This is a genomic window from Neobacillus sp. SAB-20_R2A, from assembly GCF_049568635.1.
GTDB classification, from domain to species: Bacteria; Bacillota; Bacilli; order Bacillales; family Cytobacillaceae; genus Neobacillus; species Neobacillus citreus.
This window is the reverse complement of sequence record NZ_CP145895.1, coordinates 4858700-4915737: the sequence shown is the minus strand read 5'-3', so window position 1 is coordinate 4915737 and position 57038 is coordinate 4858700. Positions and strand designations below refer to the sequence as shown.

Sequence of the window (57038 nt, the reverse complement as noted above, 5' to 3'; positions counted from 1 at the left end):
TGTGTGGAAAATTATTATATTACCCGCTCGGAACAGGAAAAAAAGCTGTTGGAGGATACTTTAGGGAAAATTTTGCGGCAGTCCTCCGAATACGAACGTTTTCTGGCAGGCTTTTTTCATATTTCAGGGGCGCCGGTGAAACATTTAAGCCTTCCGCAGCTGGATTGGTTATATTCTTAATGGGCTTTAACTGAATACAAAAAAGCGATTGCTTCTTTAGGCAATCGCTTTATTATTATTTTTTAGAAAACTTGCTCGACTTCAACAACACCAGGTACTTCTTCTAGTAAAGCCCGTTCAATACCTGCTTTTAGTGTGATGGTAGAACTTGGGCAAGATCCGCAAGCGCCAAGTAAGCGAAGCTTAACAATGCCTTCCTCCACATCAACTAGTTCGCAGTCTCCGCCATCGCGAAGAAGAAATGGGCGTAATTTATCTAATACTTCTTGTACTTGTTCAAACATTTCCTGTTCTGACACTTTCATCGACTCCTTTCCTACTTATATTATACTGTCGGTGCAAGGAAAAATCCATTCTCAGAAACTGGAGAAATAAAGTCATTTTCTTAGGTTTTGAAGGGGCTATATTGTAAAATAAAAGAAAAATATAAGGAATGGTTTTATGGAATTTACGGAAGTGGAAATTATCCTTTATGGAGCGGCAGTACTCTGCCCAAGCTGTGTGAATCTGCCATCCTCAAAGGAAACCTTTGAATGGCTGGAAGCAGCGATTGCGAGAAAATTTCCGGAGCAGCCTGTTAAAATGACCTATGTAGATATTTTTCAGCCGCCTGAAGATAGCGATAAATCGCAATTTGCCCAGAGGGTTATTGAAGAGGATATGTTTTATCCGGTTGTGGTGATAAAGGATAAAGTGGTTGGCGAGGGTAACCCTCGTCTTAAAACGATTTTTTCCGAATTGGAAAAGTACGGGTACAAGGCGATATAAGAAGGAAAGAGGCTGTCTCGAAAGACAGCCTCTGATCTTAAAACAAAGTCTTAACACTCTTCAGGTGTTCCAGCCGCTGTTGCGGTACGGAAAGATGAACCACAGCCGCAAGACGCAATCGCGTTAGGGTTATCAATCGTAAATCCCCCGCCCATCATCGATTGCTTGTAATCGATTTTCGTTCCATTTAAGATTGGAGCACTCTCTTTATCGACAAGAACCTTTATGCCAAATTGTTCAAATTGATGGTCATCTTCTTTAACTTCGTGCTCAAAACCCATGCCGTAAGATAAGCCGCTGCAGCCGCCGCCTTTTACACTGACTCGCAAAAAAGCGCCTTCCTCTTCATTATGCTTCATCATATCTTTAATTTGCAGTGATGCTGCTTCTGTTAAAATAACGATATCTTTGCTCATAATCTGACCCCTCCTTAAATAATTGAGGCTTATAAAATTAGTATATACACTAGCTGAAAACTACTCAACTAATACGATTTTTTAGTAACAGGATATGCTGTCAATATAGAAAAGGGAGCGGCTAGCTCCCTTTATATTTAGAACATAGGATTTTCTTCGAGATACTGATAAATATTATCCACCAAATCTTCAGGGGTTTTACCAATAACAACTTCTCCATTTACAAGCGCATAGAGAGTGGATGCGCATTTACCACAATAGCCGAGACATCCATATTCAATGATATCCAAATTTGGATCTCTTTCTAATATTTCTAGTGCTTTCTGTGCCCCACTAGCAAGATTACTGACACAAAATTCAATGATCGGCTTAATCATTACCTTCACCTCTCCACAACTACTTATCCTACCGCTTTTAGGCTGCTTCGTCAATTATCACGTTCTTGGCAAACCTGTCAAGATGTATTTTAAATGTGTTGTTATTTAGCCATATTTTCGTTATACTCATATTTGTGTGTTAAATGGACGGAATATCTATTTCAATAAAATCCCACTCGTAATTTCAATTGAAATACTGTCTTTCTGAACAAAATAAAAAAATAGAAAAATCTATAGTACAGTTATGACAAAGGGGAAATAAGCATGAAAAAATTAGTCATTCTTGGAGGCGGTTATGGGGGCATGAAAATTCTCTCCGAACTTCTTCCCAATAACCTGCCTGAGGACGTGACCATCACACTTGTGGATCGTGTTCCTTACCATTGTTTAAAAACAGAATACTATGCTTTAGCTGCTGGGACGATTTCAGATAAAGAAATACGCGTTTCCTTTCCAGAGCATCCTAGACTTGAGGTAGTTTTTGGGGAAGTCATCGGGATTGACAGAGAAGAAAAAAATGTCCTGTTAAAAGACGCTCAGCCAATAAGCTATGATGACCTCGTTATCGGATTGGGCTGTGAAGATAAATACCATGGTGTGCCGGGTGCTGATCAATATACCTATAGCATTCAAAGTATCGGTAAATCAAGGGAAACCTATTCTGTCTTGAATAATTTACCTCCTGGTTCAGTCGTTGGGATTGTTGGGGCAGGCCTATCCGGAGTGGAGCTTGCCAGCGAATTAAGCGAAAGCCGCGATGATTTGCAAATAAAATTATTTGACCGCGGGAAGCATATTCTCTCTGCATTCCCTGACAGGTTGAGCAAATATGTAGAGAACTGGTTTGTAAAGCATAACGTTGAAATCATTAATAATTCCAATATCACCAAAGTAGAGGAAAACACCCTTTATAACCATGACAAGTCCATTTCTTGTGATGTAATTGTATGGACAGCAGGGATCCAGGCGAATAAAGTTATCCGTGAAATGGAAGGGGAAAAGGATAGCTCGGGACGAATGGTGTTAACCCCGCAGCACTTTTTGCCTCATGATGAGCATGTTTTTGTTCTCGGTGATTGTGCAAGTCTGCCGCATGCGCCAAGTGCACAGCTAGCAGAAGGACAGGCCGAACAGATTGTCGAAGTTTTAAAAAAGCGCTGGAACGGCGAAGAACTGCCTGATTCTTTCCCGCCTATCAAATTAAAGGGAGTTCTTGGTTCATTAGGGAAAAAGCATGGCTTTGCGATGCTAGCAGATCGGCCTTTAACCGGCCGCGTTGCCCGTCTGCTAAAATCAGGGGTACTGTGGATGTACAAATTTCATAATGGATAATACTAAAAAGGCGTCCTAATTTGGACGCCTTTCGTATTAGTTAATAATTATTTATCGAACATGGAAGAACTATGAAGTGGTTGGATTTTTGCTTTAGGGTCCATGTATGCCTTCGCATTATTTACGGCAGTTGGGGCTTCACCGAAGCCGCAGGCAATTAATTTTACTTTCCCATCATAGGTGCAGATATCTCCGGCAGCGTAAATTCCAGGGATATTGGTTTCCATCTTGGAATTTACCTTAATGGAATTCTTTTCAATTTCGAGGCCCCATTCTTTAATAGGTCCGAGGGAGGAAATGAAGCCATAGTTGCAAATAACGGCGTCAACGTCAACGGTTTCTTTTGTTTCTCCGTTTACGGTTTCAAGAACGACCTGTTTAATGCCAGTTTCATCACCGATTAATTCTGCAGGAACATATGGTGTTTTCACATCTACTTTGGAATTCATCAAGTTTTCTACGCTGTGTTCATGGGCGCGGAACTTGTCACGGCGGTGAACAATCGTTACTTTTTCGGCAATTGGCTCAAGCATTAGTGCCCAGTCGACTGCAGAGTCGCCGCCGCCAAATACAACAACCTTTTGTCCGGCAAATTGATTCAAATCATCGATAAAGTAATAAAGGTTTTTGCCATCATACTGAGCAGCGCTCTCGAGCTCCAAACGACGAGGCTGGAATGCACCATTTCCGGCAGTGATAATAACGGTTTTAGAATAGTGGATCTCTTTGTTTGTTGTTAATTTAAAGGTTCCATCATCCTGCTTTTCAAGCTTTTCCACAGATTGCTCCAGAGCAACAGTAGGCTCAAACTTGGCCATTTGCTCCTTTAAGTTATTTATTAACTCCTGTGCACGGACTTTTGGGAATCCGGCAACATCATAAATATATTTTTCCGGATAAAGCGCAGATAATTGACCGCCCAACTGAGGCAAGCTTTCAATAATTCTAACGGATGCTTGTCTCATTCCCCCATAAAAGGCAGTAAAAAGACCAACGGGGCCTCCTCCGATGATGGTAATATCATAAACCTTTTGCTCTTGCACTCCGTATCCCCCCAACTAGTAGTTACGATTCCACTCATATCATAACATAAAATATGTAAATCCTCATATCTTTGTTGAGAAAATTATGACAATGAATAATAATTTGTGAAAATTTATACTATTTTTGCGATAAATATATTCGATAAATTGCTTGAATTTCGGATAGAAGTAGCATATGATGTATTGTGGATATATTGTTAAGATTTTGTGACAAAACAGGTACAATTTTTTATGAAATGTCTTGCTCTGTTTTTCACAAAATAGCATTTGTTTGGATTCCCAAACTTTATGTTTGCTAGGTTCTTTATTTTTATCCTCGTTCGTGAATTATATCACATACATTTTCCAGTAAACCAAAATAATAATCGACAAAGCTGTGGAAGATAAGAAAAAGAGGATTTATTTAAAATATTTTATAAGGGTGGAAGTGATTGCGTTGAGAAAGCCTAAAATTGTTATTCTCGGAGCGGGCTACGGCGGGCTGATGACGACTGTACGCTTGCAAAAGCACCTTGGTGTTAACGAAGCGGATATTGTCTTAGTGAACAAAAATGATTACCACTATGAAACCACTTGGCTGCATGAGGCTTCAGCCGGTACATTGCACCACGACAAGGTTCGTTATGATATTCGCGATGTCATTGATCGCAGCAAGGTTGACTTTGTTCAAAGTACCGTTGTTGAGATTAAGAAGGATGAAAAGAAAGTTATTTTAGAGAACGGCGAAGTGGAATATGATTATCTTGTGATTGCACTTGGCGGAGAGCCTGAAACCTTCGGCATCAAAGGCTTGAAGGAATATGCTTTCGGTATTACGAATGTAAATTCCTCCCGTTTGCTTCGTGAGCATATGGAATATCAATTCGCCACTTACAATATGGAAGAGGAAAAGGATGATACACGCTTGACAATTGTTGTCGGCGGCGCTGGTTTCACAGGAATCGAGTTTCTTGGAGAATTGACCAATCGTGTTCCAGAATTATGTCATGAATACGATGTGGATCAGCATAAAGTGAAAATTATCTGTGTGGAAGCTGCACCAACTGTACTGCCTGGATTTGATCCTGAATTAGTAAAGTATGCTGTATCACAATTGGAGCGTAAGGGTGTTGAATTCTTAATCGGAACGGCAATTAAGGAGTGCACGCCTGAAGGGATTTTTGTTGCAAAAGGTGAAGATGAGCCTCGTGAAATCAAAGCCGGTACTGTTGTTTGGGCGGCCGGTGTCCGCGGAAACTCCGTTATCGAAAAGTCCGGTTTCGAAGCAATGAGAGGGCGTGTCAAAGTTCAACCTGATTTAAGAGTTCCTGGCTTCAATGATGTCTTCATTCTTGGCGACAGCTCGCTGGTTATTAATGAAGAAATCAACCGCCCATATCCGCCGACTGCGCAGATAGCGATGCAGCAGGGTGAAGTGTGTGCACGTAATATTGCTGCACTTGTACGCAATAAGCAAGACCTTGAAGAGTTCAAGTTTGATAATAAAGGTACTGTCTGCTCTCTTGGTGAGGATGACGCTATTGGAGTTGTTTTTGGTAAGAAAATAACAGGGGCAAGTGCTTCTTTCATGAAGAAAGTAGTCGATAACCGTTCTCTTTACATGATTGGCGGAGCTGGTCTTGTATTGAAAAAAGGTAAATTTAATATCTTTTAATAAATCTCCGTAACAAAAAAAGGACAGGGCACCCCTGTCCTTTTTTTGTTAGAATAGTTTTAAAAGCTACAGATAGGGGGAAAATTATGAGCAGTAGGGAAAAACGAGGGAAGGTCTGGCTGGCTGTTTCTGGATTAGTTCAATCCGATGCGGGGGAATGGCTGGTAGTTAAAAAAAGGTATGGCGGGTTAAAAGGCAAGTGGTCCCTCCCTGCAGGCTTTGTGGAAGAAGGTGAGACGGCAGATGAAGCCGTGCTTCGAGAGGTGAAGGAAGAAACGGGAATTGCTTGTACCGTTAAAGGACTGATTGGGCTGCGTACAGGTGTTATTAAAAGTGAAATTAGTGATAACATGCTGCTTTTTTTACTTGAACCAGTCGGGAAAATGGACATTACCCATCAGGAATATGAATTGTACGAAGCTAGATTTATGGCGCCGGAAGAACTGCTAAAGGAAAAGGAAGCCTCGATTCTTTTGGAGTATCTGATTGGGCAAAAGGATTTGCTTGAGAAGCCTATTATTAACGGCATAAATCCTGGTGACCAGTTTGGTTATACCGCTTATAAATTATTTTTATAATTTTTTGAAAATTTATGTCACACTTAGAAAATGAAAGAAAACGGTAGTTGTATCCGTTTTCTTCCGTCCAAATTGCCTGAATTTCGCTCTTTCCTTTTATTTGAATACTTGGTATATTATCAGAAAATTAAGTTAATAGAAAAGGGATGATGATAATGACAGTTCAAAGTGTTGACACAAAAACCTGTGATTATTGTTCCGGAAACGGCTATTTTCAATTGGTTCTCGGCGGAAGCGAAACCTGCGCAAGCTGCGGCGGCACTGGCAAGAAAGTTGAAAAATAACGGTTCCTAGGAAAAAAGGCAAACCCAGTTCTTCGAAAACTCGAAGGGCTATTTTTTTGCGTCCAAAATGCTGTTAATATTGACTCCCACATGGACATTGAGTACACTATATGTTGATGCAAAGGGGGAGTTTCAATGCAAATGAGCATTGTTGTCTTGATTATTTCAATTGTACTGTTTTTTGTGTTGTTTTTTGGAATTGGCTTTATTCTGAATATGCTTTTAAGAATGTCGTGGATTATGGCTGTCATTTATCCGATTGTCGCCATTTTTATCATAGATAAAGTCTCGTTTTTGGAATATTTTACCAATAGCAAAGCTGCCTTTTTAGACTTAGGGCACAGACTAGGCTCCTTAGCAACTGCGGATGTCCTTATTTTATCTAGTGGTCTGGCAGGGGCAATTGCCGCAGGTCTTACTATCAAATTCTTACGAAAAAATGGATATCAAATGTTTTAGACCTTCTCTTAAATGAAGGTCTTTTTTAATATAAAATTTAATTGGTAATTTTTTTCACTTCTTTTTTGAATAATTCATTCCTACTTGGGAATGAATATTTTGGGAGGAGTGAAAAAGAGAATGAATAAAATGAAAAATTGGACGAAACGATTTGCTATGATTATTTTGTTCTTTTTGGCATTATTCGCGACGTTCCAATCTATTTCAGGTTTACCTGTGCAGACTATGTTTTTTCATCTAGTTAAAGCCGTTTCGGTAAGCGAGACAGTTACTGCGCCTGCCCAAACACTGGAGAATTCCATTGATTGGTCCCAATACCCTAAACATACCGTGACAGCAACCGGCTATACGGCTGGGGCAGAATCCACCGGGAAAAATCAGGGCCACCCCGAATATGGAATCACTTATTCTGGTGTTAAGGTAAAGCGTGATTTGTTTTCCACCATTGCAGCCGACCTAACTGTTTTTCCAATTGGAACCGTCCTTTTTATTCCGGGGTATGGGTATGGAGTGGTCGCTGATAAAGGCGGTGCTATTAAGGGAAATCGTTTGGACCTTTATTATGAAACAGTTGAGGATGTTTACAGACATTGGGGCAAGAAAACGGTCGATGTATATATTGTTCAAAAAGGAAATGGCAAACTGACTGAGGAACAGCTGCAAGCTTTAAATGAAGATAAATCCCTGCAGGTCTTCAGGCAGCAATATACAAGCTCAGAAAAAAAATAACAGGCCCCCGTGCCTGTTTTTGTTTTTTTATGGAATTCTGAATGCCTATCTAATAAAATTGAAAAAAAGGCATAAGGGCAGGTGGTTTTATGGATTATCCAATCGAGTATTATGAGTTTTTTGTCAGTTTTAATGAAGGGGATTATTACACTTGCCACGACCTGCTCGAGGAAATGTGGCTGATTGATCGGGATAATCTTTTTTTAAAAGGATTATTGCAAATGAGTGTGGCCATTTATCACTATGAGTACGGAAATGTGAAGGGAGCCAGGCCCATGATGGCGACAGCCCACCGCTACCTGCAGGCATACCGTCCCAAGTTTTGGGGGCTGGACTTGGAAAAAGTCTATCCATTTATTGAACAATGCTTGGCTCTATTTCCTCAAGACATAGACAGTGTCCCGTTTGAACAGGTGGGGGAATTACCAAAGCTGCCACAGTTGTTTTTGTATTTGGAGGGTGTTTAGAGTATCGAAATAAATTGCCTGATTCGGTATAATGGATTCGAATCAAAAAGCGGAGGTCGATTAAAATGTTTGATGTAAAAAAAGAATTCGATTTATCAGCAGAGCATGAAAGCTTAGTTATAGGTCTATTGGATAAACCGGAGAAGTTTTCCGGACTGCTGGCCAACTTGGATGAGGCTTTTGATGGGCAGTTGACAGAACTCGTCAAAACAGGGGATCTCTCGGCAAAGCTAAATAAAATTAACAAAGTACATAGCTTCGGCAAAATCGGTTCCAAGCGGCTTTGGATTGTCGGTCTTGGCAAAGAAAAGGAACTATCCTTTGATAAATTGCGGAAGGCTTTTGGACGGCTGTTCAAAGAGTTAAAGGCGGGCAAGCAGACAGAAGCGTTCGTATATTTGGATTCTTTCATAAGCGAAAAGGTAGATGGACCGGATGCTGCTCATACGCTAAGTGAGGCATATGCTCTAGCCACTTATCAGTTCGATGGCTATAAGCAAAAATCAAATGAACCTGAGAAGAAGCTTGAACAGCTAACAATTTGTTGTAACAGTGTTGATGAGGGGGAAATATTAGCCTCATTAACGGTTGGATATGCCTTTGGCAAGGGAACCAATTCAGCCCGCACGCTCGTTAACACTCCAGGTAATATGCTGACTGCTACTGATATGGCTGATTATGCTGTAGAACTCGCTAAAAAGTACGATTTTGAGGCAGAAATCCTCGATAAAGCTGAGATTGAAAAATTGGGTATGGGGGCTTTCCTCGCCGTCAATAAAGGGTCTGTAGAGCCGCCGAAAATGATTGTTTTAAAATATCAAGGTAAAGAAGAATGGAAGGATGTCATCGGCCTTGTTGGAAAAGGGATCACTTTTGATACTGGAGGCTACTCCATTAAAACGAAAGCAGGCATCGTTGGAATGAAATCTGACATGGGCGGTGCAGCCGCTGTTCTTGGTGCCATGGAAATTATCGGCGAACTTAGACCAGAGCAGAACGTTGTGGCTGTTATCCCATCAACGGACAATATGATTAGCGGAAATGCCTTTAAGCCGGATGATGTAATTACTTCTATGAGCGGGAAAACAATTGAAGTTTTAAATACAGATGCAGAAGGCAGGCTCGTCCTTGCTGATGCAGTAACTTATGCAAAGCATCATGGAGCCGAGTACTTGGTGGATGTTGCTACCCTGACAGGAGGCGTTATTACTGCCCTTGGTTTAAACACCACAGGCGCTATGACAAATCATGAGACGATATATGAGCAGGTATTGGAAGCCTCGATGGAAGCAGGCGAGCAGATGTGGCAGCTGCCTCTGTTTGAAAGTGAAAAGGAACGGGTCAGGAACAGTAAAGTGGCTGACCTTAACAATTCTCCAGGCAGCGAAGGTCATGCCATTGTTGCCGGAGCGTTTATCGGCGAATTTGCTGAAAATACACCCTGGGTTCATTTGGACATTGCTGGGACAGCGACGACATCAAAATCCCATGACCTTGGCCCTGCCGGGGCAACAGGCGTCATGACCAGAACTCTAGCCCTTTTTGTTGAACGCTTTGAGCCTATTGAAAAATAGGAAAGGGGCTTGCCATAGACTAAGCCCGCCCACTCCAAACCAGTTATCCTTGCATATGAAATAGTATAGGCAAGTATAAAGGAAAAGGAGGAAAGGCCTTCATGTACCCATATTATCGAAGTCCATACCCGGTCCAGGATCAAAGGTTTATTGGAGGATGGGGATGGGGCTTGCCGTTGGCTATTGGCGGGCTTAGTTTTTTAGGAGGTTTGATTGGCGGTGGATTAGGGGCTTCTTGGGCTGTTAGACCGCCGTTCTATGGTGGTTTTGGCTACCCTGGAATTGGCTATCCGGGGATTGGATATCCTGGCATTGGCTACCCTGGTTTTGGTGCACCTTATTATTAATATTTGAAAAAGCAGCTCTGCGCGGGCTGTTTTTTCTTTTAAAAAAATATAAAGGAAATTGTTCAAAAAACGAGAATAGGTTAATGTGGACCAAATACATATTGGAGGGAAAATACATGATAGAAAATACATTATTACAAGCACTTGGAATTGAAGTCACCCACCTTGAAAAGGGAAAAGTTATTGCTACTATGCCGGTTGATGAACGCACCCGCCAGCCATTTGGAATTTTGCACGGCGGAGCATCAGTTGCCTTGGCGGAAACGGTGGCAAGTGTCGGTGCCTATGAGTTAGTTGACCAGGAGACAGAGGTTGTCGCTGGACTAGAAATTAATGCCAATCATGTCCGGTCCAAACATGAGGGAGTGGTTACGGCTGTCGGAACTGTCCTGCACCAAGGGAGAACGACACAGGTTTGGGATATTAAACTTACTGATGAACAGGACCGCCTTATTTGCGTATCAAGGTGCACGATGGCTGTCATTAAAAAGAAATAGTCATAAGTGGGGATGGGGGATAATTCCCGTCCTTTTTTACCATATTGTACAAAAATTTAAAAAATTTACTTCAAATTCATGCTATAATGTAAGAAATGAGCACAATTTTTTGTACAGGTATCGTTATATAATGTAATAAGATGACTTAAATGGAAGGTGGGTGAAAGTGATGAAGGCAGCGCGGCAGCATTTGTTTATTGATTTTGAATTTACAATGCCTGAACGGAATGTTCGAGTGAAGGACTTTTTTGCGGAAATTATTGAGGTCGGAATTGTTGCGGTAGTGGACGATCATATTACCGAGCAGTTTTCCTCTTTTGTTACACCGCTTAAATTTCCAAGATTAACCGAACGCTGCAAGTCCTTCTTACATATTACGCAGCAGCAAGTGGACACGGGGTTATCCTTTTTTGAGTTTATCCGAAAGCTCGAGGAGTTTAATAAAAATAAATTGGATACCACCATTGTTACATGGGGAAATATGGATATGAAGGTACTTCGCCAGAATTGTTTAGCGGCAGGCGTTGTGTTTCCATTCCATGCTGCAGAATTAGATTTATCGATGGAGTATAAACGATTCTTCGGTGACCAAAATCAAACCGGTCTTTGGAAAGCGGTCCAGGAATATGGGAAGGAAGGGACAGGCAGGCACCACCGGGCCCTGGATGATGCGTTGACTACCTATAATATATTCAAGTTGGTAGAAAAGGATAAACGTTATTTAGAGAAGCCAAAACCAACGACCATTGGTGATCGTATTGATTTTTCAAAGTTCTTAAATGAATTCGCATAAAAGGCCAAATCACTTTAATGGATTTGGCCTTTACTATTACTTAAAATAATCCTTTTCAAGGGAATCCAACATGTTCAGGCTCATTTCGGCCCATTTGGTTTGCATCTCCTCTAGTTCGTTTCTCATTTTTCCACATGCTTCCTTCAGTGATGATAAATATTCAGGTACGTCTCCTTCGAACGGTTTGACCATTTGTTTCGGAATATTCGCCTGTTCCCGATGTGCCAGCGCCCGTCTTTCATGAAAAATCATAACATCAGCATCCTTAGGATTATGTAAATCCCCCTGCATCGGGTGCTTGGCAACCGCCAAAACCCTTACCAAATAGGCTTGTGGTCTTACATCCGTGATTTCCCCGATATATTTTCCAGTCTTATAAATCCCCGTTACAATCGTTCCTAGTTCTAATTCTGACACAATAAAACACTCCTAACTCTAAATTCATTCTTTTGCTTCTTCCATTTTATTATGAAAAATAATAAATTAAAAACATGATGCAAAAAATTATAATCTCGTTTAAAGCGAGAGAATGGAGGAAAGCTAGTATGAGAAGGAATGTACATATCTTTATTTTATTTTTAATCATGGTTGTTCTATTGGCCGCATGTGGGACAAGCAGTAAGACGGAAGAAAGTAAATCGGACACTGCCGCGCCAAAAACTGAACAGAAGAAAGGAGAGCAGCAAGTGGGAAATACAGTTTATCCACAGCTTACAACAGAAGTAGCTGAGAATGAGCGGCTCGTGGAAATGGAAACTTCAATGGGAAATATCAAAATCAAATTATTTCCGGAGTACGCTCCAAAAGCAGTCGAAAATTTTGTAAAACATAGCGAGGCTGGTTATTATGACGGCCTGATTTTTCATAGGGTCATTAAGGACTTCATGATTCAAGGCGGAGACCCGAACGGGAATGGGACAGGCGGCCAAAGTATTTGGGGTAAGCCGTTTGAGGATGAGTTCTCGAAAAACCTGTTTAACTTGCGCGGGGCGTTATCAATGGCAAACGCAGGTGCCAATACGAACGGAAGCCAGTTTTTTATCGTTCAAAGCACAAAGCTTGATCCATCGATGAAGTCACAAATGGAAAAGGCCGGTTATCCGAAAGAAATAATCGAGGCATATGCAGAGAATGGCGGGACTCCATGGCTCGACTTTAAGCACACTGTTTTTGGACAAGTGGTCGAGGGAATGGATATCGTTGACAAAATTTCCGATTCAAAGGTTGATGCAAAGGACAAGCCGGAAACAGATGTTGTGATTAAGCATGTTAAGATTCTAAAATAGGAGAATAAAAAATTGGTCTGAAACATCATTTATTGTATAATTAGGCTTTAGACAGGTCTCTGTAGAAAGGGAGATTAATATGTTTCAGCCATTTATTCTATCCTTGTTTTTATACTTCCCGGAAGATAAATCAGAATATATCCCAGCTGTCATCAGCTTTGCGATTTTCTTTGTGGCAGCCATACTTACGTTTCGCTTTATCATAAAAATTTCAAAGCGGGAAGCGCTGAAGGCAAAAGAATTAGAGAAACAGCTTGAACAAAATAACACTTCACAAAAGAACAGCTAAAATAGGCTGTTCTTTTTCTTTTTGGCACAGCGGGAATAGGACAATATTCGATTGTTCATACTAATCGCAAATTGTCTATTGTGGGGGGATCCATAAATATGAAAAAACTTTGTCTGTTCATTCCGCTCCTGTTTCTGTCGGGATGTATGGAAAAGACGATTACAAAGGTGAATGTGGAAATGTATAATGCTTCAGGAGATTCGCTTGGAACGCTTGAATTGGCTGAGCAGTCAAGCGGGGTGAAATTGACTGGAAGCCTAAAGGGCCTGACGCCGGGTGTACATGCTATTCATATCCATGAAAAAGGCACATGCAAAGCACCCGATTTTAAATCGGCAGGGAACCATTTTAACCCGGAAAGCAAAGAACATGGCCTCCTTCATCCCAAAGGTGCCCATGCCGGCGATTTGCCGAATTTAATTGTTGAGGATGACGGATCTGCGAAAGTAGACCTGATGGCCCCGAATGCGACGCTAAAGGATGGGAAGAAATCCTTGTTCACAAAGGAAGGTACCTCCATTGTCGTAACCCAGAAAAAAGATGATGGTATGACGCAGCCAGCAGGTAATTCTGGAAAAAGAGTCGCCTGTGGGGAGATCTCCAATGATAAACAGAAACCGGGCCAAAAGAAAGCTCAGGATGAAAAAAAATAGTTGAAAAACTTTTCTTTGGAAAACAGGCTGAAAAGGTTAGGCTGTTTGCTTAAAGGGGGAACAGCCTTTTTTTATGAGAATAGGTATCTATCTATGCTTATCCCACTAGTTGTACATACACTACCATGAAATAGTTTAGGAGGGATAAGGATGAGCAAGAGACAAATGGGTGGATTTCCAGGTCAGTTTGGACCAATGGGGTCTCCGCAAATGACAGGATTTCCACAAATGGGCGGTTTTCCACAGCAAGGATTCCCGCAAATGGGCGGCGTTCCACAGCAATACTACCCGCATATGATGGGCGGTTACCACGGCTATCCACAAATGGGCGGTTTTCCACAGCAAGGGTTCCCACAAATGGGCGGTTTTCCACAACAAGGGTTCCCACAAATGGGCGGTTTTCCACAACAAGGGTTCCCACAAATGGGCGGTTTTCCACAACAAGGATTCCCGCAAATGGGCGGTTTTCCACAGATGACTACTCCTACTGGCACGAGAAAAGAAAAAAAATAATCCCTTAATGAAATTAATACGAACTTAATCATTTTTGCCTGTTCCTTTATGGAGCAGGTTTTTCTCTGGCTTGATTAATTTATCATTTTTTTCCACAATGGGTATAGTGAAATTCTTCGGAGGCGAGATTTATGATGAAAAATAAATTGTACTATACTGACTCGTACATAAAATCCTTTACAGCGGAAGTTGTAAAGCAGGAACAGGATTCTTCAGGCAATTGGTTCGTTGTGTTATCACAGACTGCCTTTTACCCGACCGGCGGCGGACAGCCTTTTGATACAGGCTTGATAGAAGGAGTCAAAGTGGTCAATGTGGAGGAAGTCGATGGTGAAATTCGCCATTCGCTTGAGGTCCCATTACCCTTGGAGAAAATAGAAGTAAGCGGGAAGATTGATTGGGAGCGGCGGTTTGACCATATGCAGCAGCATGCCGGCCAACATATATTGTCCGCGGCGTTTGAGCATTTATTTGAGTATAAAACTGTTGGTTTTCACCTAGGTAATGAAACCGTCACAATTGACTTGGATACTGAACAATTAACCGAAATAGAAGCAGAAAAAGCCGAGGAATTGGCCAATCAAATTATTTTAGAAAATAGACCGATTGAAACAAAATGGGTGACCGAGAAGGAATTATCTCAATACCCTTTACGAAAAGAAACGAAGGTTAAGGAAGATATCCGCCTCGTTATCATTCCGGATTTTGATTATAACGGCTGCGGCGGGACGCATCCGAAAGGAACAGGTGAGGTAAGGGCAATTAAGATTTTAGATTGGGAAAGACAGAAGAAAAAGGTCCGCCTTCAATTTGTCTGTGGTGAACGTGTCCTGAAGCAGTTTTCTCAGAAACAAAAGGTGTTGCTGAGCTTAACAAACCTTCTTAATACACCAGAACCAGAGATGGAACAAGCAGCCATTCGGCTACTGGAAGGCAGGAAGGCAATGGAGAAGGAACTGGAGCAGCAACAAGAGCTCCTACTAAAATATGAAGCGAAAGAGCTTCTGGGCAAGACCTCATCCGCTGGTGTTATTGGTGAAGTATTCCAAAACCGTTCGATTCAGGAACTGCAAAAGCTGGCAAGGCTTGTGACTGGTGAAAATGATGCAGCGGTGGTTGTGCTGGCAGCAGAAAATGAAGACCGGCTCCAGCTAGTATGTGCTAGGGGGGCGTCCCGAACCGAAAAGATGAATAAGTTGATTCAAAGCGGACTGGATCTCATGAACGGCAAAGGCGGGGGCAATGACTCTTTCGCCCAAGGCGGCGGTGCCCCTCAAGTTTCAAGCGAAGTGCTTTTGCAGCATATATTAGATTCGCTAAAAGTGGCTTCCACATAAATTAAAAAAATTGGATGAACATCCCTTCTCAGTGAATACTAAAATTGAATTTTCTAAATTAGTGTATTAGAGTTGTTTGAAATATTTTTTCGTTTATAATAAAAAGTGGTGAAATATTTTTTGAACATCTTGAAGGGATGATTTAGATTGGCTAAACAACAAGTGGGCGTTGTAGGAGTCGGAGTGATGGGGAGAAGTTTGGCATTGAATTTTGAAAGCAAGGGTTTCTCCGTGTCTATCTACGACCTATCTGCCGAGAAAGTAAACGATATATTAGAGCAGCATAAAGATAAAAACATTACCGGAACCACAAACATCGGGGAATTTATCCAATCGCTGGAAACACCTCGGAAGATTTTGTTGATGGTGAATGCCGGTGTGATTACGGATAAGGCAATTGAATCACTCGTTCCACATTTGGAGCAAGGAGATATCCTTATTGATGGTGGGAACAGCTATTATCAGGATACGATTCGGAGGAATGCGGCGCTTGCGGACAAAGGGATTCTTTTCATTGGTGCCGGAGTTTCTGGAGGAGAAGAAGGGGCATTAACGGGTCCTTCCATCATGCCGAGCGGCCAAAAAGAAGCATACGAGCACGTAGGGCCGCTGCTTACAGCAATTTCTGCACAGGTAGATGGTGAGCCGTGCTGTACATACATAGGACCAGATGGAGCGGGACACTTTGTCAAAATGGTACACAATGGCATCGAGTATGGGGATATCCAGCTTATTTGTGAAACTTACCATCTTATGAAATCAATGCTGGGCTTGTCCGCAAAAGAACTTCATGAAGTTTTTCATGAATGGAACCAAGGAGAGCTAGACAGCTACCTTATCGAAATTACTGCGGATATTTTTACAAAAATCGACCCTGACACCGGCAAGCCCTTAGTTGACGTCATTCTTGATACGGCCGGACAAAAGGGAACGGGAAAATGGACCAGTCAAAGTGCGCTTGAATTAGGTGTGCCGTTATCAACGATTACTGAATCGGTCTTTGCGCGGTTTATCTCAGCTATGAAGGATGAACGTATGAAAGCCAGCAAAATTTTAAGTGGGCCGCGCGAGAATAAGTTTGTTGGAAACAAGCAGGATTTTATTGAGCACATCAGAAAAACTTTATATTTTAGTAAAATCATTTCCTACGCACAAGGATTCAGTCAATATCAATCAGCCTCCAAGGAGTATAAATGGGACCTGAAGCCAGGTGAAATTGCAAAGATTTTCCGGGGAGGCTGCATTATTCGAGCGGCATTTCTGCAAAATATCATGGATGCTTATGACCGCGATCCGCATTTGGAAAATTTATTGTTGGATTCTTATTTTCAGTCGATTACCGCTGATTATCAAGAGTCTGCTAGGGAAGTGGTGGCAACTGCCGTAAAGATTGGAATTCCAGTTCCAGGATTGTCAAGTGCCGTTGCCTACTATGATAGCTACCGTTCAGCGGTACTGCCTGCCAACCTGCTGCAGGCGCAAAGGGATTATTTTGGAGCCCATACTTATCAGCGAGTCGATAAGGAAGGAACCTTCCATACCGAATGGCTGGAAATCTAGAAAAACTCACAGTATCTCTGTGAGTTTTCTTGTATACTTAAATGAGATAAGTTGGAAGAATGGGGGATTATTGATGGGATTTTTGGATGGCTTAATGGGTAACGCTTCGGAAGTAAATGTTGCAGAAATTCAAAAGGAATTTGCAAAGGTGCTGGCGCCGAATGAACAAATTGAGAAGGCGTATAAGCTGATTCGCGACTTGTTCCTCTTTACAAACAAGCGCTTGATTTTAGTGGACAAGCAAGGTTTAACAGGAAAGAAAGTCGAGTATCATTCGATTCCTTATAAGAGTATTACTCATTTTAGCATTGAAACGGCCGGGAATTTTGATTTGGATGCAGAGCTAAAAATTTGGGTTTCCGGCAGCGCCCTGCCCTTGCAAAAACAATTTAACAAAAATTTAAATATCTATGAACTGCAAAGCGTACTGGCTGAATATGTACTAAAATAAAAAAATCCTGTCCCTGCTGATTTACGTGTGGGGCCAGGATTTCTTTTATTTAGCTATAGTCGGCGAGTTTTCATTTATTCAAATGCTTTTTTCAGCCGCTTCAATCCTTCGATTAAATCATCCATTGGGCAGGCGATGTTCATGCGGACGAAGCCTTCGCCGCCTGGTCCGTATTTTGGGCCGGGCTCGAGCGCCAGTTTTCCTTTTTGGAGGATGCGCTGCCTAAGTTCCTTATCGGTAAGTCCAAGCTTTCGGCAATCCAGCCAAAGCAGATAGGTTCCTTCCGAGTCGATGCAAGTAATTTCAGGCAGATGCTCCTTAAGATAGGAAATTGCGAAATCTTTATTACTCTGAAGATAATCAAGCAAATCCTCGAGCCAAGCTTCGCCTTCACGATAGGCAGCTTCCATCCCGGTAATGCCAAAAGTATTCAGTGAAAAGGACCCCTGCCGCCTCATCGTTTCCTGGAATTGAGTACGCAAGGTCTCATTTTTGATTACAACAGCGGAAGCGTGCAGACCGGCAAGATTGAAGGTTTTGCTGGGGGCAATAAAAGTAACCACCTTTTCAGCTATTTCCTCATTCAGTGACGCAATCGGTATATGCTTATGCTTTTTATAGACGAGATCGGAATGTATTTCATCAGAAAGAATCAGGCAGTTATACTTTAAACAGAGTTTAGCCATTTTCTCAAGCTCTTCCTTGGTCCAAACTCTTCCTCCAGGGTTATGCGGACTGCACAGCAAAAAGAGCTTGCAGCCTTGCTTTAAAGCATTTTCAAAAGCGGTAAAGTCAATCCTGTACCTATCTTCATCAAGAATAAGCGGAGCATTGATAATCTTTCGGTTGTTTTTTTCGATCATATCGAAAAAAGGTGTATACACTGGTGATTGGAGCAGTACCTGATCGCCCTCTTCGGTAAACGTTTGGATCGCCGTGCTGATTGCCTGTACTACGCCGCCGCAATACAGAAGCCAATTCGGCTTAATACTCCACTGATGCCTTTTCAAAAGCCATTCTGCTATCGCTTGAGATGTGGAGGGAGGTACAAATGTATAGCCGAAAATACCGTGCTCCACCCGCTCCTTTATTGCCGTGATGACAGCCTGTGGCGGCTTGAAATCCATATCTGCAACCCACATCGGCCACAGGTCCTCTTCTCCAAAAAGCTGCTTTGTTGCCTCCCATTTAACTGAGGAGGTATTCCTCCGGTTAATTCTTTCATTAAATATTGACATCTTTGTCCCACCACCCGAAATATTTTTATAGTCCTATCTCTTATGATAAAATATTTTAAGCAAAATGGAAAAGTAATAGGAGATTTTTACGATGAGAAAAGAGATTCAAACAAATTTGAAGATCGTTGATTTATTGAATGAATGGAATCCATTTCAGTTGACAAACGCCAGCTATGAAACAGAGATAGCGGATGTGATTCAGGCTGTTCATGAATTAGATGAGCCTGTCAAGCTGGCAAGGAAAATCCAAGACATTTATGAATTTTCTTTTGAGAGAATCATTCCGTTGGAGAACTGCTTGAAAATGGCGGAAGAACTTTTAACCATTAAATCCAATGATTCATGTTCGATCTAACAAAAAAAGCGGACCAACTGTTAGGCGGTCCGCTCAAAAAGGGGGGGAATACTAGAAAGCTTATGTTATCATAATTTCCACATTTTCCTCTTTATATACATTGATAAATAAAAAAAGCGGATATTTCCGCTTTTTTTTATCAATCATTCACAGATGGTTCTTTATGGTTTTTTAAAAGCTCCGCGGCCGGAATATCGAGAACAGTAGATAGTTTTAAAATCGTTTGAGAGCTTGGCATTTGTTCCCCTGACTCATAATTCTCAATCGTTTGAGTCCCTACTCTAACCTTTTGTGCAAGTTCCTCCTGGGTCATGTGGCGTCTTTCACGGGCCTCTTTAATAATATGACCGATTGAATTCATACTGTTCACCCCTATTTTTGGATAGTTTGCTGTCTATTATTATATCATGGTAACAATCCTTTTTTTTAATCTCATTGCAAAATAATGTTACGATATTCTGACAATTTGAAAATATTGAAGAATTTGTTTATTTTTTGGAAAATAGTTTTTGATTATGACTAACTGATGTGATATAATTTTATAATGCGTATAAAAGGGATATATAATTTATTTACTTAGGAGTGTTTTCATGTCAGGAAAAATTGAAACCGGTAGTATTATAACAGGTAAAGTAACAGGTATTCAACCATATGGAGCATTTGTTGCTTTGGACGGAAATACACAGGGTCTTGTTCATATTTCTGAAATCACGCACGGATATGTGAAGGATATAAACGACCATTTAAAAGTAGGCGACGAAATAAAGGTTAAAGTTTTGTCGGTGGATGAAGGGGCTGGAAAAATTGGCCTTTCCATCAAAGCTACAGAAGAAGCACCAGTTCAACAAGCGGCACGCCCTAAAAAGCCGCGTAAGCGCCAGGCTGCTGCCATTATCCAAGAAGGCGATGGACAGCAAGGATTCAACACATTAAAAGAAAAGCTTCAGGAATGGATTGACCAATCTTCACGAGAAGAAATTAAAAAATAGTATTTTTAAAGCCTAGACTCAGCATATAAAGGGTCTAGGCTTTATTTTTTCTGTTAACCGTCGCTATTGATTCTTTTAAAGAAGAATATAAAAATTTTTGTGAACAAATTCATTCTTTTATCGTGCTGGGCTACAATAAAGATGTATGTAACTAAATTGCCTGAAAACGGAGGATTCATAAATGCCTGCAAATATAAATTCGCAAGAAATTATTGAAAAGACCGAGAAGTATGGCGCTCATAATTATCATCCCCTGCCAATCGTGATTCATAAGGCCGAAGGAGTTTGGGTGGAAGACCCGGAAGGCAATAAATATATGGATATGCTAAGCGCCTATTCAGCGGTCAATCAAGGGCACCGCCACCCCAAAATTATTCAAGCGTTAAAGGAACAGGCCGATAGGGTAACGCTGACTTCCCGTGCTTTCCATAACGATCAGCTTGGACCTTGGTACGAAAAAATTTGTAAAATGACAAACAAAGAAATGGCTCTCCCAATGAATACAGGTGCTGAAGCTGTGGAAACTGCTGTGAAAGCAGCAAGGCGCTGGGGCTATGATGTCAAAAAGATTCCTGATAACCAAGCTGAAATCATCGGCTGCGTCGGAAACTTCCATGGCAGAACGATGCTTGCAGTTTCTTTGTCTTCTGACGACGAATACAAACGTGGTTTTGGACCGATGCTTCCAGGGATTAAACTAGTTCCATACGGCGATATTGAGTCTTTAAAGTCGGCGATTACACCTAACACTGCGGCTTTCTTAATTGAACCAATTCAAGGTGAAGCGGGAATTATCATCCCGCCTGAAGGATATATCAAGGCAGCATATGACCTTTGTAAGGAAAATAATGTTCTGTTCATTGCCGACGAAATTCAAGCAGGCCTGGCACGGACAGGAAAGATGTTCGCCTGTGAATGGGAAGGCATTGTACCGGATATGTATATCCTCGGAAAAGCACTTGGCGGGGGCGTATTCCCAATCTCTTGCGTTGTTGCCAATAACGATATTTTAGGAGTCTTCAATCCGGGCTCACACGGGTCCACTTTTGGCGGAAATCCGATGGCATGCGCAGTATCAATCGCAGCACTCGACGTTCTTCAAGAAGAAAAACTTGCGGAAAGGTCATTGGAATTGGGAAAATATTTCGTTAAGAAACTAAGGGAAATCCAGAATCCAAAAATAAAAGAAATTCGCGGGCGAGGCCTGTTTATTGGTATGGAACTCTCTGAACCTGCTAGAAAATATTGCGAGCAATTAAAAGATGAGGGTCTTTTGTGTAAAGAAACCCATGACAACGTCATTCGCTATGCTCCACCGCTGGTCATTACAAAAGAAGAACTCGACTGGGCAATTGAACGAATTCAAAAGATATTAGGATAACGACTTTCATTCATGAAAGCAGCGGGGCCTTAGCCCTGCTAAACGTATGGGGATTTTTTGATATAGTAGGGGTGCAGTGATGGGGAATACGGTTGGAGATGGAAAGGAAAAAGAGACATTAAGCCTGCTTACATCTACACAAATGGTCTTTCGCGAAGTATTAGATAAACTTGGGTTTAAACCGGAGATGTTTGATTTGCTGTCTGAGCCAATGAAGTCGCTCATTGTGAGAATTCCAGTGAGGATGGATGATGGATCGACACAAATTTTTACAGGCTTCCGGGCCCAGCATAATGATGCCCTTGGGCCAACAATCGGGGGAATCCGATTTCATCCCTGTGTTTGTGAAGATGATATAAAGGCATTGGCAATTTGGATGAGTTTAAAATGCGGGATTGCCGGTCTCCCTTTCGGAGGAGGAAAAGGGGGAGTCCTTTGTAATCCAAGAACCATGTCAATGGGAGAACTTGAACGGTTAAGCCGCGGTTATGTACGGGCAATCAGCCAAATTGTCGGGCCGACAAAAGATATTCCGGCCCCGGATATTTACACGAATGCCCAGATTATGGCATGGATGCTTGATGAATATAGCAAGCTTAAACAGTATGGTTCAGCTGCATTCATTACTGGAAAGCCGCTCGTGCTCGGGGGTTCAGAAGGCCGTGATATAGCCGGAGCATTGGGGGCAGCGATCTGCATTGAAGAAGCAGCCGAAAAACAGGGGATAAGACTTAAGGGAGCCCGGGTCATCATTCAAGGGTTCGGCAATGCCGGAGGCTTTATTGCCAAGTTTCTGCATGAAGCAGGAGCAGATATTATCGGAATTTCGGATGTATATGGTGCCCTATATGACCCGGACGGCTTAAATATAGAGTACCTTCTTAAACGGCGTGACAGCTTTGGCACGATATCAACTCTTTTTGACGGTGCCATTACAAATGAAGAACTACTGGAGCAGGACTGTGATATATTGATTCCTGCTGCTGTCTCCAATCAAATTACGGCAGAAAATGCACATGCCATAAAAGCAAGGCTTGTGGCTGAAGTGGCAAACGGGCCAACGACCATTAAGGCAACCAGAATCCTTACTGAGCGTGGCATTTTTCTGGTGCCCGATGTTTTAACTGGGGCCGGGGGTGTAATTGTATCTTATTTTGAATGGGTTCAAAATAAACAAGGATACTATTGGGGCAGAGAAGAAATCCTGGATAAACTGCGAGAAAGAATTGTCCAATCCTTTACCACGGTCTATAACTTGTCGAAAAGTCGAAATATTAATATGCGTTTGGCTGCCTATATGACGGGAATCCAAAAAATGGCCGAGGCATCTATTTATAGAGGATGGGTTTAAATGAAGAAAGGAACGCCCGCCTGCAGGCGGGTATTCCTTTGTCTCTAGGGATATGCGGGCGCCAACTTTGCAAAAAAACTTAATATCCTTAATAATAAAGAATGGAAGGGAGTGTTCAAAAAAATGGATAATTTTATTTTTCAAAATCCAACCAAATTAATTTTTGGAAAAGATCAGCTTCAACAACTAAAAGTAGAAGTTCCGCGCTATGGAAAAAAAGTCCTGCTAGTTTATGGGGGCGGAAGCATCAAGCGTACTGGTCTCTATGACAAGGTAGTGACAATTCTAAATGAGATTGGGGCAGAGGTATTTGAACTTCCTGGAGTAGAACCCAACCCACGTATAACAACGGCCCGAAAAGGGGTAGAAATCTGCAAAACAGAAGGAATAGACTTCATTTTGGCCGTAGGCGGCGGAAGTGTAATTGATTGCAGCAAATTAATTGCTGCCGGAGCGAAATATGACGGCGATGCCTGGGATATAGTCATTAAAAAGGCATTTGCTAAGGAAGCACTTCCGTTCGGTACCGTGCTGACACTGGCCGCAACCGGTTCGGAAATGAATGCGGGTTCCGTCATCACAAATTGGGAAACAAATGAAAAATACGGCTGGGGAAGTGCAGTAACATTTCCGAAATTCTCTATTCTTGATCCAGTTCATACTTATTCCGTTCCAAAAAATCAAACCATATATGGGATTGTCGACATGATGTCCCACGTTCTTGAACATTATTTCCATCTTACTGAGGAAACGGATTTTCAGGACCGCATGTGCGAATCTCTGTTGATTACAGTTATGGAAACAGCACCAAAATTGCTGGAAGATCTTGAGAATTATGATCACCGGGCAACCATTCTTTATTGCGGCACCATGGCTTTAAACGGTATTTTAAATATGGGCTACCGCGGCGATTGGGCAACCCATAATTTAGAGCACGCAGTGTCGGCAGTTTATGACATTCCGCATGGCGGCGGCCTTGCGATTCTTTTCCCTCATTGGATGGAGCACAATCTTAAAGTCAAGCCTGAGCGTTTCAAGCAGCTTGCCGAACGGGTTCTTGGCGTTAATTCTGAAGGAAAAAGCGCTGAGGAAGCAGGCCTTGAAGGTATTCGTAAGCTGCGGGAGTACTGGAACAGCATCGGTGCCCCTGCTCGTTTAGCTGATTATGACATCGATGAAAGCAAACTTGACCTGATGGCAGACCGTGCGATGGCCAACGGGGAATTTGGCAGCTTTACCAAATTGAATAGAGAAGATTGCTTGGCGATTTATCGCGCGTCATTATAAAACAAGAGGCTCAGGCATATTGCTAACAGGATTACTTGTGAGGTGCAAAATGGTAAATCACAAACCTAATCACATAGCAAATCGCATAATTTTCACAACAGAAATCACAGTATATTGCACAGTCCATAAGGCTTTGAGATAAAAATATCTCTAAGCCTTTTTTCAAATAATCATTATCTGACTAAAGCAACCGTAAGTTGTATATGTTTACTAGACACTAAATAGAGTTTGATAAATAAGCGGAGAAATTTCCCTTAATAAGTAAAAAAGATTAAGAATAACTTAAATAGGCGGAGAAATTTCCCCTATTAACTCAAAAAACTTCAGTATTGGGGATTTTGCTTTGTTTAAGCGGAAAACCTTCCCTTATTTACGCCGGAATGAGCCCCATTCTACATTTAGCGGAAAAATCTTCGCTTATTTTACTATCACTAGTTACTCAATTAAAGATAAGACTTCTTATGTTTCAAAAAAATCAAGTGAACCTCATTTGATGCATTGAGGGTGATGCAGGATCTGCGGAGGTCTGTCTCCTCAGCCCCACTAATCCTGTTAAAGTCTACGTGCCCCTGAAAGTTACCCATTAAAACTAAGTGCGTTTTGCTCTGTGGTTTATAATATTGCACCTCTATAGTAAACCCGTTAGCATATTGCCTGAGCCTTTTGTTTCGGACAAAACGAAATGAAAATGGCAAAAGACGAAAAATGTCCAATTTTGTAAAAAAATCATCAAAATTGGGTACGCTTACAACAGGGGGCTTTCCTTGCTAATCCACCCCTTATTCGATAAAGTGATTTATGAAATATAAAATAATGGAGGATCATGCATGACACATGTTCGTTTTGATTACTCAAAAGCTCTCTCCTTCTTTGGAGAACATGAACTTACATACTTAAGGGATGCTGTTAAAGTTGCCCACCATTCCCTGCATGAAAAAACCGGAGCTGGCAGTGACTTTTTAGGGTGGATTGACCTGCCAACTAACTATGACAAAGAGGAATTTGCCCGGATTCAAAAAGCAGCTGAAAAAATCAAGACAGATTCCGATGTTCTGCTTGTTATCGGGATTGGCGGCTCTTATTTAGGAGCAAGAGCTGCAGTTGAAATGCTTCAGCACAGTTTTTACAATGCCCTGCCAAAAGACAAGCGGAAGACCCCGCAAATTATTTTTACGGGCAATAATATCAGCTCTTCTTATATGCGGGATATTATGGACCTTCTTGAAAATAAGGATTTCTCGATTAACGTGATTTCCAAATCCGGAACAACCACAGAACCGGCGATTGCTTTCCGTATTTTCCGTAAACTACTCGAAGAAAAATACGGTGTGGATGAAGCCCGCAAGCGAATTTATGCGACAACCGATAAAGCGAGAGGGGCTTTGAAAACACTTTCGAATGAAGAAGGCTATGAAACCTTTGTCATTCCTGATGATGTCGGTGGCCGCTATTCCGTGTTAACAGCTGTCGGCTTGCTGCCAATCGCTGCGAGCGGAGCGGATATTGTGAAAATGATGGATGGGGCTGCGAAAGCTCAAGAGGACTATAGCCATTCAGAGCTTGAGGACAACCAGGCTTATCAATATGCTGCCGTCAGAAACGTGCTCTATAATAAAGGTAAAACTATTGAAATGCTGATAAATTATGAGCCAGGGCTGCAATATTTCTCAGAATGGTGGAAGCAGCTGTTCGGAGAAAGTGAAGGAAAAGACCAAAAGGGCATCTATCCTTCATCGGCTAATTTTTCAACGGATCTTCATTCACTTGGTCAATATGTGCAGGAAGGGCGCCGTGACCTATTTGAAACCATCATCAAGGTAGAAAATCCACGTCACGAGCTGACTATTGAGAAATTTGATAACGACCTTGATGGACTTAATTATTTAGCAGGTCAAACTGTGGATTTCGTTAATAACAAGGCATTTGAAGGAACAATGCTTGCCCATACCGATGGAGGCGTTCCGAATTTAATTGTATCGATCCCGGCAATGGATGAGTATACATTTGGCTATCTTGTCTATTTCTTTGAAAAGGCATGTGCCATGAGCGGTTACCTGCTTGGCGTCAACCCATTTGATCAGCCTGGTGTGGAAGCCTATAAAGTGAATATGTTCGCTCTTTTAGGCAAGCCTGGTTTTGAGGAGAAAAAGGCGGAACTGGAAAAGCGTTTGAAATAATGATAATTAGGAGTGCTGATTTAATCTTCAGCACTCTTTTTTAGCTAATAAGGAATAATAAAATTTTTCCAAATTTTAATATTCCTTAACGCATAAATTCAACTACGCCTCTGTCTTCGTCCTATCGGACTTGCCAATCGGCGAGTTTTCATTTACTGAAATTTCTTCAAACGGGAATACTAACCTTAATGCTTAAAAGGGGTGATATGTTATGAAGGAATTGCCGTCTAAAGTTGAAGGAAAACAATTTGATTTGTATAAGCTTGAGCAAAAGTTAAAACCCATCGGCTATTCGATTGGTGGGAATTGGGACTATGACCATGGTTCCTTTGATTACAAAATAGATGATCAAGATGGCTATCAATTTTTAAGGCTGCCTTTTACAGCGATTGATGGCAGCCTTGACAAAAATGGCTGCACGGTCGAACTTGGCAGACCGTTTCTGCTTGCTCATCAATATGAAGCAGGGGTTGATGTGCAAGGAACTTCCGGTAACTTTTCTGGTTCCTTTAATCAGTTCCAGGAGCCAACTGACAAAGATGCCAGCCTTACAGATCATGCCTTAAACGCAGGGCAATCACTTGTAGCGGAACTGGAATCCGTATTGTTAACAGATTAGGCTTTGCTTAATAGGGAGAGGAGGAGGTGAAGGACTGCCTCTCTCCTTAACACCAAGAATTCATGTTCACAAAATCTTCACAAAATGAACTATCTTTTTGGCATTAAGGTACTTGTATATATCTAGGAAAACTTGTAAATTATGTTTAATACTATTGCTATATTATGAAATTGAGGGTTGGAGCATGATGATGAGTGAGAATTCTTTGTTATCCATTATTGAAAAAACGAGGCAGGAAATGATTGAATTAGCTCATCTTTATGGGTACTCCAATCCTAATGTAGTCCAATGCAGTCAGCAGCTGGACCAACTTTTAAATACATATGACCGGAAAACTGTAAAACATTAATACACGAAAAACCTTCCATTTGACGGAAGGTTTTTTTAATGGAATAATTTCCAGCCGAAATGCAAAGTTTAAAAGGGAATATGGAACTATTTACAATCATGTTTTTGAGGTGCAAAAAGTGATGATGGAAACAAAAAAAGAGCGAAGATATATCATCTTTGCCTTGCTTGTTTTAGCAGTCTATCTTTCTCCGTTATTTATCCTTCAGGAAAATGCTCATATTCGGGTTCACGATAATTTGGACTCTAACATCGCCTGGTATAAGGTCTTGGCAAGGAGCGGCGAAATATTTGGCGGTGTTGAGGGGGCAGTTCCGCAAATTATTAATGGGCTCCTTTCAAGGAACGCCTTTGGAACGGAGTACAGTGTCATTGTTTGGCTTCATTCCTTGCTGCCAACGATGACGGCCTATGCGTTGAGTCAGGCATTAACAAGAGTTACTGCATTTTTAGGGATGTATTTGCTGTTAAAAAATCATTTTCTTCCTGATGGGCGCTGGCTTTCATTAAACATTGCCGCGGCTCTGGCCTTTGCCCTGACGCCGTTTTGGCCATCTGGGATGTTGAGTACATTAGGGATGCCGCTTGCTCTGTGGGCGTTTTTAAATATCCGCAGCGGTAAAGGTTCTTTAAAGGATTATGCGGTGTTAACCTTCCTGCCTTTTTACGCCAGCATCGTTTTGGGTTTTTTCTTTTTTTTAAGTGCGATGGGAGTTTTTTGGCTGGTAGATTGTCTTCGTAAAAAGGACTGGAACCTTCGCTTCTTGTTTGCGATTGTCTATATGACATTTGTGTTTGCAATCGTTGAGTATCGTTTAGTCTATTCTTTTTTATTTAAAGGCGAACCGAACAGCCGCGACGAATATTTCCATGCGCACCTTCCCTTTTGGCGTGCTGTCCGGCTCACCTTTAAAAATTATCTACTGGGACACACCCATGTAATGACCGTGCATACTTTAATCATCCTGCCCGCTACTTTTATCGCCTTTTATTTTATTGTTTCAAAAAAGCTGTGGAGGCAGGAAAGAATCTTTGTTTTTCTATTTGCCCTAAATTTCCTATTGTCGTTATGGTATGCGTTCTGGTTTTATGAAGGCTGGTTGCCTTTGACGAAAAAATTCCACTTTATGGATACCTTTAATTTTGCCCGTTATCATTTTTTACGGCCGATGGTGATCTATGCAAGCTTTGCGTTAGCTCTAAAAATCATCACCATGCAAGGAATCAATTGGGCGAAAACAGCCCAGTGTTTGGCGGTCATGCAGCTTCTGGTGCTGGGATTTTTCAATGATGAAATCATTTACCGCGATAAACCGACAGTGAAGCAGTTTTATGCCGAAGATTTATTTACGGAAATTAAAGATTATATTGCGCTGCCTCAGGAGGAGTATCGAGTCGCAAGTATTGGCATCCATCCGGCAATCGCCCAGTTTAATGGGTTTTACACACTTGATACCTATAATAATTTTTATCCATTAAGCTACAAACATCAATTTAGGAAAATAATTGAAAAGGAATTGGCTAAAAATAAAACCATTCAAAAGTATTTCGACCAATGGGGCGGGCGCTGCTATATTTATACGGCACAGCTTGGAAAGAGATATATGATAAAAAAAGATTCGAAGCGGCATCTGAAAAATTTGGAATTAAACACGGCTGTTTTTAAGGAAATGGGCGGGCGTTATATTTTTTCAGCTATCCCGATCGATAACGCTGCTAAAAATAAGCTGACACTTGAAAAGGTGTTTGTCACCAAAACGTCTGCCTGGAAAATTTACTTGTATAAGACATTTTAACATCGGGGGTATTATCATATGATGGAACCAATCCTTACTATTGTTGTACCGTGCTATAACGAGGAGGAGGTTTTGCCGGAAACGATGGTGAAGCTTCAGCAGCAGCTTGAGGAGCTGATTGCCGATTCGCTTGTTTCAAAGCAAAGCAAGCTTTTGTTTGTAGATGACGGAAGTAAGGATCGAACATGGGAACTGATTTATAAAGAGGGGCTGGGAAATAAGTATGTCCGCGGCTTAAAATTAGCCCGCAATGTCGGTCACCAAAACGCACTTGTGGCTGGACTCCTTGCGGCCAAAGATTTTTCTGATTGCGTCATTTCGATTGATGCGGACCTTCAAGATGATATTCAGGCCATCCGCGAATTTGTTATTAAATTTAATGAAGGCAGCGAAATTGTTTACGGTGTACGAAAAGGCCGGGAAACGGACACCTTTTTTAAGCGAAGCACGGCCCAAGGCTTTTATAAAATGATGAGAAAATTAGGTGTTGACCTTGTATACAACCATGCTGATTTCAGGCTGATGAGTAAACGGGCCCTACATGAACTGGAGCGTTTTAAAGAGGTGAATTTATTCTTGAGAGGAATCGTACCGCTTCTCGGGTTTCGTACGGATGTAGTGTATTATGACAGGCTCGAAAGACAGGCAGGAGAGACTAAATATCCGTTAAAAAAAATGCTGGCATTTGCCTTTGATGGGATTACCTCCTTTTCTGTTTCGCCGATCCGTTTTGTACTGGTAATTGGCTTTGTTTCTTTTCTGATGAGTTTATTCTTTGGCGGCTATTTCTTGGCGCTAAAATTTTTAGGCAATACCGAAACAGGCTGGACCTCGCTGATTACCTCCATCTGGTTAATCGGCGGACTGCAGTTAATTGCGATTGGTCTAATCGGGGAATATATCGGAAAAATATATAAGGAAACAAAGCAGCGGCCTAAATACATTGTTGATATTGATACGTTAAATCTGCCGATTCCTCGGCGTCATTTACTGAACACCACCAATGATGAAGAACTATATCCTGTAAACCTAAAATAAGAGGAGGGCCTACCCTCCTCTTTTTTGTCGTACAACCTCCCTCCCATGAATATATATGGATAGACAGGCTTTTTGGGGGGAGAAGAGCAAATGAATGTATTTTTGAGTTATATTTTACTTGGGTTATCGCTGGCTGCTCCCATTGGTCCAATCAATGCAGCGCAAATTGACAGGGGAATCCGGAGTGGCTTTATGCACTCATGGCTGATTGGAGTAGGTGCGGTCGTTGCCGATGGCGTGTATATGCTGGTCGTTTACATAGGAGTTGTAAAGTTCCTCGATACTGAGTTTATGCAGACATTTCTTTGGCTGTTTGGCTTTTTTGTGCTCATTTATACGGGGGTGGAAACAATCCTCAATGCTGGGAAAATTCATTTGAAGCACTATCGGGGAAAGGAACCGCTGTTAAAATCATTTTTGACGGGGTTCTTTATGTCGATTTCCAATCCTTTAACCATCCTTTTTTGGCTAGGAATATACGGCTCTGTTCTTGCGAAAACGGCCGCTTCTTATGATGCAGGGTGGCTTATATTGTACAGCAGCGCCATTTTTATTGGGCTGTTGATTTGGGACATCATGATGGCGAGTGTGGCCAGCAGCTTTCGGAATTTTTTAACTTCAAGGCTTCTCGTGGTAATTTCGATACTTTCAGGTCTATCTTTAATAGCGTTCGGCATGTATTTTGGTTTTCAGGCGATAAGTATTTTATTTTAATCACTTTAACTTTAGGGATAAGGCGGCATTTAGCCGCCTTTTTGCCGGATTAAGCTGTTGGCCATGGTTTAAGGATGGTTTTCTTTTTGTTCTTCTCACTTCTTTTCCATTTCACTCTCATGATTAAGGTAATTGCACCAATCACTCCCACAAACGCAATGCTGATGAAGAAACCAGGTCTGCTGGAAGCATGGAATGAGGTGCCGCTTACCGCAATTAAAATCAACAGAATTCCAAGATAATATTTTATTTTATCTTTAGCAGTTATCTTAAGAATTTTTCTTGGAGAAACAAGAATAAACATCCAATTATAAAGCAGCATCAATCCGGCAGCCGTCGTTATATATTCATAAATTCGATTTGGCATCAGTAAAGCTGACACGACAGATGCAGTAATGCCGATTATCGTAAGAATCAGTGTAGGCAACGGAATCTTTAGCTTTCCTTCCTTTGCAAAGCTTGCCGGAGCATCCCCTTCTTTTGCGAGGGTAACTAAAACACTCGTAACTCCATAAAGTGAAGCAGCCATGGTAGAAAAGCCGGCAATTATTAAAGCGCCATTAAAGATATGCGGCACAAACGAAAGGTTGTAAGCATCCAATGCAATAACAAACGGGCTTTCATTCGTATTAAATTGCTGCCAATTGACCATGGTGACGGCAATCCCTATCGAAAGGGCATAGATGACCATAAGGGAAAAGAGCATAACCCTGCCTGCCTTTGGAGCTTCCTTAGGGTCTTTTAATTTAGTTGCCATCAGACCCAGAATTTCAATGCCGCCAAAAGCATAGTAGGCAAAAATAACAGCAGACCAGAGACCTTTCATTCCGCCCGGAAAGAAATCTTTTTTGCTGTTAGGATACTGAATCGGACGGTCACCATCAATCACGCCAAATAAGGCCAACAGGGCAATAATGATAAACATTAAAATGGCTGCCACCTTTAAGACAGCAAGAATATTTTCCAGCTTATTTAAAATGCCCACACCAATTAGAATGACGGCCAATCCTAGGATGGCGTAAACGGCAGCAAATACCCAGAGAGGAATGTTTGGGAACCAGAAACGCGAAAAAATTGACAGTGCCGTCATTTGGCTTCCCATAATCAAAACTTCAGAACACCAATAAACCCAGCCGCTGCTAAACCCAGCCCATCTGCCGTAAGCCTTTTTGGCATATGACCGAAAGCCGCCCTCGAGCGGCTCTTTGGCGGTCATTTTTGATAGGGCATCAAATACAAAATAGGTGCCAAGCGCAGCGATTAAATAGGCAATTAAAATGGACGGTCCCGCCATCTTAATTGCCAAGCTCGAGCCCAGGAAAAAACCTGTCCCGATTGTACAGCCAATCCCAAACAAGGAAAGCTGCCACCAGCGCAAAGTAGTTTCCTTTGCGCCGGACGTTGACTTACCCATATAATAATATCTCCTTTTATACTGGTCTTGGCCCCGGCTATACGTTGCGCCCAGTGGCACCTGGTGATTTGTCAGTAATGCTTTGGTTATTATAATCTTCATCATTTAGACCAGGCATTTGTCTTCTATCCGACCCTAAATATTCTCCCTGGTGTTTTTCTTGCACCTTTTTAAACTTATCAAAGTTTTCATTTACCAAATTAATCCCTCTTTTCTAATGCTCAATTATATTTCTTAAGATATACTCCTGCCTGTTTCTTATTCAATCTTGAAAGGATGTTCGTTTGTTTTTTGATGGAATTAAATTTTTATTACATAAACCGCCGCGAAACAAATGAAACTAAAGAGGAACTAGACAAAATTGGACACATCAGGCATGATATAGATTTTTTATGACAAACGCTTTTCTAATGAAAGGGGTAGATTTGGATGTTATCGACAGAAAAGCTGGCTGGTTTGCGCTTGCAATTATTAGAGGAAAAGAGTGAACTGGAGGCACATTTGGAGCAAAATGACCACTTAGGGTTGGGAGTAGGACATGCTCATGAGTCAATGGGGGAATTATCCTCCTACGACAATCATCCGGCCGATGAGGCGACGGAGTTATATGAGCGGGAAAAAGATAATGCCTTACTTGAACACTATAAATTAGAGCTCCACAATGTTAACCAGGCTTTAGAGGCGATGGAAAATGGGACATACGGGAAATGTGAGGTATGCGGCAAAGAGATTCCACTAGAGCGTTTGGAAGCCTTGCCGAACACTACGTACTGCATTGAGCATAGCCCGGATCAGGTAACTTCTCATAAACGTCCTGTCGAAGAAGGTGTCCTCATGCCGCCATTTGGTAAATTTGATATGGATGAAAAGGACGAGAGCGTTGCCTTTGATGCAGAAGATTCCTGGCAGACAGTTGCCCAATGGGGAACGTCTGACACGCCATCCGACCTGGCCTTCCCGCAGGATGATTATCAGGACGTGTATGTTGAGGCAGATGAAAATATCGGCTATGTTGAGGACTATGAAAATTTTGTCGGTAATGATATGTATGGAAAAAATATCACCGTTTATCCGAATCCACAGCATGAAAAATATGAGGATTCACTTGATGAAGAAGGCATCATGACAAGCTTCGGGGATTTACCTGCTTATGAACATGACCCGTATGTGGACCGGGATGATAGATAGCAAAGGAACTGAGTCTAAAAAAAGAAAACAGCTTTCAAACGAGAGCTGTTTTCTCTGATTTTTACTCTGATTTATTGTTATTCAGTGGAATGTCCGGACCGTCTTCATTTTCGATGACGGCACCGATTTCACCCTCAGCATAGACATCGCTTACCTGCTCATGCGTCGTGGCAAAACCGGAGGAAAGTGGATCGCTATTTTGATAATAACTGGCATGAAAGAAACTGCCCGCCACTTCAGTTCCTTTTTTTGGGTCTTTTTTCACCATGTATCTCTCTCCTTTTTGTTATAATTGTCTAGCCGCAGCGCCTGGTTAAGGCACATTCGCTTTTCGTATTACATCTGTATTGTTTCTTTTTATTTTAGTCTTACTCCTATAAAATAAATCCATGGAAGGGGCACTATATATGAAGAAGAGAAATGAATTTCCATCGCAGGAACAATTGGATCAGGCATTTCACTTTTTGCATGATGAAATTAACAGAATCTCGATAATCGAAGAAATTGAAATGATTAAAAAAGAAAAAGACGGGCATGAAGAGTAGAGGGAGCAGCTTGGGCTAGTTTTAGGGGGTTGTTATGGGAACAAGAGAAGCTTTGGCAAAAAAAATTGCCTGGATAAGTGTCATAAGTAATATTATCCTTACTTTAGGAAAAATGATAATAGGCTGGTATGGACATAGTGATGCCGTATTTGCCGATGGAATCCATTCGGCTGCCGATGTTTTTGCATCCGTTATTGTTCTGCTTGTCATCAAAATTGCCAATAAACCTGCCGATAAGGAGCACCCATATGGACATGGGAAAGCAGAGGTCATTGTTTCAGGAATTGTGGGTATTTTATTGTTCCTTGTGTCCATTTATCTTGTATTCGAAGGGATTACAGGTTTCTTCAAGGAAGTCGAATCACCAAGCCTTTTGGCGATGTGGGTGGCGGTATTTTCTTACGTTGCAAAAGTGGTTTTATATAGAAGTTCCATGAAAGTGGCCAAACAGAATAACTCAAAAGCGATTGAAGCAATCGCGTTTGATCACAAAGCCGATATTGTAGCTTCGCTTGCGGCTGCCATTGGTGTTTTGCTTTCCATCATTGGTGAACGCTTTTCGATTCATCTTCTGCAGTACGGTGATAAGGTAGCAAGTATTTTTGTCGCCTATCTCATTTTTAAAATTGCCAAAGAAATGTTAACTGAAGCATTCGATATTTTACTGGAGCGGAATATTAACAATGAAACCATTCAAGAATATATTGCTATTATCAATGAATTTTCCGATGTGAGGCGGATCGACCGCATTAGAGCTAGAGAACTCGGCCATTACATTTTGGTTGACTTACGGATTTCCATCGACCATTTTAAGACCATTAAGGAAGGGCATGATCTTGCCAGATCTATCAAGGTAAAGCTGATGGAACAGCATGACAATATCGAAGAAGTGCTTATTCATTTAAACCCTTATTTTCCGGATTAAAAATAATTTACCAAAAAAAACTGATTTGTACTTTCGGAAATTTGGGTTTATGATAGGATTGGTATAGGGTGCTGCATCTTGCGGTACCCTTAAAAAAATAAAATAACACTACAGTAAAGGAGTTGATATTTTTGAGTTATTCCATAGACCCTGACCCTGAAAGGAGCGGGGAAGTCAATGTGTTTTTTGAATTGATGAAATTGGCTGCTGCAAGAATATCAACTCTAAAAAAAGGCGGTTGGCTTCCTCAAAAATGAGAGTGAGGAGGTTTTGGCATGTTGGAAATTTATAAAAGCACTGAGACAAGAATGTTAGAAAAGGTGGATGCCATTTCAAAGGGCTGCTGGGTAAATATGTACGCCCCGACAGCAGAAGAAATAGCCAAAGTTTCAAATGACGCACAGGTCGACATCGACATTATCAAAGACGCGCTGGACGATGAAGAGCGCCCAAGGATTGAGCGTGACGATGGCAGAATCTATATTATCGTCGACTTTCCTTATATCGTTCATGACGAAACTGGCCTTGCTGTTTACGAGACAATTCCAATCGGCATTATTCTGACCGATGATAATATTATTACCGTTTCTTTGAAGGACTCGCCAATTATTGATGAATTCCGGAAAAACAGGGTAAAGGAATTTTACACCTTCAAAAAAACACGTTTTGCCCTGCAGATATTATTTGTCATTTCATCTTATTATCTTCGATATTTAAAACAAATCAATAAGAAAACCAATGAGATTGAGCGGGTTGTCCATCAATCCTTGAAAAATAAAGAGCTTTACGCATTTCTTGCGTTGGAAAAAAGCTTGGTTTACTTCACTACTTCTCTAAAGTCAAACAAGGTCGTTATGGATAAAATTTTGCGCTTTAATTACTTGAAAATGTATGAGGAAGATAAGGATTTATTAGAAGACGTGATTATTGAAAAAACACAGGCGATCGAGATGGCGGAAACCTATCATTCTATTTTAACGGGAATGATGAATGCATTTGCCTCGATTATCTCAAATAACCTGAACATCGTTATGAAATTCCTAACTTCCATCACTATTATTCTTGCACTGCCGACGATGGTGGCGAGTTTTTACGGAATGAACGTCGAGCTTCCATTTGAGAAAAACACCTATGCATTTGCCATCCCATTGATTCTCTCGGCTTGTTTAGCCATTTTAACGGCCTATATCTTTTGGAAGAAGAAATATTTTTAAAAGTCAAAACCGCCCCTTGGAAGAGGAGCGGTTTTTTTGCTGTAAGAGCTCACGATTAGTAAGACTATAATTTTTTGCAGTTAATTTTAAAAAAATAAATAATTTTCCCAACATAAGATAGCTTGACTACCAGTCATTCGTTGTGATTTTGCCGAATAGTTTTTTGTATCAGCGCTAAACGCTGTACATACTTTTCGGAGGGAGTTTCTGGATGAAAAAAAGAAGATTATTGGGGACGGTTCTACTCAGTGCAGTCATGGGAATTTCGACGTTTGCTTCGGGTGCCTTTGGACAATCAAGCAGTCATGAGTCTTACCGAGTATTCATTCAAGGCCCGGCAGTGGAAAAAGCCAAAGCCAAAGCCAACTATGGTGTCCGCTGGGATTTTGGAGCGGAGGGCTTTACGACTACTGTCAATTCCCAGCAATACCAAGCACTTTTAAAAAATAAAAACCTGACAATTGAAAATCTCCCGGAAATGCAGCTCACTGATAAACCGGAGCCTAAGGCAAAACCGGGGGGCGGGACTGCTACGGGACCAAGTGACAGGACGCCATGGGGAATAGAGGCAATTTATAATGATGCCAGTATTTCAGCGACATCCGGCGGAAGTGGAATAAAGGTTGCGGTACTAGATACAGGGGTTATTAATCATAACGATTTGACGGCTAATATTGAGCAATGTAAGGATTTTTCGCAAATGAAGGTTAGTTTAGTGGAAAACAGCTGTAACGATGGAAATGGCCATGGTACTCATGTCGCCGGGACTATCCTTGCTAATGGGGGCAGCAATGGCACCGGGATTTTTGGGGTTGCTCCAGAAGCAAAGCTATGGGCCTATAAGGTATTGAGTGATAGAGGATCAGGATATTCGGATGATATTGCAGCAGCCATTCGTAAGGTGGCTGATCTAAGTGCTAATTCAAAGGTCATCATCTCAATGTCGTTAGGCTCAAGCACAAAGAGTACCCTCATCGAAGATGCAGTTAATTATGCATATGGCAAAGGAGTGCTTGTTGTCGCCGCCGCAGGGAATGATGGACCTGGTTCGAACACCATCGGTTACCCTGGCGGTCTTGTAAATGCCGTAGCCGTAGCTGCATTGGAAAATGTTCAGGAAAATGGCACCTATCGTGTCGCGGATTTCTCATCACGTGGAAATCCAGCAACTGTAGGCGATTATATCATCCAGGAACGTGATGTTGAAGTTTCTGCGCCGGGAAGAGCGATTGAATCGACGTGGAATGATGGCGGCTATAACACGATTAGCGGAACATCTATGGCAACTCCGCATGTTTCCGGGCTTGCAGCGAAGCTATGGGCGGCAAATCCAACCTGGTCCCATACCCAGCTTCGCACCGAACTGCAAAACCGGGCAAAATTAGTTGATATTAAAGGAGGCTCTGGAGCAGCAACAGGCGATGACATCGCATCAGGTTTCGGCTTCCCTAGAGTAAAATAATAATAATAGGTGGCGGGGGCACAGGTCCCCGCCGCTTTGACACATGATTCCTTCTTGACTAAATAACCACTAGGTAGCGAAAAGAGCCTCTCTTTTAAATTTTTACAAATAGTCTGAAAAAATATATTTAAGAAAAGAAAGTATTGTTGTAAAATAGTGTAAAAAAGAGAGGCAAGCTGGTGACATAATGGAATTTGGAGCACTGATCAAATACTATCGTACCCAGAGAGGAATCACCCAGGCAGAGCTTGCTAAAGGGATATGCTCGGTTCCCCATTTAAGTAAAATTGAGAACAATTCTAAAGAAGCAAACGAAGAGACGATTGCCCTTCTGCTTGAACGGCTGCAAATAAGCATGGAAGAGATGGAGGAAAATGAGGAAAAAATAAAAGTACTCATACGGGAATTTAGCAACAGGATTAACTTTTATTTAAAAGAAGAAATAGAGGAAACTTATCAGAAACTAAAACAGATAGAACATTTAATTCCTTTTTCAAAGTATATCTATATTTGGGAGTTATTTAAATATAGGTATCTATTATTTAAGGGAAAAATGGACGAAGCAGAGCAACAAAAGGATTTATTGTATAAGCAAAAGAAAAATTTTTCCCAACATGAAGAGTATTTATTTCGATATTATAATGCGGTATTTTTAATGTGGAAGGGTCAGTATAAAAATGCCGATGACATTTTTGATACCCTTCATACTGAAAATAACTATCAGGCAACAGATGGAGAATTCCTTTACCATCGGGCTCTGGTTAAGAGTTCCTTAGAGCAGTCAGGTCATGCCATTCATTTTGGTAAGATGGCGCTGCAAATGTTCATGAATCAGCACAACTTTATCCGGATTCTTCATACCCTCATGCTGTTAGGAATAAATTATACAAACTCTAATATTTATGAAGAAGCGGAAGAATGTTTCCAACATATTATCAGGAATGCCGAATTACTGAAGGAAAAACAGCTGCTTCCGCAGATTTACCACAATATGGGGCATTTACAGTTTAAAATGAAGCACTTTGATCAGGCATTGTTTTACTATGAAAAGAGTCTCGAGCTTCAACCCAATATTAATCAGCATTACCTGGTTACCCTGTATTCCATCGGGGAAATAAATTATCTTTTAGGATCACAAGAAAAATCTACGGAATGCTTTCAGGAAGTAAATTCTTTGGCGAAGGATCTCGGGGCAAAAAGATACAGGCTCTTAAGCGAATACTATCTCCTGCTGATGGCTTCACCAGTAAAAGGATATAAATTTTTAGAATCAAAGGTAATACCATATTTGGAAGAAGCTAATGAATCTATTGAGGACCTTACCCATTATTACAAAATGCTTGCCGATTACTACAATGGAAAAGGTATGGTTTTGGAAGCTTTCAATTATTTAAATAAAATAACATAAAAAAGGAGGCAAATTTATGAAGAAGTTAGTTATCGGAGTAATTCTATCCGTTTCAGTGCTTGGATTGTTCACTTTTGCAGGCAACGGGAAGGTACAAAAGACTAGTAGTGATGTAGCAATTTCAACTTACATGTCTTCACCACCGCCAATTCAACCGCCAATCGGTTGATTTTAAAAAATCCCTGATTATTCAGGGATTTTTTTTGTGCATACTAAGTAATAAATTTTTTGAAGAGGTGTTTCTTATGACCAATAGGAACAAAGAGCCGCAGTTTCAAAGCGGAAAGGCAGAAGACAAGTCCGATAAAGGGCTTTACGGATTAGATCCGGAAATGAGCTTATTATCTGTGAATTTTGCCACGACGGAAAATCCCTTCCTGAATGAACACTATCAGGAAGACTCGAAAGAAAACCAATAAAAATGGTTATGCTATTCATAATGTGTTTAAATTTTTGTCAGTGATTTGGGAGGTATTTTAATGAAATCTTTTGTGGTAAGTTTTCATCAAGAAGATAATGTTGATACGATGCAGGTGCAGAAATTAAATCAAGAGGAATTTGAAAAAGCGACAGAAGGCGGAACAAGACATCTATTTGAACTGGACACAAACATAGGCCTTTTCATTTTTTTCGATGGAGCAGACAAAGACGGGGACATCTCCTACATGGTGCTCCAGTATGAAGAAGACAACGAAGATCCAGTTGCCTGCTATTCCTTCCAGCTTAAGGATTTTTACGAATTTATGGCCCTCTACCTGAATGATTTTGAATTTAATGATGAACAAGATGAAGAGGACGAAGAAGCATACGGCCCGGTTCATCATTTAGCGCATTTACTATTTCATATTGCGGGTGAAGGCAGGGATTTGGAAGTTTAAACAGTAAAAGGACGCTGAATTTTAGCGTCCTTTTATGTTTTTGGTCTAAAAAACTGGTTACTGCAGTCTTTAAAAAGGGTAATTTTATGAATTTTGCCACTCAAGAAAGGAAAACTATATCTTTTTAAAAATTCTATCGGCGAATTTTTTAGCTCTATCGGCGAATCTATGCCTCCTATCGGCGAATCAAAAAAGCACTGACCCCCCAACAGGATCCAGTGCTCTAAATTTACCCCCGCGAACCTTCTTTATTTACCTCAACCCGAGCTTTCCCCATAAAGAATATTGTCACGGCCGCCAAAGCAATAGGAATCAACGTAAGCGTAAAGGTATAGGTAATTGATTCCGACAGCGCATGAATGATCTTATCTAAAATAATCCCAGGAATTTTCGCACGTTCACTTGCTTCAAAGATTTCCCGAGGATCCCCCATTTTAAACCCACTGCCGCCCTGTCCGCCAGCGCCTTGCATTCCCTGAAATGCCTCTTTCAAACGATCTGTAAAGACATTATTTTGAATCGTACCGTAAATCGTTACCCCCAGCGTCATTCCAAACGAGCGCAAAAACGAGTTCGTGGAGTTCGCTGTGCCCCGATATTGCGGCTCCAGGTTATGAAGCGAGGCGGTCGGCAGAAGGGAGAAGGAGAAGCCGACGCCAAAGCCAACAAGAATCATAAAAATGGTCAACATCAAGCGGGACGTATCCTCGGTCATGGTACCAAGGCAGTACATGCCAACAGCATATGAGATTATCGATATCACCATCAAATTCCGATAAGACGTTTTTGTTAAAAAAATACCTCCGATAGAGCTCCCGGCAACAGACCCGAGCATCATCGGGGTTAAAATCAAGCCTGCATTTTTAGCTGTTCCGCCGTAAACAGCCTGCACAAAAATCGGAATAAACACTGTTAAAATAATAAACGTGCTGCCATATAAAAAAGCGAGAATCTGCGATGCAGCAAACAATCGTCTTTTAAAAAGCCATAACGGTAAAATCGGTTCTGCAGCCTTGAATTCCGCTATAAAAAATGCAACAAAAAAGACCACAAAACTAACAAACAGGCTGATAATTGGAGCAGAATTCCAATCATATTGTTTTCCGCCCAGCTCCAATGCGAACATAAGGCTGACAACCGAAATGACCAAGGTAACCGCGCCAAGCCAATCAATTTTTAGCTTTGAATGCTGTAAGGATTCATGATAATAACGAACAATTAAAATAATAGAAACGAGTCCAAGTGGGATATTAACATAGAAAATCCAATGCCAGCTGATATAATCCGTAATATAAGCACCCAAAAGCGGGCCAAGTACGCTTGACAGGCCGAAAACAGCGCCAAGCAGGCCGGTCATCTTTCCACGTTTCTCCGGCGGAAAAATATCAAAGACAATCGTAAAAGCGATCGGCATTAAAGCGCCGCCGCCAATGCCCTGAATGGCTCGAAAAATACTTAATTGAACAATGGTTTGCGCGAATCCGCAGAGGGCCGAACCAATCAAAAACACCGTTAATCCAAACAGGAAAAAGCGTTTCCGCCCATACATATCGGATAGTTTCCCGAAAATCGGCATGCCCGCCATGACGGCTACCATATAGGCAGAGGTGACCCAAACAAATTTATCGAGCCCACCAAGGTCAGAAACAATCGTCCCCATTGCTGTGGCCACAATCGTGTTGTCCATGGCGGACATCAAAATAGCCAGAAGCAGACCGGCTGTCACCAGGTTAATATTGCTGTCATGTTTGATCATAAAAGTCTCCTTATTTCTATTTTCATCTAATGGGCCATAAGCCAAGAAACCTCCTACGCCTCAATTTTAACTGACAGCCGACAGAAAATAAATTTGAATTTTTAATAAAAAAAATCCCCTAACAAAAGGGGATACGCTTATCACTGGGTAAACTCCAGTTATAATTAAGCTTTTAAAACATCATGGTCAACGTAGCGCTCACCATTGATTTCGCTGATCACATTAATGGCAACCTTGGCGCCGTCACCGGCAGTAATAATTGTATGTACGCTGACACCGGCAGCAGTACCGGCAGCCCAGATACCGTCAATGTTTGTTTTTCCTTCGGCATTTACATCAAAAACTGTTTTGATTCTTGGTTCTGAACCTGGCTTTGTATTTAAGCCAGCCTTTTCAGCAAGGTCAGTCAAAGCGCCAGTGGCAATAATGACATGTTTTGCTTCGAATGTTTTTTGATCTGTCTCTACTGAAAATCCAGCATCAGTTTTCGTAATGTTTGTAACGGTCGCTTGAACAATTTCCGCACCGAATTTACGAGCTTGTTCTTTTCCGGTTTCCACAAGTTCAGGGCCTGTAATTTCTTTTACACCATAATGGTTTTCAATCCACGCGCGTTTAGTCATGCTCTTATCATTATCAATAACCAATGTTTGTTTCCCAGCTTTTGCAGTAAATAAAGCAGCACTAGCGCCAGCAGCGCCTGCACCAACGATGACAACATCAAACATATCAAAACCTCCAATTTTTTATTTTTCAATATTAATGTAGCCAATTACAAACTAAAAGTAAAATGAACTGCTTATTTCAAACCTTTTGTAAAACGAATTAAAAAATAAAAAGAACCATCATTTCCGTCTAAGGTTTGATGGTTCTTAGGTTCATTTCCTGTATAAGCATTTTATGAGATTTCCTGTGCTCTAGATTGCGCCTTTGCAGTCGTTTTCCTTTTTGTATGAAGAACATAAAATAAACCAACGCCGATTAAAATATAAAATGCGCAAATGAAATACATCGAGCTATATTCCATTTTGGCGGCAATTATGCCCACTAAAAATGACCCAAATGCGATACCTGTGTCGTAAATGGATAAAAATGTTGCTGTCGCCAAGCCTCTTTTTCGAGGTTCTGCATTTTGAATCGCAATCGTTTGGAAGGTTGGAAAAAGTGTTCCCCAGCCTAACCCGATTAGGCCTGCTGAGAGGAGGAACGTAAACGCTCCATTACTTTGGCTCAAGACGACCATTCCAATTGCAAATAGAATGAGACATGGATAAGAAATCACATTTGGACCATATAAATCCAGCCATTTTCCCGTAAATGGCCTTGAAATTAGCAGTACCACCGCATAAACGACAAAGAACAAGCTCGAAACATGCTCCAAATGAATTTGGGCTGCATAGATGGATACAAAAGAAAGCAGCGCTGAATAAACAATTGCCAGGAAACCGCCGACGATGGCAATCGGAACAGCGGAAGACTCAAACAGATTACGTACTGAGAAGGCTGCAGCCGCCTTTTGTCCGTCTTGTTCCTGTTTCGGAAGCTTAACGCTTAGCCCGGTAATCAACGCGCCAATTGCCACTGCAATGCTTATGATAAACATGATTTTAGCGCCCCATTGCTGCATCGTCATCAACCCGACAAATGGTCCTAATACCATGGCCATATTGGTTGATAAGACGAAATAACCCATTCCTTCCCCTCTTCGTGAAGAAGGAATGATGTCAGCAACGATCGCTCCTGCCGCTGTTGTAGCCATACCAAAACCGATACCATGCAGCAGGCGGATCACTAAAAATCCAGCTGTTGTTTTAGGGAATAGGTAAAAGGGAGCCGCTGCGGCAAAAAGAATCAGCGCGGTTAACAGCACCTTTTTGTTTCCAGCACGTTCAAGCCAGTTACCTGCAAGCGGCCGCGAAATAATAGCAGAAAGCAAAAAGACGGTTGTCATTAATCCTGCCTGGGAAGCACTTGTGTGAAGCTCATTCAACGCATAGCTTGGAAGTGTCACTAGCAAAATATAAAAGGTCAAAAATAAGAAAAAGTTACTTGCTGAAATACCAATAAAATTTTTCGTCCATAATTTTGGTTTGTTAGACATTTAATGCACTCCTTTTAATAGAGCTGTTCAAGCCAGCTTTTTTGCAGCTGATAAAGCTCCTCCTTATGTGATTTTGGGAGCAACGATTTATTCAATTCGATGACGATTTTCTCCCACTCCGGATATTTGGCATGCGCCTCTTCCGTTAATTGAACTCGTTTTTCACGTTTATCCTGACCGGGAATCTGTTTAACGTAGCCTTGTTTAACCATGCGCTGGATCGTTCGGGTCATGGGAGGGGCTTCAACAGCTAAATATTCACTGAGCTCTTTTTGAGTTAATGAGCCTTTGTTTTTTAAAACAAAAATAACGGCCCATTGCGAACCGTATAATCCCGTTGGTTTCAGTGCTTCATTCAGTTTATTCGTTAGACGTCGTGACAATTGATGAAGGGTATGGATTAATTCGTGATTGATCATAAATACGCTCCAAATTAATAATTAGTTACCTAGGTAAATATAATGGATATATTATTAAATGTCAAGAAATGTTCACAATATGTCGACCTTCCTAAACAAAAAAACTCCGCGGAACATTATTCCGCGGAATCTTGCATAAGACTATCTTAACACATTAAAATACCTAGCCTCTGGATGGGCGAAAACAATGGCAGAAACAGATGCTTCAGGCTCCATCATACAGCCATCTGTTAACTGGACACCGATATCCTCCGGCTGGATTAGCTTAAAGAGCTTCTTCTGATCTTCCAGCTCAGGGCAGGCAGGGTAACCAAATGAGAACCGTTGGCCTTGATAATGGGCCGCAAAACGGTCCTGCATGGTAAAGGTTAGAGGATCCGGGAAGCCCCAGCGGTCACGCATCTGCCGGTGAATCAATTCTGCCAGACCTTCGGCACTTTCAAGAGCGAGGGACTGCAGGGCATGGCTTTCAAGGAAGCGGCCGGACGCTTTAAACTGATCAGCTTGCTCGCGAATGCCCCTTCCGGCAGTTACTGTAAAGAAGCCGACATAATCCATCACGCCGCTATCGACTGGCTTTAGGAAATCTGCCAAACATAAATATGGTGCAGATTCCTGACGAGGAAAATCAAACGTCTCAATAACCTGTTCAGGATTTTCTGGATCATAAATATGAACCTTATTTCCCTCGGATTGTGCTGGGAAAAATTGATATACGGCCGCAGGTGTAATCCAGCTATTTGCGCTGGCATCCGCGAGCAGATTATCAACCATGTCTTTTACTTTCCAAGCCTTCTCATCCTTCTCGGCCAGCAATTTTGAAATTTTCCCTTTAACTCCAAGATGGTGGCCCAACAGCATCTGCATATTGATATATGGTTCAATATGCGACAAGGAATAGGATTTTAGGACATGCCGTTTTGTATCTTTTGGAATAAAAACTGGAACCTCAGTAGAGATAGCAGCCCTTTGCTTTACAGCCACTGAGGAGGCAGAGCGGACTGGCAGCTCTCTTGGAACATCTAGGGAGGCCAGCTTTTCCTGTTTTTCGGCAAATAATTTTTCAAGCTCCTCTGGGGATTGAAGCTGGTTGGCGAGTGCCAAGCCATTCATCGCATCCTTTGCGTAAAGAACAAGTCCTTCGTATTCCTTGGCAATTTTCGTATCCGTAAATTTGCGGGAAAGTGCCGCACCGCCTACAAGAATAGGCAGGGAGATGCCTGCTTCCTTCATATCCTGTGCCGTTAACACCATTTGCTGGGCCGACTTTACCAAAAGACCGGAAAGTCCAACCATGTCCGGCTGGATTTCGCGAATGGCTTTAATCAATTCGGCGGGTGCTACCTTAATCCCAAGATCAATGACTTCGTAGCCGTTATTGCTGAGAATAATATCAACCAGGTTTTTCCCAATATCATGGACATCACCTTTTACCGTGGCCAAAATGACTTTTCCTTTTGAGGCAGACACATCGCCTTTTTCCATAAACGGTTCCAAGTGGGAAACGGAGGCTTTCATGACCTCAGCACTCTGGAGAACTTCGGCGACGATTAACTGGTTATCATTAAACAGCCGTCCAACTTCCTTCATCCCGTCCATTAACGGGCCGTTGATAATATCAAGCGGAGCAGGGTACTTCGCAAGCGCCTCATCTAAATCCGGAATGAGCCCTTCCTTTGTACCTTCGACAATATAGTAGCCGAGCCGTTCCTCAAGACTCATATCGAGCGTAGTGCCTTTTGCTTCCTTCTTTTTATCCCGATAAAAATCAGTGAAAACAGCCAAGGTTTCATCGGTAGTATCGAATAATAGAGCTTCCGCCAGCGCCACTTCCTCTTTGGAGATGGAAGCAAAGCGTTCCAGCTTTTCTGTATTGACAATCGCATAATCCAGTCCCGCCTGGGTGCAATGGTAGAGGAATACAGAATTCAAAATTTCCCTGCCGACAGGCGGCAGCCCAAAGGATACGTTACTAATGCCGAGTATCGTTTGTACACCGGGAAGCTGTTCCTTGATTAACCGGATACCATCAACCGTGGCTTTAGCGGAACCAATATATTGCTCATCCCCTGTACCTACAGGAAACACTAATGGGTCAAAAATTAAGTCCTGTGGCTTCAATTTATATTTGTTGACTAAGATATCATGAGAACGGCGGGCAATTTCCAATTTACGTTCTGCAGTAACCCCCATGCCGGTTTCATCAATAGTCCCGACAACAACGGCAGCCCCGTAGCGGTGAATTAACGGAACTACCGCTTGGAAACGCTCTTCGCCGTCCTCAAGGTTAATGGAGTTAATAATCGCTTTTCCCTGCGAGTACTTCAACGCCTTTTCAATAACCTTTTCATCTGTTGAGTCGATGACAAGCGGCACCTTTACCTTTTTGACGACTTCAGTGATGAATTTTTCCATATCGATAAGCTCTTCACGGTCCGGGTCAGCAAGACAGATATCGATGACGTGAGCTCCGCCTTTTACTTGGGCCCGGGCGATTTCTGCCGCTTCTTCAAATTTACCTTCAGCTATCAAACGTTTAAATTTGCGTGACCCAATAACATTGGTCCGTTCTCCGACCATGATCGGTCTTAAAGTTGGATCATCGTAAATGAAAGGTTCGATTCCTGAAACCATATGATGGGAGGATGGCTGGAATTCCCTTGGCTTGTAATCCTTCATTGCATCGGCAATGGCGCGAATGTGATCAGGGGTCGTACCGCAGCAGCCGCCGACAATATTGAGCCAGCCATGAGCGGCAAAGTCACCCAGCTTTTTCGCCAGTGTTTCCGGTGTCTCATGATAGTGGCCCTCCTCGTCAGGCAGGCCAGCATTCGGATAGCAGCTGACTGCCGTTCCAGACAGATTGGCGAGCGAGCGCACATGGTCCTGCATAAACTCTGGTCCTGTTGCGCAGTTCAACCCAACAGCCACTGGATTCATGTGTTCGATGGAAATATAAAAGGAATCAATCGTTTGTCCCGCCAAAGTCGTTCCCATTGGCTCGATTGTTCCAGAAATAAACAGCGGCAATGTTTTGCCGGTTTTTTCAAACGCTTTTTCGATGCCGACATACCCAGCCTTAACATTCAGCATATCTTGAGAAGTTTCTAGAAGGAGCAGGTCAACTCCGCCGTCAATCAAGCCAATAGCCTGTTCCTCATAGGAGGCAGCCAGTTCATCAAAGGTGGTTCCGCCGGTAACGCTTAATGTCTTTGTCGTCGGTCCCATGGAGCCGGCCACATAGCGAGGCCAATCCTCGCTGGAGGCTGCCTGAGCTTCCTTCACAGCAATCATCGCAGCAATTTTATTGATTTCATAAGCTTTATATCCAAGCTCATATTCATCTAAGACAATGCTGGTGGCACCGAATGTGTTAGTCTCGATGATATCAGCTCCGGCCTCTAAATATTCGCGGTGAATGCGCGCAATAACTGCTGGAGCAGTTAAATTGAGATTTTCATTACAGCCCTCGTATTGTTCACCGCCAAAATCATCAGCAGTAAGATCTGCTTGCTGCAGCATCGTTCCCATTGCCCCGTCCATGACAAGGATGCGTCTTTTTAACTGCTCAATAAATGGTCGTTTCGACATAGCTGTTCCCCCTCAGTTCACACGCACGCTGCCGGGCATAAAGGGCCAGTTCAGCAGTAAGCTCATAGCGTAAAAATGGTGTGATTAAATAAATTCCATTAAATAAATCTAAGGCTGCATCGATTAGCCCCTTGGTAATTTCAACGCCTTCTTTTGCCGCTTGGATCGGGTTATCATGAAGCGCGGCCATCCGTTCACGAATGGAGTCGGCAATTTTAATGCCAGGTACTTCATTATGAAGGAACTCCGCGTTTTTACTGCTAGTAAGCGGCATTAAGCCGATGTAGATCGGTGCTTTTAAATGTTTCGTATGTTCATAGACTTCTAGCAGTTTTTCTTCGGAAAAAACTGGCTGGGAGATAAAATAGTCAGCCCCATGCGCAATTTTCTTCTCCAACCGTTTGACCGCTTTTTCCACCGAGCGGACATTCGGGTTAAAGGCTCCGGCAATGCTGAACGCCGTTTTCTGGCCCAAGTCCTTTCCGGAAAAAGATAAACCTTCATTTAATTGTTTAATCATTTGAATCAGTTCAAATGAAGAAACATCATAAACGGAAGAAGCCCCCGGAAAATCGCCGACACGCGCAGGGTCGCCAGTGATTGCCAGAACATCATGCATTCCTAACGTGTGTAAGCCCATCAAATGGGATTGCAGACCGATAATGTTGCGGTCCCGACAGGATATATGGATAAGCGGACGCATTCCTAGTTCTTTTTTTGCTAAATAGCCTAAAGATTCATTGGAAATCCTCACTTGCGCAAGAGAATTATCTGCTAGTGTAATCGCATCAATTCCGGCTTCCTTTAGAACCTTTGCCCCTTCAAAAAACTTCGTTGTATCAAGCTTTCTTGGCGGATCTAATTCAACGATAACTGATGACCGCTCCTGCACAATATCTTGAAGTGGGGCGTAGTCCCGCTTGGCAGGACGATCTTCAACTATGATTTTCTTTGGTTTTAATTCTACTACTTTATCTGTTATCGGAGCGCTGTTTTTTAATTCGGTGGCAAATGCCCTGATGTGTTCAGGTGTTGTGCCGCAGCATCCTCCTAAAAGTCGGACACCTTGCTTGCGGAATTCAGCCGCAGACCTGCGGAAGTAATCGGCATCACCATCATAATGAAACTTTCCATCCGTATAAGCAGGGAGACTGGCGTTTGGATAGGCTGAAAGAAAGGCTCGCTTAGGCAGTTCGATTTGCTCGAGCGCAACCAGCATATGATGCGGGCCAAGCCGGCAGTTTAGGCCAACAACGTCAGCGCCTAGCCCTTCAAGCCTCTGCAGAGCATCATTGACAGGAGTACGGTCCTGCAGAATTCCTGGTTCTGCAAGGGAAACTTGCGCAACAATTGGCAGATTGGTTTCCTTTCTGGCGATGGTCAGGACGGTTTCAAGCTCTTCCAGGTCGTAGAAGGTTTCGAGTAAAAGCCCGTCAACTCCCTCTAATAAAAGGCAATACAGCTGCTCGCGAAAGCTCCGTTTAATTTCTTCTATTGAAATGGATTTGGGCTTGATGCCACGGTTGCCGCCCAAGGTCCCAAGCACATAGGCACGGTTCTCGGCAGCTTTTTTGGCATTTAGTACAGCGGCGCTGTTGATGTCCTTGACTGAATCCTCTAGCCCGTATCGTCCAAGCTTTAAATAGTTGGCCGCATAGGTGTTCGTTTGAATAATATCGGCACCGGCATCAATATAGGCTTTGTGGATATTCTGAATTTGCTCAGAGCGGGAAAGATTCAATTCCTCAAAACAGGAATCTTTTCCATAGGAATAAAGCATTGTTCCCATAGCACCGTCGGCAATCAAAATTTGATTTTGTAATTTTTCTAAAAAACTCATCGCTATTCTCCTTAAGAGAGCTTATTTACTCTGCAGATTTTCCAAGGCTTGCGAAAAATCCTTGATTAAATCAGCAGGGTTTTCCAGTCCGACGGATAGGCGAAGAAGGCTATTTTTAATTCCCCGTTTTTCTCTTTCCTCCTGCGGCATGGCAGCATGGGACATTTTAGCCGGATAAGACAAAATCGACTCTACTGCACCAAGGCTTACCGCAAAGACAGGAATTTTTACATTTGACACAAAGGTACGCATGGCATCCTCATCAGCAAGCTCAAATGAAAGGACTGCACCAGCGCCGCTTGCTTGCGCCTCCTGCAATTCTTTTTGCGGATGATTTTCAAGCGCTGGGTAATACACTTTTTCAATAGCTGGATGTGACTCTAGGAATTTCGCAATCTCTAATGCAGCTCTCTGCGATTGCTCAAGCCGGACCTGAAGCGTTTTTAGACCTCTCATCACAAGCCAGGCATCCTGCACACCGAGAACTGCTCCAAACGAATTTTGTAAAAAATAAAGCTGTTTTGCTAGTTCCCCGTCCTTTACTACGGCAAGTCCTGCGACGACATCGCTGTGGCCTGAAAGAAACTTAGTGGCGCTGTGAAGGACAATATCAGCACCAAGCTCTAACGGCCGTTGCAGTGCAGGAGTTAGGAAGGTATTATCAACAAAAGTCAGGGCGTCAATGGACTTTGCCAGCTGGCTGATGGCTTTGATGTCGGTAACCTTCAACAACGGGTTGGATGGTGTTTCTACATAAAACGCCTTTGTATTTGGCTTAATTGCTTGCTTAATTTGATCAAAGTCAGTCATGTCTACAAATGTATGTTCAATCCCGAAACGAGTCAGGACTTGTGTCACCATTCGATAAGTTCCGCCATAAACATCTTCTGTGACAATCACGTGATCTCCGGAGGAGAGAAGTAGGAAGGCGGTGGAAATGGCAGCCATCCCCGATGAAAAAGCAAATCCTCGGACTCCGCCTTCGAGCTCTGCAATAATATCCTCCAGAGCTTCCCGAGTTGGATTTAAGCTGCGGGCGTAATCGTATTTTCCAAAACTGTCGATTTCAAACTGATGAAAGGTAGATGCATGCTGGATCGGGACACTGACTGCTCCTGTTTGTGCATCCATTTTATGCCGATTATGAAGAAGTCTCGTTTCAAAACTAAATTCTTCGTGTTCCATCACACATTCACTCCTTCAACTAACTTAGCAAAAGCCTGCTCTAGGTCAAAAATGATATCTCCTGCATCTTCAATTCCTACAGAAAAACGCAATAGACGGTTACAGACACCTTGTGCAATTCGGATTTCTTCCGGGATATCAGCGTGGGTCTGGGTCGCTGGATACGTGATAAAGCTTTCGGTTCCGCCAAGGCTTTCAGCAAACGAAATCAGTTTTATGTTTTGCAGGAACGGATTTACCCACGTTTCATCTTTAATACGGAAAGAAACCATACCGCCTCTTCCTGGGTAAAGGACATCTGTCACCGCATCGCTATTAGAAAGAAACTCAACAACAGCCTTAGCGTTTTTCTCATGCCGTTCCATACGGAGCGACAATGTTTTCATCCCGCGCATTAACAACCAGGAATCGAAGGGGCTTAAAACGGCACCCGCACCGTTATGATGGAAGGCCAATGCCTCACAAAGTTCCTTACCCTTCGCGACAATCAGTCCAGCTAGAACATCATTGTGGCCTCCAAGGTATTTCGTTGCACTATGAATCACGATATCTGCTCCAAGTGAAATCGGCTGCTGCAGAAGAGGGGTATAGAAGGTGTTGTCCACAATTAACAATATGTCATGCGCTTTGGCAATTTTTGCAATGGCGGCAATATCAGCTTCCTGCATAAGCGGATTAGTTGGTGTCTCCAAGAAGATTGCTTTTGTATTTGGTGTAATGTTGTTTTCAACCTCTTCAGGACAACAGGTATTTACATATTGGCTTTTCAAGCCCCACTTTTGAAAGCCTTTTTCGAGCAAACGGTAGGTTCCGCCATATAAATCCTCGCTAACCAGCCATTCATCACCAGACTGAAATAAGGAAAGAATCGTTAAAATGGCCCCCATTCCAGAACTGCAGGCAAAGCCTTGGTCTCCGCCTTCTAAATCGGCGATAGTTTTCTCAAGCAGCTGACGTGTTGGATTTCCGGTTCGAATATAATCAAATCCTGTGGATTGTCCAATCCCCTCGTGCCGGAATGCAGTTGAAAAATAGACTGGGGGATTTACAGTTCCTGTTGTAGTTTCACTGCGGTTCCCAATTTGAGCAAGTTTCGTATCGATTTTATACATTGTTGTCTACACTCCTTTTTGATATTAAAAAAAGGCCTTCTATAAGAAGAAGACCTTTGCATGTACAATACATCTGTCACTCTTCTTATCTCGCAAATTAGTAACAATTTGCAGGACTTAGCACCGTTTCAATGTAAAAGACATTGAAGGTTGCTGAGGTGTCACCGGGCCCTTCCCTCAACCTCTCTTGATAAGAACATATTAATATTTTGACTATTTATAAAATTTACTACAGTTTTGGCGGTTCGTCAATTAGTTTTTTATCCAAGGAAAGCAGTAAAGTGTAAAACAATTCTATTATCAGCTCTAAAAGTACAATTGTCCATTTTTGGCTTGTCCTCATTATTGTAAATTACTATTTTATTTCGGATTTTACAAAACAGAACGGGAGGAAAAAAATATTAGGGATATTTACCTAGTATGTTCTGAATGGTATTTTTTGCAAATAAAATAGTTCTTGTTAAGGTACAAGTGATTCGTAAAATAGAATTTACTGGTGAGGTTTCCTAGCCATTATCAAAGGAGACACTCGATCATGCTGTGGGTTGAAATATACCTTAGACGCAAGTCGTCGAGAGCGTGGTGTGAGGGGGGGTTAGATGCCCTATATATAATTAAAGTTTTTGATTATTTAGGGCTTCACGAAGCCTGGATAATCAAAAGCTTTAATCTTGGCTGCTATAAAAGCTAATGTACAAAAGGGGAGAGATTATGACCTACAGACAGAGGTTGTCATTATTTTTTTTAATAGACTCATGTATTGTCATAGGTGCAATATTCTTAAGCAGATTTCTGGTTGATGCTACCACTCATTTATTTACCTTTTTGATTATTTTTACTTCATTTTCAATTTTACTTAGCCACCACATCTTTTCAGTCATGCTCAACCTTTATAAAAAGGCTTGGGAATATGCCAGCATAGGAGAGTTATTAATCATTTTTAAGGTTGTGACCTATTCCATTATTTTTGCTGCAGTCCTGCAGAAAACTTTCTTCCTTGAAATCAATGTCAGGCTTCTCACTGTTACTTGGTTACTCCATATTATATTCATTGGCGGGTCCAGATTTTGCTGGAGAGTTTTTCGAGATTCTCATTATCAAAAGAACCAAAATAAAAATCGTACCCTCATCATTGGTGCGGGAGCAGCGGGGACAATGGTTGCTAGACAGTTATTGAAGAATCGGGGCATCAATCTTCTTCCTGTGGGCTTCATTGACGATGACATCCACAAACATAAGCTAGATATTCTTGGGATTCCTGTTGTTGGCGGGGTAGCCTCCATTGAACAAGCTGTTCAAAACTATAACATTAAAAATATTGTTATTGCTATTCCCTCACTTAGCAAGAAAGAGTTAAATGTGATTTTTCAGGAATGTGCCAAAACGCCTGCAAAAACTAAAATTCTTCCAATGATTGAAGATTTGGTGACTGGAAAGGTATCCGTAAATCAATTTCGGGACGTTCAGGTCGAGGACCTTCTGGGGAGAGATCCTGTAGAGTTGGATATTGCTTCTATATCAAAAAACATTACCGGCAAAACGGTGTTGGTTACAGGTGCAGGAGGTTCGATTGGTTCTGAAATTTGCCGGCAAATTGCCCGTTTTAACCCTCTTAAAATCGTCTTGCTTGGTCATGGTGAAAACAGTATATATTCAATTGAAATGGAACTGAAAGAAAGCTTTGGCGAATCAGCAATTAAATTCATAGCAGAAATTGCCGATATCCAAGATGGGGCAAAAATGGAGGCTGTTATGATGCATCATCGGCCAGAGGTTATTTATCACGCTGCGGCACACAAACATGTACCGCTAATGGAACACAACCCTGAAGAAGCAGTGAAAAACAATGTGATTGGAACAATGAATGTGGCAAAGGCAGCCAGTTTGTATGGTGTGAAAACCTTCGTAATGATTTCCACCGATAAAGCCGTTAATCCAACTAGTGTTATGGGGTCAACGAAAAGAATGGCAGAAATGATCATTCAGTCAATGGATAAGAAGTGCGGAACGAAGTTCGTTGCTGTTCGCTTTGGCAATGTATTGGGAAGCAGGGGCAGTGTGATTCCGTTATTTAAACGGCAAATTGAACAGGGAGGCCCTGTTACCGTTACTCATCCTGATATGAAGCGTTATTTTATGACAATCCCTGAAGCCTCAAGGCTGGTCATCCAGGCCGGCGCACTTGCCAAGGGTGGAGAAATATTTGTTTTAGATATGGGAGAACCGGTTAAAATTATCGACCTTGCCAAAAATTTAATCAAACTATCCGGATATTCCATTGAGGAAATTGGGATCGAAATAACGGGGATGAGGCCAGGTGAAAAGCTGTTTGAAGAACTTTTAAAAGAGGATGAAGTACAGGAAGAGCAAGTCTACCCGAAAATTTATATTGGTAAAACCTCAGAGCTTTTTATAGAAGAGATTGACGATTTAATCATAAATTTTGCTGACATGGACAAACAAGAGCTTTCTGAACTGCTGTTAAAGATTGCAAATAACCGATTGCCCGCCAAAAGAGCATTGTCTATTTCCGGTTAGTTTGCTATGCGGAAACTATAGGAAAAGGGTTGATAAATATTATGAATTTGCCAATCTCTCATTCTAGAGTGACAAATGTTAAAAGAAATATTCCATTTTCACCTCCAGATATATCGGAAATTGAAATTAACGAAGTTGTCAACACATTAAAATCCGGTTGGATCACAACCGGCCCTAAGACAAAGCTTTTAGAAAATAAAATTGCGGAGTTTACCAATACCTCAATGGCTGTGTGTTTAAATTCAGCAACAGCTGGCATGGAGCTGACTTTAAGATTGTTAGGAATAGGCGAAGGCGATGAAGTCATTACTTCAGCTTATACCTATACAGCCTCTGCAAGCGTCATTCATCATGTCGGGGCAAAAATTGTCCTTGTAGACACGGCTGAAGATTCTTTTCACATGGATTATGCGCAGTTAGAAAAGGCTATTACGGCAAATACGAAGGCTATTATTCCGGTGGACATTGCAGGAATCATGTGTGATTACGAGAAGGTTTTTGAAATAGTAAATAGGAAGCAAAATCTTTTTAGGCCTGCAAATGATATCCAAGCAGCTTTTGGCAGAATCATTGTATTAGCTGACGCCGCACATTCCTTTGGTGCAACTTATAAAGGGAAAAATAGTGGGGAAGCAGCAGACTTTACTAGTTTTTCCTTTCATGCTGTCAAAAATTTTACTACTGGGGAAGGCGGGGCGGTAACCTGGCGAGACATACCCGGTATAGCCAATGAGGACATTTATAAAAAATATATGCTGTATTCTCTTCACGGTCAATCAAAGGATGCACTTGCAAAAACGAAACTGGGTGCGTGGGAGTATGATATTCTCTCACCTGCCTATAAATGTAACATGACTGATATTATGGCTTCCATTGGTTTGGGGCAAATGGAAAGGTACCCGTTAATTTTAGAAAGAAGAAGATCATTAATAGAAAGATATAATGATGGATTGCGTGATAGTGAAGTTGATGTATTAGATCATTATGGAATTGACTTTTCTTCAAGCGGGCATCTATACCTAGTTAGACTTCTTCATAAGGATAAAGAGTCTCGTAATAAAGTTGTAGAAAAATTGGCAGAGATGGGCATTGCCACGAATGTTCATTATAAACCACTTCCATTGTTTACCGCATATAAGAAAATGGGATTTCATATCAATGAATATCCAAATGCCTATAGGCAGTTTGCTAATGAAATTACACTTCCATTGCATACTTTGTTAAGCGATGAGGATGTAATTTATGTAGTTGAAAGTTTAAAGACAGCCCTGGAAGAAGTGTAAATTGGTGACAGAAGCGGGGGAACAGCTTAGTGCTAGTAAGGGAATGGGAAGATTTACCCGATGCCATAAAAAAAGAAAGCGTAAGGAAATATTACAATACATTAAATAAGAAGCGTCTTAGTTTATTAAATAAGCGTGTATTTGATATCATACTTGCTATTCTGATTTTCATTATTCTTTCCCCTATTTTCATTATAATTAGTATTGCCATAAAGATAGATTCTAAGGGGCCTATTATGTTTCGCCAAGTAAGGGTAACGCAATATGGAAAGCAGTTCAAGATATTTAAGTTTCGAACAATGGTAAAGGATGCCGAACAGCTTGGCGGACAAATAACCACTAAAAATGATAGCCGGGTTACAAGAGTCGGAAAGATTTTAAGAAAACTCAGATTGGATGAGATTCCCCAATTATTTAATATTATTGCAGGCGATATGAGTTTTGTCGGGACAAGGCCTGAGGTTGTTAAATATGTAGAAAAATATTCAGATGAGATGATGGCAACATTGCTGCTTCCAGCAGGGGTTACCTCTAAAGCAAGTATTCACTATAAGGATGAGGAAAAGCTTTTGGTTAATGCTAATGATGTTGATGAGATCTATTTAAAGGATATTTTGCCCAAGAAGATGAAATATAACTTAAGAGGTATAGAAGAATTTAGTTTTTTGGGTGAAATCAGGATCATGTTTGGAACTGTGCTAGCAGTAACTAAGAAAGAAAGAAGCAGAGAAAGAAATTTTTAGGGAGAAGGCAGTATATGAAGAAGAAATTGGCTGTTTTATTATCAGTTTTTTTTGTTTTGAGTGCGTGTACACGAGACTATTCCCAAAAACAAAATAACTCTGAGTTGCCGAAAAAAGAAACGGTTAATTCCGAGGAAAAAGAAACAACAATAGCAGGGAAATTGCCGAAAATTGATCATATTGTCATCATTGTGGAAGAAAATCATTCACAAGAGCAGATTATCGGAAACCTGTCAGCACCATATATCAATTCTTTAGCTGCAGAGGGTGCCAGCTTAACGAATAATCATGGTACCAGCCGGCCGAGCCAGCCTAATTATTTAGACCTATTCTCGGGTTCTAATCAAGGTGTTTCAAGCAACGATGTACCGGAGTCTAAATTTTCAGCCCCTAATTTAGGAAGTGAGCTTATTGAAAAGGGCTTTTCTTTTGCTGGGTATTCGGAAGATCTGCCTTCGATTGGTTTCAACGGAAAGACGAGCGGCAACTATGTCCGCAAGCATAATCCATGGGTTAATTTCAGCAATCTCCCACAAGAGACAAATCAACCGCTTGG

At 41.8% G+C, this 57038-nt stretch carries 63 protein-coding genes and 1 riboswitch (2 of these 64 running past the window's edge); of the genes, 45 read left to right on the top strand and 18 right to left on the bottom strand.

From position 1 onward, the window contains the following. A protein-coding gene (yutH, locus tag V5M37_RS24245) for a spore coat putative kinase YutH (protein WP_423799469.1) crosses the window boundary here: on the top strand, positions 1-180 show its 3' portion. The gene continues 831 nt to the left of window position 1, outside the view; only the last 180 of its 1011 coding nucleotides appear in the window; its start codon lies off the left edge, out of view; its stop codon occupies positions 178-180. A 62-nt stretch (positions 181-242) separates the two neighbouring features. Here the strand turns inward: yutH and V5M37_RS24240 are convergent, their stop codons facing one another. After that, entirely contained in the window at positions 243-485 is a 243-nt protein-coding gene (locus V5M37_RS24240) for a NifU family protein (RefSeq protein ID WP_241114018.1), read from the bottom strand. Between the two features lie 136 nt (positions 486-621). Between V5M37_RS24240 and V5M37_RS24235 the strand changes: the two genes are divergently transcribed. Beyond that, complete coding sequence (locus V5M37_RS24235) at positions 622-948, top strand: YuzD family protein (protein ID WP_213144348.1); 327 nt, start codon at positions 622-624, stop codon at positions 946-948. A 50-nt stretch (positions 949-998) separates the two neighbouring features. Here the strand turns inward: V5M37_RS24235 and V5M37_RS24230 are convergent, their stop codons facing one another. Both V5M37_RS24230 and V5M37_RS24225 read right to left on the bottom strand, forming a co-directional pair. Continuing rightward, complete coding sequence (locus V5M37_RS24230) at positions 999-1364, bottom strand: HesB/IscA family protein (protein ID WP_213117857.1); 366 nt, start codon at positions 1362-1364, stop codon at positions 999-1001. A 137-nt stretch (positions 1365-1501) separates the two neighbouring features. Next, entirely contained in the window at positions 1502-1741 is a 240-nt protein-coding gene (locus V5M37_RS24225; protein WP_423799468.1) for a YuzB family protein, read from the bottom strand. Positions 1742-2005: 264 nt separating this feature from the next. Between V5M37_RS24225 and V5M37_RS24220 the strand changes: the two genes are divergently transcribed. Continuing rightward, positions 2006-3073, top strand: coding sequence for an NAD(P)/FAD-dependent oxidoreductase (locus tag V5M37_RS24220; RefSeq protein WP_423799467.1), 1068 nt, complete (start codon positions 2006-2008; stop codon positions 3071-3073). Positions 3074-3120: 47 nt separating this feature from the next. Here the strand turns inward: V5M37_RS24220 and V5M37_RS24215 are convergent, their stop codons facing one another. Further along, complete coding sequence (locus V5M37_RS24215; protein ID WP_423799466.1) at positions 3121-4116, bottom strand: NAD(P)/FAD-dependent oxidoreductase; 996 nt, start codon at positions 4114-4116, stop codon at positions 3121-3123. Positions 4117-4552: 436 nt separating this feature from the next. Here V5M37_RS24215 and V5M37_RS24210 point away from each other — a divergent pair, with 436 nt between their 5' ends. The 10 genes from V5M37_RS24210 (at position 4553) to kapD (ending at position 11498) form a co-directional block, all read left to right on the top strand. Beyond that, positions 4553-5770, top strand: coding sequence for an NAD(P)/FAD-dependent oxidoreductase (locus V5M37_RS24210; RefSeq protein WP_213144352.1), 1218 nt, complete (start codon positions 4553-4555; stop codon positions 5768-5770). Positions 5771-5856: 86 nt separating this feature from the next. Next, positions 5857-6348 (top strand): NUDIX domain-containing protein, encoded by a 492-nt coding sequence (locus V5M37_RS24205; RefSeq protein WP_423799465.1) that lies wholly within the window; start codon positions 5857-5859, stop codon positions 6346-6348. A gap of 155 nt (positions 6349-6503) precedes the next feature. Next, positions 6504-6632: a YuiA family protein gene (locus V5M37_RS24200; protein ID WP_213144354.1), complete on the top strand. Its 129-nt coding sequence runs from the start codon at positions 6504-6506 to the stop codon at positions 6630-6632. Positions 6633-6767: 135 nt separating this feature from the next. Next, on the top strand, positions 6768-7091 hold the full coding sequence (locus V5M37_RS24195) for a YuiB family protein (RefSeq protein ID WP_423799464.1): 324 nt from the start codon (positions 6768-6770) through the stop codon (positions 7089-7091). A gap of 120 nt (positions 7092-7211) precedes the next feature. Next, positions 7212-7820, top strand: coding sequence for a 3D domain-containing protein (locus V5M37_RS24190; RefSeq protein ID WP_423799463.1), 609 nt, complete (start codon positions 7212-7214; stop codon positions 7818-7820). A gap of 89 nt (positions 7821-7909) precedes the next feature. Continuing rightward, positions 7910-8287, top strand: a complete 378-nt coding sequence (locus V5M37_RS24185; protein ID WP_423799462.1) for a DUF309 domain-containing protein — start codon at positions 7910-7912, stop codon at positions 8285-8287. A 65-nt stretch (positions 8288-8352) separates the two neighbouring features. Further along, positions 8353-9861 carry a leucyl aminopeptidase gene (locus V5M37_RS24180; protein ID WP_423799461.1) on the top strand — a complete coding sequence of 503 codons (1509 nt, stop codon included), beginning with the start codon at positions 8353-8355 and terminating at the stop codon, positions 9859-9861. A 101-nt stretch (positions 9862-9962) separates the two neighbouring features. After that, the gene (locus V5M37_RS24175) at positions 9963-10208 is read left to right on the top strand and encodes a hypothetical protein (RefSeq protein ID WP_241114017.1); all 246 of its coding nucleotides are present in this window, start codon (positions 9963-9965) and stop codon (positions 10206-10208) included. Positions 10209-10324: 116 nt separating this feature from the next. After that, the gene (locus V5M37_RS24170; protein WP_213144358.1) at positions 10325-10705 is read left to right on the top strand and encodes a hotdog fold thioesterase; all 381 of its coding nucleotides are present in this window, start codon (positions 10325-10327) and stop codon (positions 10703-10705) included. A 169-nt stretch (positions 10706-10874) separates the two neighbouring features. Next, entirely contained in the window at positions 10875-11498 is a 624-nt protein-coding gene (kapD, locus tag V5M37_RS24165; RefSeq protein ID WP_213144505.1) for a 3'-5' exonuclease KapD, read from the top strand. Positions 11499-11534: 36 nt separating this feature from the next. Here the strand turns inward: kapD and V5M37_RS24160 are convergent, their stop codons facing one another. Then, on the bottom strand, positions 11535-11915 hold the full coding sequence (locus V5M37_RS24160; RefSeq protein ID WP_213144359.1) for a kinase-associated lipoprotein B: 381 nt from the start codon (positions 11913-11915) through the stop codon (positions 11535-11537). Positions 11916-12043: 128 nt separating this feature from the next. Between V5M37_RS24160 and V5M37_RS24155 the strand changes: the two genes are divergently transcribed. The 7 genes from V5M37_RS24155 (at position 12044) to V5M37_RS24125 (ending at position 17587) form a co-directional block, all read left to right on the top strand. Further along, a complete protein-coding gene (locus V5M37_RS24155) occupies positions 12044-12784 on the top strand; it encodes a peptidylprolyl isomerase (protein WP_423799460.1) in 741 nt (246 codons plus the stop codon). Positions 12785-12863: 79 nt separating this feature from the next. Next, positions 12864-13073: a hypothetical protein gene (locus V5M37_RS24150; protein ID WP_217032069.1), complete on the top strand. Its 210-nt coding sequence runs from the start codon at positions 12864-12866 to the stop codon at positions 13071-13073. A 98-nt stretch (positions 13074-13171) separates the two neighbouring features. Next, positions 13172-13726: a superoxide dismutase family protein gene (locus tag V5M37_RS24145; protein WP_423799459.1), complete on the top strand. Its 555-nt coding sequence runs from the start codon at positions 13172-13174 to the stop codon at positions 13724-13726. Between the two features lie 150 nt (positions 13727-13876). Continuing rightward, a complete protein-coding gene (locus V5M37_RS24140; protein WP_423799458.1) occupies positions 13877-14239 on the top strand; it encodes a hypothetical protein in 363 nt (120 codons plus the stop codon). A 134-nt stretch (positions 14240-14373) separates the two neighbouring features. Then, entirely contained in the window at positions 14374-15576 is a 1203-nt protein-coding gene (locus V5M37_RS24135) for an alanyl-tRNA editing protein (protein ID WP_423802680.1), read from the top strand. A 147-nt stretch (positions 15577-15723) separates the two neighbouring features. After that, positions 15724-17136, top strand: coding sequence for an NADP-dependent phosphogluconate dehydrogenase (gene gndA, locus V5M37_RS24130; protein WP_423799457.1), 1413 nt, complete (start codon positions 15724-15726; stop codon positions 17134-17136). Positions 17137-17209: 73 nt separating this feature from the next. Further along, entirely contained in the window at positions 17210-17587 is a 378-nt protein-coding gene (locus tag V5M37_RS24125; RefSeq protein WP_423799456.1) for a PH domain-containing protein, read from the top strand. 74 nt (positions 17588-17661) lie between these two features. Here the strand turns inward: V5M37_RS24125 and V5M37_RS24120 are convergent, their stop codons facing one another. After that, positions 17662-18825: a MalY/PatB family protein gene (locus V5M37_RS24120; protein ID WP_423799455.1), complete on the bottom strand. Its 1164-nt coding sequence runs from the start codon at positions 18823-18825 to the stop codon at positions 17662-17664. A gap of 91 nt (positions 18826-18916) precedes the next feature. Here V5M37_RS24120 and V5M37_RS24115 point away from each other — a divergent pair, with 91 nt between their 5' ends. Then, positions 18917-19180, top strand: a complete 264-nt coding sequence (locus V5M37_RS24115; RefSeq protein WP_423799454.1) for a DUF1871 family protein — start codon at positions 18917-18919, stop codon at positions 19178-19180. Positions 19181-19319: 139 nt separating this feature from the next. Here the strand turns inward: V5M37_RS24115 and V5M37_RS24110 are convergent, their stop codons facing one another. Beyond that, positions 19320-19541 carry a helix-turn-helix domain-containing protein gene (locus V5M37_RS24110; RefSeq protein ID WP_423799453.1) on the bottom strand — a complete coding sequence of 74 codons (222 nt, stop codon included), beginning with the start codon at positions 19539-19541 and terminating at the stop codon, positions 19320-19322. A gap of 229 nt (positions 19542-19770) precedes the next feature. Between V5M37_RS24110 and yugI the strand changes: the two genes are divergently transcribed. The 10 genes from yugI to V5M37_RS24060 all read left to right on the top strand — a co-directional run bounded on the left by yugI (position 19771) and on the right by V5M37_RS24060 (position 30880). Then, a complete protein-coding gene (gene yugI, locus V5M37_RS24105; RefSeq protein WP_423799452.1) occupies positions 19771-20169 on the top strand; it encodes a S1 domain-containing post-transcriptional regulator GSP13 in 399 nt (132 codons plus the stop codon). A 181-nt stretch (positions 20170-20350) separates the two neighbouring features. Next, positions 20351-21550: an ornithine--oxo-acid transaminase gene (locus V5M37_RS24100; protein WP_423799451.1), complete on the top strand. Its 1200-nt coding sequence runs from the start codon at positions 20351-20353 to the stop codon at positions 21548-21550. Positions 21551-21629: 79 nt separating this feature from the next. After that, positions 21630-22901, top strand: a complete 1272-nt coding sequence (locus V5M37_RS24095; protein ID WP_423799450.1) for a Glu/Leu/Phe/Val family dehydrogenase — start codon at positions 21630-21632, stop codon at positions 22899-22901. A gap of 123 nt (positions 22902-23024) precedes the next feature. After that, positions 23025-24188 carry an iron-containing alcohol dehydrogenase gene (locus V5M37_RS24090; protein ID WP_423799449.1) on the top strand — a complete coding sequence of 388 codons (1164 nt, stop codon included), beginning with the start codon at positions 23025-23027 and terminating at the stop codon, positions 24186-24188. Between the two features lie 827 nt (positions 24189-25015). Beyond that, complete coding sequence (locus V5M37_RS24085) at positions 25016-26365, top strand: glucose-6-phosphate isomerase (protein ID WP_423799448.1); 1350 nt, start codon at positions 25016-25018, stop codon at positions 26363-26365. 211 nt (positions 26366-26576) lie between these two features. Next, positions 26577-26984: a YugN-like family protein gene (locus tag V5M37_RS24080; protein WP_423799447.1), complete on the top strand. Its 408-nt coding sequence runs from the start codon at positions 26577-26579 to the stop codon at positions 26982-26984. A 190-nt stretch (positions 26985-27174) separates the two neighbouring features. After that, the gene (locus tag V5M37_RS24075) at positions 27175-27333 is read left to right on the top strand and encodes a Spo0E family sporulation regulatory protein-aspartic acid phosphatase (protein WP_423799446.1); all 159 of its coding nucleotides are present in this window, start codon (positions 27175-27177) and stop codon (positions 27331-27333) included. A gap of 121 nt (positions 27334-27454) precedes the next feature. After that, on the top strand, positions 27455-29128 hold the full coding sequence (locus V5M37_RS24070; RefSeq protein WP_423799445.1) for a DUF6044 family protein: 1674 nt from the start codon (positions 27455-27457) through the stop codon (positions 29126-29128). 18 nt (positions 29129-29146) lie between these two features. Beyond that, complete coding sequence (locus V5M37_RS24065; protein ID WP_423799444.1) at positions 29147-30166, top strand: glycosyltransferase; 1020 nt, start codon at positions 29147-29149, stop codon at positions 30164-30166. Positions 30167-30256: 90 nt separating this feature from the next. Next, positions 30257-30880: a LysE family transporter gene (locus tag V5M37_RS24060; RefSeq protein ID WP_423799443.1), complete on the top strand. Its 624-nt coding sequence runs from the start codon at positions 30257-30259 to the stop codon at positions 30878-30880. Between the two features lie 49 nt (positions 30881-30929). On the opposite strand, the gene V5M37_RS24055 is transcribed toward V5M37_RS24060, so the two are convergent. Both V5M37_RS24055 and V5M37_RS24050 read right to left on the bottom strand, forming a co-directional pair. After that, positions 30930-32294: an amino acid permease gene (locus V5M37_RS24055; RefSeq protein WP_423799442.1), complete on the bottom strand. Its 1365-nt coding sequence runs from the start codon at positions 32292-32294 to the stop codon at positions 30930-30932. 37 nt (positions 32295-32331) lie between these two features. After that, entirely contained in the window at positions 32332-32493 is a 162-nt protein-coding gene (locus V5M37_RS24050; RefSeq protein ID WP_213144378.1) for a hypothetical protein, read from the bottom strand. A gap of 230 nt (positions 32494-32723) precedes the next feature. Between V5M37_RS24050 and V5M37_RS24045 the strand changes: the two genes are divergently transcribed. Further along, entirely contained in the window at positions 32724-33482 is a 759-nt protein-coding gene (locus V5M37_RS24045; RefSeq protein ID WP_423799441.1) for a yteA family sporulation protein, read from the top strand. A 61-nt stretch (positions 33483-33543) separates the two neighbouring features. Here V5M37_RS24045 and V5M37_RS24040 read toward each other — a convergent pair whose 3' ends face one another. Then, a complete protein-coding gene (locus tag V5M37_RS24040) occupies positions 33544-33750 on the bottom strand; it encodes a YozQ family protein (protein WP_423799440.1) in 207 nt (68 codons plus the stop codon). Positions 33751-33889: 139 nt separating this feature from the next. On the opposite strand from V5M37_RS24040, the gene V5M37_RS24035 reads away from it, so the two are divergent. From V5M37_RS24035 to V5M37_RS23995, 9 genes are all read left to right on the top strand, one after another. Beyond that, on the top strand, positions 33890-34027 hold the full coding sequence (locus V5M37_RS24035; protein WP_213144381.1) for a hypothetical protein: 138 nt from the start codon (positions 33890-33892) through the stop codon (positions 34025-34027). 34 nt (positions 34028-34061) lie between these two features. Continuing rightward, a complete protein-coding gene (locus V5M37_RS24030; protein ID WP_423799439.1) occupies positions 34062-34952 on the top strand; it encodes a cation diffusion facilitator family transporter in 891 nt (296 codons plus the stop codon). 131 nt (positions 34953-35083) lie between these two features. Continuing rightward, on the top strand, positions 35084-35209 hold the full coding sequence (locus V5M37_RS24025; protein WP_284036236.1) for a hypothetical protein: 126 nt from the start codon (positions 35084-35086) through the stop codon (positions 35207-35209). Between the two features lie 18 nt (positions 35210-35227). Continuing rightward, entirely contained in the window at positions 35228-36166 is a 939-nt protein-coding gene (locus V5M37_RS24020; protein WP_423799438.1) for a magnesium transporter CorA family protein, read from the top strand. Positions 36167-36377: 211 nt separating this feature from the next. Continuing rightward, complete coding sequence (locus V5M37_RS24015) at positions 36378-37628, top strand: S8 family peptidase (protein WP_423799437.1); 1251 nt, start codon at positions 36378-36380, stop codon at positions 37626-37628. A 187-nt stretch (positions 37629-37815) separates the two neighbouring features. Continuing rightward, positions 37816-39036, top strand: coding sequence for a tetratricopeptide repeat protein (locus tag V5M37_RS24010; protein ID WP_423799436.1), 1221 nt, complete (start codon positions 37816-37818; stop codon positions 39034-39036). Between the two features lie 16 nt (positions 39037-39052). Continuing rightward, positions 39053-39205, top strand: a complete 153-nt coding sequence (locus V5M37_RS24005) for a hypothetical protein (RefSeq protein WP_423799435.1) — start codon at positions 39053-39055, stop codon at positions 39203-39205. A 76-nt stretch (positions 39206-39281) separates the two neighbouring features. Further along, positions 39282-39455 carry a hypothetical protein gene (locus V5M37_RS24000; protein WP_423799434.1) on the top strand — a complete coding sequence of 58 codons (174 nt, stop codon included), beginning with the start codon at positions 39282-39284 and terminating at the stop codon, positions 39453-39455. A 60-nt stretch (positions 39456-39515) separates the two neighbouring features. Next, positions 39516-39914, top strand: coding sequence for a cytosolic protein (locus tag V5M37_RS23995; protein WP_213117901.1), 399 nt, complete (start codon positions 39516-39518; stop codon positions 39912-39914). A 229-nt stretch (positions 39915-40143) separates the two neighbouring features. On the opposite strand, the gene V5M37_RS23990 is transcribed toward V5M37_RS23995, so the two are convergent. The 8 genes from V5M37_RS23990 to V5M37_RS23955 form a co-directional block, all read right to left on the bottom strand. Further along, positions 40144-41670, bottom strand: coding sequence for an MDR family MFS transporter (locus V5M37_RS23990; protein ID WP_423802679.1), 1527 nt, complete (start codon positions 41668-41670; stop codon positions 40144-40146). Positions 41671-41834: 164 nt separating this feature from the next. After that, positions 41835-42398 (bottom strand): FAD-dependent oxidoreductase, encoded by a 564-nt coding sequence (locus V5M37_RS23985; RefSeq protein WP_423799433.1) that lies wholly within the window; start codon positions 42396-42398, stop codon positions 41835-41837. A 170-nt stretch (positions 42399-42568) separates the two neighbouring features. Next, positions 42569-43771, bottom strand: coding sequence for an MFS transporter (locus V5M37_RS23980; RefSeq protein WP_423799432.1), 1203 nt, complete (start codon positions 43769-43771; stop codon positions 42569-42571). Positions 43772-43785: 14 nt separating this feature from the next. After that, entirely contained in the window at positions 43786-44190 is a 405-nt protein-coding gene (locus V5M37_RS23975; RefSeq protein ID WP_423799431.1) for a MarR family winged helix-turn-helix transcriptional regulator, read from the bottom strand. A gap of 141 nt (positions 44191-44331) precedes the next feature. Next, positions 44332-47781 (bottom strand): methionine synthase, encoded by a 3450-nt coding sequence (gene metH / locus V5M37_RS23970; protein ID WP_423799430.1) that lies wholly within the window; start codon positions 47779-47781, stop codon positions 44332-44334. Beyond that, positions 47759-49621, bottom strand: a complete 1863-nt coding sequence (locus V5M37_RS23965) for a bifunctional homocysteine S-methyltransferase/methylenetetrahydrofolate reductase (protein WP_423799429.1) — start codon at positions 49619-49621, stop codon at positions 47759-47761. Before V5M37_RS23965 ends, metH begins: the two co-directional genes overlap by 23 nt. 21 nt (positions 49622-49642) lie before the next feature. Next, a complete protein-coding gene (gene metC, locus V5M37_RS23960; RefSeq protein ID WP_423799428.1) occupies positions 49643-50806 on the bottom strand; it encodes a cystathionine beta-lyase in 1164 nt (387 codons plus the stop codon). Continuing rightward, the gene (locus V5M37_RS23955) at positions 50806-51918 is read right to left on the bottom strand and encodes a methionine biosynthesis PLP-dependent protein (protein WP_423799427.1); all 1113 of its coding nucleotides are present in this window, start codon (positions 51916-51918) and stop codon (positions 50806-50808) included. The genes metC and V5M37_RS23955 overlap by 1 nt, the downstream gene beginning before the upstream one ends. 82 nt (positions 51919-52000) lie before the next feature. Then, positions 52001-52115, bottom strand: a riboswitch (SAM riboswitch). A gap of 514 nt (positions 52116-52629) precedes the next feature. Here V5M37_RS23955 and V5M37_RS23950 point away from each other — a divergent pair. The 4 genes in view from V5M37_RS23950 to V5M37_RS23935 are tightly spaced (at most 41 nt apart) and all read left to right on the top strand, a layout consistent with a single transcriptional unit that may run on beyond the window. Continuing rightward, positions 52630-54456 (top strand): polysaccharide biosynthesis protein, encoded by a 1827-nt coding sequence (locus tag V5M37_RS23950; protein ID WP_423799426.1) that lies wholly within the window; start codon positions 52630-52632, stop codon positions 54454-54456. 41 nt (positions 54457-54497) lie between these two features. Beyond that, complete coding sequence (locus tag V5M37_RS23945) at positions 54498-55739, top strand: DegT/DnrJ/EryC1/StrS family aminotransferase (protein ID WP_423799425.1); 1242 nt, start codon at positions 54498-54500, stop codon at positions 55737-55739. A gap of 29 nt (positions 55740-55768) precedes the next feature. Next, positions 55769-56482 (top strand): sugar transferase, encoded by a 714-nt coding sequence (locus tag V5M37_RS23940; protein WP_423799424.1) that lies wholly within the window; start codon positions 55769-55771, stop codon positions 56480-56482. Between the two features lie 14 nt (positions 56483-56496). Continuing rightward, positions 56497-57038, top strand: partial view of an alkaline phosphatase family protein gene (locus tag V5M37_RS23935; protein ID WP_423799423.1) — the 5' portion only. Its footprint extends 358 nt past the window's final position; 542 of the gene's 900 nt are visible here — the first part of the coding sequence; its start codon is at positions 56497-56499; its stop codon lies off the right edge, out of view.

Bases quoted from the DNA above. Each gene is read 5' to 3' on its own strand.
- V5M37_RS24090 (WP_423799449.1), top strand. From the start codon at position 23,025: ATGGATAATTTTATTTTTCAAAATCCAACCAAATTAATTTTTGGAAAA.
- V5M37_RS24115 (WP_423799454.1), top strand. From the start codon at position 18,917: ATGAGAAAAGAGATTCAAACAAATTTGAAGATCGTTGATTTATTGAAT.
- V5M37_RS24045 (WP_423799441.1), top strand. From the start codon at position 32,724: ATGTTATCGACAGAAAAGCTGGCTGGTTTGCGCTTGCAATTATTAGAG.
- V5M37_RS24015 (WP_423799437.1), top strand. From the start codon at position 36,378: ATGAAAAAAAGAAGATTATTGGGGACGGTTCTACTCAGTGCAGTCATG.
- V5M37_RS24005 (WP_423799435.1), top strand. From the start codon at position 39,053: ATGAAGAAGTTAGTTATCGGAGTAATTCTATCCGTTTCAGTGCTTGGA.
- V5M37_RS24150 (WP_217032069.1), top strand. From the start codon at position 12,864: ATGTTTCAGCCATTTATTCTATCCTTGTTTTTATACTTCCCGGAAGAT.
- V5M37_RS24155 (WP_423799460.1), top strand. From the start codon at position 12,044: ATGAGAAGGAATGTACATATCTTTATTTTATTTTTAATCATGGTTGTT.
- V5M37_RS24230 (WP_213117857.1), bottom strand. From the start codon at position 1,364: ATGAGCAAAGATATCGTTATTTTAACAGAAGCAGCATCACTGCAAATT.
- V5M37_RS24225 (WP_423799468.1), bottom strand. From the start codon at position 1,741: ATGATTAAGCCGATCATTGAATTTTGTGTCAGTAATCTTGCTAGTGGG.
- V5M37_RS23965 (WP_423799429.1), bottom strand. From the start codon at position 49,621: ATGAGTTTTTTAGAAAAATTACAAAATCAAATTTTGATTGCCGACGGT.
- V5M37_RS24205 (WP_423799465.1), top strand. From the start codon at position 5,857: ATGAGCAGTAGGGAAAAACGAGGGAAGGTCTGGCTGGCTGTTTCTGGA.
- V5M37_RS24125 (WP_423799456.1), top strand. From the start codon at position 17,210: ATGGGATTTTTGGATGGCTTAATGGGTAACGCTTCGGAAGTAAATGTT.
- V5M37_RS24175 (WP_241114017.1), top strand. From the start codon at position 9,963: ATGTACCCATATTATCGAAGTCCATACCCGGTCCAGGATCAAAGGTTT.
- V5M37_RS24170 (WP_213144358.1), top strand. From the start codon at position 10,325: ATGATAGAAAATACATTATTACAAGCACTTGGAATTGAAGTCACCCAC.
- V5M37_RS24220 (WP_423799467.1), top strand. From the start codon at position 2,006: ATGAAAAAATTAGTCATTCTTGGAGGCGGTTATGGGGGCATGAAAATT.
- V5M37_RS24055 (WP_423799442.1), bottom strand. From the start codon at position 32,294: ATGGGTAAGTCAACGTCCGGCGCAAAGGAAACTACTTTGCGCTGGTGG.
- V5M37_RS24035 (WP_213144381.1), top strand. From the start codon at position 33,890: ATGAAGAAGAGAAATGAATTTCCATCGCAGGAACAATTGGATCAGGCA.
- V5M37_RS23950 (WP_423799426.1), top strand. From the start codon at position 52,630: ATGACCTACAGACAGAGGTTGTCATTATTTTTTTTAATAGACTCATGT.
- metC (WP_423799428.1), bottom strand. From the start codon at position 50,806: ATGGAACACGAAGAATTTAGTTTTGAAACGAGACTTCTTCATAATCGG.
- V5M37_RS23945 (WP_423799425.1), top strand. From the start codon at position 54,498: ATGAATTTGCCAATCTCTCATTCTAGAGTGACAAATGTTAAAAGAAAT.
- V5M37_RS24140 (WP_423799458.1), top strand. From the start codon at position 13,877: ATGAGCAAGAGACAAATGGGTGGATTTCCAGGTCAGTTTGGACCAATG.
- V5M37_RS24080 (WP_423799447.1), top strand. From the start codon at position 26,577: ATGAAGGAATTGCCGTCTAAAGTTGAAGGAAAACAATTTGATTTGTAT.
- V5M37_RS24185 (WP_423799462.1), top strand. From the start codon at position 7,910: ATGGATTATCCAATCGAGTATTATGAGTTTTTTGTCAGTTTTAATGAA.
- V5M37_RS23955 (WP_423799427.1), bottom strand. From the start codon at position 51,918: ATGTATAAAATCGATACGAAACTTGCTCAAATTGGGAACCGCAGTGAA.
- metH (WP_423799430.1), bottom strand. From the start codon at position 47,781: ATGTCGAAACGACCATTTATTGAGCAGTTAAAAAGACGCATCCTTGTC.
- V5M37_RS24020 (WP_423799438.1), top strand. From the start codon at position 35,228: ATGTTGGAAATTTATAAAAGCACTGAGACAAGAATGTTAGAAAAGGTG.
- V5M37_RS24085 (WP_423799448.1), top strand. From the start codon at position 25,016: ATGACACATGTTCGTTTTGATTACTCAAAAGCTCTCTCCTTCTTTGGA.
- V5M37_RS24180 (WP_423799461.1), top strand. From the start codon at position 8,353: ATGTTTGATGTAAAAAAAGAATTCGATTTATCAGCAGAGCATGAAAGC.
- V5M37_RS24065 (WP_423799444.1), top strand. From the start codon at position 29,147: ATGATGGAACCAATCCTTACTATTGTTGTACCGTGCTATAACGAGGAG.
- V5M37_RS24010 (WP_423799436.1), top strand. From the start codon at position 37,816: ATGGAATTTGGAGCACTGATCAAATACTATCGTACCCAGAGAGGAATC.
- V5M37_RS24100 (WP_423799451.1), top strand. From the start codon at position 20,351: ATGCCTGCAAATATAAATTCGCAAGAAATTATTGAAAAGACCGAGAAG.
- V5M37_RS23975 (WP_423799431.1), bottom strand. From the start codon at position 44,190: ATGATCAATCACGAATTAATCCATACCCTTCATCAATTGTCACGACGT.
- V5M37_RS24030 (WP_423799439.1), top strand. From the start codon at position 34,062: ATGGGAACAAGAGAAGCTTTGGCAAAAAAAATTGCCTGGATAAGTGTC.
- V5M37_RS23990 (WP_423802679.1), bottom strand. From the start codon at position 41,670: ATGATCAAACATGACAGCAATATTAACCTGGTGACAGCCGGTCTGCTT.
- V5M37_RS24200 (WP_213144354.1), top strand. From the start codon at position 6,504: ATGACAGTTCAAAGTGTTGACACAAAAACCTGTGATTATTGTTCCGGA.
- V5M37_RS24240 (WP_241114018.1), bottom strand. From the start codon at position 485: ATGAAAGTGTCAGAACAGGAAATGTTTGAACAAGTACAAGAAGTATTA.
- V5M37_RS24145 (WP_423799459.1), top strand. From the start codon at position 13,172: ATGAAAAAACTTTGTCTGTTCATTCCGCTCCTGTTTCTGTCGGGATGT.
- V5M37_RS24070 (WP_423799445.1), top strand. From the start codon at position 27,455: ATGATGGAAACAAAAAAAGAGCGAAGATATATCATCTTTGCCTTGCTT.
- V5M37_RS23995 (WP_213117901.1), top strand. From the start codon at position 39,516: ATGAAATCTTTTGTGGTAAGTTTTCATCAAGAAGATAATGTTGATACG.
- V5M37_RS24120 (WP_423799455.1), bottom strand. From the start codon at position 18,825: ATGTCAATATTTAATGAAAGAATTAACCGGAGGAATACCTCCTCAGTT.
- V5M37_RS24060 (WP_423799443.1), top strand. From the start codon at position 30,257: ATGAATGTATTTTTGAGTTATATTTTACTTGGGTTATCGCTGGCTGCT.
- V5M37_RS24110 (WP_423799453.1), bottom strand. From the start codon at position 19,541: ATGAATTCAATCGGTCATATTATTAAAGAGGCCCGTGAAAGACGCCAC.
- yugI (WP_423799452.1), top strand. From the start codon at position 19,771: ATGTCAGGAAAAATTGAAACCGGTAGTATTATAACAGGTAAAGTAACA.
- V5M37_RS24135 (WP_423802680.1), top strand. From the start codon at position 14,374: ATGAAAAATAAATTGTACTATACTGACTCGTACATAAAATCCTTTACA.
- V5M37_RS24235 (WP_213144348.1), top strand. From the start codon at position 622: ATGGAATTTACGGAAGTGGAAATTATCCTTTATGGAGCGGCAGTACTC.
- V5M37_RS23980 (WP_423799432.1), bottom strand. From the start codon at position 43,771: ATGTCTAACAAACCAAAATTATGGACGAAAAATTTTATTGGTATTTCA.
- V5M37_RS24190 (WP_423799463.1), top strand. From the start codon at position 7,212: ATGAATAAAATGAAAAATTGGACGAAACGATTTGCTATGATTATTTTG.
- V5M37_RS24000 (WP_423799434.1), top strand. From the start codon at position 39,282: ATGACCAATAGGAACAAAGAGCCGCAGTTTCAAAGCGGAAAGGCAGAA.
- V5M37_RS24040 (WP_423799440.1), bottom strand. From the start codon at position 33,750: ATGGTGAAAAAAGACCCAAAAAAAGGAACTGAAGTGGCGGGCAGTTTC.
- V5M37_RS24195 (WP_423799464.1), top strand. From the start codon at position 6,768: ATGCAAATGAGCATTGTTGTCTTGATTATTTCAATTGTACTGTTTTTT.
- V5M37_RS23985 (WP_423799433.1), bottom strand. From the start codon at position 42,398: ATGTTTGATGTTGTCATCGTTGGTGCAGGCGCTGCTGGCGCTAGTGCT.
- kapD (WP_213144505.1), top strand. From the start codon at position 10,875: ATGAAGGCAGCGCGGCAGCATTTGTTTATTGATTTTGAATTTACAATG.
- V5M37_RS24075 (WP_423799446.1), top strand. From the start codon at position 27,175: ATGAGTGAGAATTCTTTGTTATCCATTATTGAAAAAACGAGGCAGGAA.
- V5M37_RS24095 (WP_423799450.1), top strand. From the start codon at position 21,630: ATGGGGAATACGGTTGGAGATGGAAAGGAAAAAGAGACATTAAGCCTG.